Raw genomic sequence first — 54921 nt, 5'->3', positions numbered from 1 at the left:
GTCGAGACCAACAGTCTCTTCTTCGTCGCTAACCCGCAGACCCATGACCATGTCGATCACTTTGAGGATCACGTAGGTGACGATGGCGGTGTAGACCACGGTGAAGGCAACACCCTTGAACTGGGTGAAGAACTGCGCGCCGATGTCTTCCACGGTGCCGAAGCCGCCCAGTGCCGGAGCTGCGAAAATACCGGTCAGCAGTGCACCCACGATACCGCCGATACCGTGTACGCCGAAGGCGTCCAGGGAGTCGTCGTAGCCCAGCTTGCGCTTCAGGCTAGTGGCGCAGAAGAAGCAGATCACGCCAGACGACAGGCCGATGATGATGGCGCCCATCGGGCCGCAAGTACCAGCAGCCGGGGTGATAGCCACCAGACCAGCGATCACACCCGAAGCGATACCCAGTGCGCTTGGCTTACCGTGAGTCAGCCACTCGGCGAACATCCAGCCCAGTGCGGCAGCAGCGGTAGCGATCTGAGTGACCAGCATGGCCATACCGGCAGTGCCGTTGGCAGCGACGGCGGAACCGGCGTTGAAACCGAACCAGCCGACCCACAGCATGGCAGCGCCCATCAGGGTGTAGCCGAGGTTGTGCGGAGCCATCGAAGTGGTTGGGTAGCCTTTACGCTTGCCCAGCACGATGCACGCTACCAGACCGGCGATACCGGCGTTGATGTGCACCACGGTGCCGCCAGCGAAGTCCAGCACACCCCAGTCCCACAGCAGGCCGCCGTTGCCGGACCAAACCATGTGTGCGATCGGTGCGTATACCAGGGTGAACCAGATGCCCATGAACACCAACATCGCAGAGAACTTCATGCGCTCAGCGAAAGCACCCACGATCAGCGCCGGAGTGATGATGGCGAAGGTCAGCTGGAACATGATGAACACGCTTTCCGGTACGGCGTAGCTCAGGCTCGCCGGCGTTACGCCAGCCAGGAAAGCTTTCGACAGACCACCGATAAAGGAGTTGAAGTTAACCACCCCTTGTTCCATGCCGGTCACGTCGAACACCAGGCTGTAACCGTAGATAACCCACAGCAGACTGATCAGACCGGTGATGGCAAAACACTGCATCATCACCGACAGGATGTTCTTCGAACGGACCATACCGCCGTAGAACAGCGCCAGGCCGGGGATGGTCATGAACAACACCAGTACGCTGGAAATCAGCATCCACGAGGTGTCACCGGAATTCAGCACAACCTCGTCAGCCATGGCCAGACCTGGGGTTGCAAGGGACAGCAGGGCGCCAAGCCCTGCGAACTTACGCAGAGTCATAGAGTTACTCCTGGGGCGAAGGGGGTTCGGGGCTACGGCTTAAACTGCGTCAGTGCCGGTTTCGCCGGTACGGATGCGGATAGCTTGTTCCAGGTTGACCACAAAGATCTTGCCGTCACCGATTTTGCCGGTGTTGGCCGCCTTGGTGATGGCTTCAATCACGCGATCCAGCTGATCATCAGCAATGGCCACGTCGATCTTCACCTTAGGCAGAAAGTCGACCACGTATTCAGCGCCACGGTACAACTCGGTGTGGCCCTTTTGCCGACCGAAGCCTTTCACTTCAGTGACGGTGATGCCTTGCACGCCGATCTCCGACAGGGATTCGCGCACGTCGTCCAGCTTGAACGGCTTGATGATGGCAGTGACTAGTTTCATGTAACTTTCTCCTGTGTTTGGTGGACTTGCCCCAGGACCGAACCCGTAGCAAGTCTAAGCGCAGTGTCTGGCTTTGTAACGCGCCCGCCGGCCTTTGCCTGCTTTGTTCTGCGCCAACCAAGGGCTTGCGGCGAAACGCATCCGCCTATCCTGTCGCAGCGCAACTGCATCGGTGCATGCGTCGGAAGGGACTAAGCAGAAACCTTGCCAGTTCTGAAAAAACGCTTTGATTCAGTCGCTTACACAGCAAAGTAGGGGCTAGGCCGAATCACAGCCCGACAGCCATGCACGACAACAGTGCACAGCCCTCGCCCCCAGTGCGCGATAACCGTGCAGTCGTGGCCGCCCAGGATTGGTGCCAAGGCTGCGTGCTACACTGCCGGCCGACCGATATTGGAACCTCATCATGCTGCCACCCAAAGCCCTGCTCGACGTCCTCAGCACCCAGGCCGCGCGCCTGTTCAATGGCGACAGCCCATTGCCCCGTGGCGAGTTCGAAGCACAACTCAAAGTTCTGCTGCAAAGCGCCTTCAGCAAGCTCGACCTGGTCAGCCGCGACGAGTTTGATAGCCAGATGGTGGTCCTCGCCCGCACCCGCTCGCGCCTGGAAGCCCTGGAAGCCAAAGTCGCCGAACTGGAAGCCAAGCTAAGCTCTGCGGACACACGCTCTACCGCCGACTGATCAACCGATCACGGCGGGCGATCTGATCAAGGAGTGATCATGTCACTGGCCATCGTCCATAGCCGCGCCCAAGTCGGCATCGAAGCACCGGCGGTCACTGTCGAAGCCCATCTGGCCAACGGCTTGCCCTCTCTGGCGCTGGTGGGTCTGCCGGAAACGGCAGTCAAAGAGAGCAAGGATCGCGTACGCAGCGCCATCCTCAACTGCGCCTTCGACTTCCCACCACGACGCATCACGCTCAACCTGGCACCGGCCGATTTACCCAAGGATGGTGGCCGCTTCGACTTGGCGATTGCCCTGGGCATCCTCGCTGCCAGCGGGCAAATCCCCGCCACCGCCCTGGATAATCTTGAATGCCTCGGCGAGCTGGCCCTGTCCGGCGCCGTGCGCCCGATCCAGGGCGTACTGCCCGCGGCGCTCGCCGCCCGCGCAGCCGGACGCACTCTGGTGGTGCCCCTGGCCAATGCCGAGGAAGCCTGCCTGGCTTCGGGCCTGACGGTGCTGGCGGTTGAGCATCTGCTGCAACTAGCGGCCCACCTGAATGGCCAGACGCCTCTGGCGCCCTACCAACCAGCCGGCCTGCTGCGCCAAGTGCGCCCCTACCCGGACCTGGCCGAAGTGCAGGGGCAGAGCGCCGCCAAGCGGGCACTGCTGATCGCCGCTGCGGGCGCCCATAACCTGCTGTTTTCCGGCCCTCCCGGCACCGGCAAGACCCTGCTGGCCAGCCGCCTTCCGGGCTTACTGCCGCCACTCAATGAGCAGGAAGCCCTGGAAGTCGCGGCGATCCATTCGGTGGCCAGCTATGCGCCACTGGACGCCTGGCCGCAGCGACCGTTTCGCCATCCGCACCATTCGGCGTCGGGACCGGCACTGGTCGGCGGCGGTAGTCGCCCGCAGCCGGGTGAAATTACCTTGGCCCATCACGGCATTTTATTTTTGGACGAGCTCCCCGAGTTCGACCGCAAGGTGCTTGAGGTTTTACGCGAGCCCTTGGAAAGTGGCGAAATTGTGATCGCCCGCGCCCGTGACAAGGTGCGCTTTCCGGCGCGCTTCCAGCTGGTGGCGGCGATGAACCCATGCCCCTGCGGTTACCTCGGCGATCCCAGCGGCCGCTGTCGTTGCAGCGCCGAACAGATTCAGCGCTATCGCAGCAAACTGTCCGGGCCCTTGCTCGACCGCATCGATCTACACCTGCACGTCGCCCGCGAGGCCACCGCTCTGCACGCCAATCCCGACAGCGGCACCAGCAGTGCCCAGGCCGCCGCCACGGTGGCCGCCGCCCGCCAGCGGCAAGAGCAGCGTCAGGGCGGCGCCAATGCCTTTCTCGACCTCCAGCAACTGCGTCAGCACTGCGGCCTCAGCGGCGACGACCAGCACTGGCTGGAAAGCGCCTGCGAACGCCTCGGCCTGTCCCTGCGCGCCGCCCACCGCCTGCTCAAGGTCGCGCGCACCCTGGCGGACCTGGACGCCGTCGACGCGATCCAACGCAGCCATCTGGCTGAAGCCCTGCAATACCGGCCCAGCAGCCCAACAGCCTGAGGCCTGCTAGAAGCGGCTGACCGCCGGCAGGCGCATGGCCGCCACCTCCGCGAGCAAATAGTCGCGCAAACGCTGGAAGCGTTCCTGACCACGGCGCGCTTTGGGCCATACCAGGTAATAACTGCAACCGCTGAACACCGCCGTCGGCAAAGGCAGCGCCAGTCGCCCTTGTTCGACGTCCTCGGCGACCAGCAGCAGATCGCCAATCGACACGCCATAACCGCGTGCCGCGGCGACGATACCCAACTCCAGCATGTCGAACACCTGACCGCTCTTCAGCGGCACCTGCTCGCTCAGGTCCATGGCCTGCAACCACTGGCGCCAGTCACGGCGATCAGGGGTGGGGTGCAGCTGCTCGGCGGCCTGCAGGCGTGTCACGTCCCAGGCGCCGTCGGCCGCAGCCTCGGGAGCGCAGACCGGAATCAGCCACTCCTCGAACAGCTTGACGTGCTCCCAGCCCTCGGGAAACACGCCGGTGTTGAGCAACACCGCGCAGTCGTAGGGCTCACGTTCGAAGTCGACTCGATCGACGTCCATCCACGCTGCCGTCAGCTGCACCTCGATGTCTGGTTGCTGCAGACGAAAACGCGACAACCGCGCCAGCAGCCAACGCATGGTCAGGGTCGAGGGTGCCTTCAGGCGCAGCGCACCCTCCTCGCTACGCAAACTGGCGCAGGCGCTTTCCAGGGCCGCAAAGCCCTGCTGCAACCCTGGCAGCAGCAGCCGCCCCGGCTCGGTCAGGCGCAGGCCGCGGCCTTCGCGGGCAAACAGGCGGCAGCCGAAATCCACCTCCAGGGTGCGGACATGGCGGCTCACTGCACTCTGGGTGATGGCCAGCTCCTGAGCCGCCTTGGTGTAGGACAGGTGGCGGGCGGCCGCCTCAAAGGCGCGCAGGGCATAGAGCGGAGCGAGGCGGCTCATTGATGAGTAAAACTCATGACTGGCATGGCTTTTATCCTTTTGTGCCGGGGCTGGCAGGCTGCGCAGAATAGCGACTATTGCCTGCCACGGAACAGTTCTGGCGGCGCCTGAATGATGATTACCGCTTATGTCTAACAGTACCCGCCATGAACTCTCAGCCCTCCTGCGCCTGGCCGGCCCTCTGGTGGCCGCGCAACTGGCCCACGTGCTGATGGTGTTCACCGACACGGTGATGATGGGCCTGCTCGGCCCCGCCGCCCTGGCCGCCGGCGCGCTCGGCGCGGCCAGCTACAACCTGGTGTCGATCTTCTGCGTCGGGGTGATGGCGGCCGTCGGCAATCTGGTGGCGATCCGTCATGGCGCCGGCGATGGCGACGGCGTGCGGCACATGACCCAGGCCGGCATCTGGGTGGCTGCCGGCCTGGCGCTGCTGGCGGGCATCCTGCTGTGGTGGATGGCGCCGCTACTACAACTGGCCGGCCAGCAAGCCGAGAACATCAGCGGCGCCATGACGTTCCTGCACAGCCTGGTGTTCGCCCTGCCTGGCTATCTGCTGTTTATGGCCCTGCGCGGCTTCACCAGTGCCCTCGGTCGGCCCGGCCCGGTGCTGGCCATCAGCCTGGGCGGCGCCCTGCTCAACTTTGTACTCAATTACGCGCTGATCAAGGGCCTGTTCGGCCTGCCGCAAATTGGCCTGGCCGGCATCGGCCTGGTCACCGCCATCGTCATGAACGGCATGGCCCTGCTGCTGGCGCTGCATATTCGCTGGCAGCCGTTCTACCGGCCGTGGCCATTGCTGACCGGGCTGCTGCGGCCGACCCGGCGCAACCTGGCGGAAAACCTGCGCCTGGGCCTGCCGATCGGCGGTACCTATGTGGTCGAGTCCGGTTTGTTCTTCGTTGCTGCCTTGTGCATGGGCGCGCTGGGTAGCACCCAGTTGGCCGCCCACCAGATCGCCATCCAGGCGGTCTACGTGGTGTTTATGGTGCCGGTGGGGATTTCCTATGCCGCCAGCCTGCGCATCGGCAAGCACTACGGCGCCCAACGCTGGCACGCGGCACGCCAGACCGGACGCCTGGCCATCGGCCTGGGCGCGGCGTGCATGCTCGGTTTTGCCCTGCTGTTCTGGCTCGCGCCACAGTGGGTGATCGGCCTGTTCCTCGACCGCGCCGACGCCGGCAATCAGGCGATCATTGAGCTGGCCGTCAGCCTGCTGGCGATTGCCGCCTGGTTCGAGCTGTTCGACGGCCTGCAGACCATCGCCATGGGCGCCATTCGCGGCCTCAAGGACGCCCGCACCACGCTACTGGTAGGACTGTTCTGCTACTGGGGGATTGGCGCGCCGGCCGCCTGGCTACTGACCTTCACCCTCGGCTGGGGCGCCGAAGGGGTGTGGTGGGGGCTGGCCATCGGCCTGGCCAGCGCCGCCATCGGCCTGACCCTCAGTTTCGAAGCCAAGACCGCGCGCCTGTTAAGGCCGCAGTCGGCAACGGCCAAGGCCTGTCTGTTGTAGGTTGGGTTGCGGAGCACCAACAAGCGCTCGCCGTCAGGACGACAAGCCGGCCAATAGCGCCTGATGCCGGCCGAACACCAGAAAGCGCGCCAATTCGCTGAGTGGCAGCGGCTTGCTGATCAGGTAGCCCTGCACCTGGTCGCAACCAAACTGACGCAGCAAGGCCAATTGCTCGGGCGTCTCCACGCCCTCGGCGACCACCTGCAGATGGAGGTTGTGGCCCAGGTTGATCATCGCCTGCACCAACCGATAGCTGGCCGGCTCCGCCCCCATGCCGCCGACAAAGCTCTTGTCGACCTTGAGCAGGGTGATCGGCAGATTGTTCAGGTGCACGAACGAGGAGAAACCCGTGCCGAAGTCATCCAGGGAGAAGCGCACCCCCAACTGACCGAGCCCCGCCATGGTCTGCTGCACCTGATCGCTGCGGCGCATCACCGCGGTTTCGGTGAGCTCGAACTCTAGCCAATGAGCCTCGACGCCCCGATCGGCAATCAACCGGGTGAGGGTCGGCAATAACTGGCTGTCCTGAAACTGGCGAAACGACAGATTGACCGCCATGTGCAGGGCCGGCAGACCACGCCCGCGCAGCCACTGCATGTCGCGCAAGGCGCGGGCAATCACCCAGTAGCCAAGCGGCACGATCAGGCCGCTCTCTTCCGCCAGTGGAATAAATTCATCCGGGGTCAGCAGCCCACGCTCGGCATGTCGCCAGCGCACCAAGGCTTCCAAGCCCACCACATCACCGCTTTGCAGACACAGCCGCGGCTGGTAATGCAGCTCCAGCTCATCGCGGCGCAGGGCACGGCGCAGCTCGCCTTCGAGGTCGGCACGGCTGCGCGCGCCGCGGCTGTGCCGCTCGTCATACACACTGAAATTGCAGCCCTGAGTGTGCTTGGCCTGCTGCATGGCGATGTGTGCATGCCACATCAACAGGTCGGCACTGACGCCCTCGCTGGCCTCAGCCAAACCCAGGCTGCAGCCGATCAACAAGCTCTCGCCATCGACCCAATAGGGCTCGGCCAAGGCCTCGGTGATCTGCCCGACGATGCGCAGCGCACGCCCCGGATCGCGGCGAATATCCAACAGCAGGGCGAACTCATCACTGCCCAGGCGCGCCAGTTGATCGCAGGCCTCCAGCTCGCCTTTAAGGCGCGCCACTACTTGCAGGATCAGGTGGTCACCGGCCTGGTAGCCGAGGGTGTCATTGGCGTGGCGAAAGTTGTCCAGGTCCAGGTGTGCCATGGCCAGGCCACGGCCAGCGAACTCGCTCAGGCGGGCACGCAACAGGGTATGAAAACCCTGGCGGTTAGCGATGGCGGTCAGTGGGTCCTGTTCTGTCAGGCGCTGCACGGTGCTCTGTAACAGCCCGTGCTTGCCCACATAGCGCAGGCAGCGGCGCAACACATCGCTGGTCAAGCTGCTGCGCACCAGCCAGTCAATCACGCCGGCGGGAGCCTCGACGGGCTCCTGCTCCAGCAGCAACACAGTCGGCAAACGACAGCGCCCAGGGGCCGGCAAGCTCGCTGGGGTACTCAGCAACAGGCCATGTTCCTGTTCATCGAACAGGCTGCAAGCGGCCTCCCAGGAGGGTGCGGTAATCAATGCGGCGGGATTGCCAAGCGCCTGCAGGCAATCGCGCAACAGCGACGACCATTCAGTTTCGGCCAACAGGACTAACCGCAAGGGTTCAACAAGCGCGGACAAACAACCTCCCCAGGTAAGCGTTGTGACAGCCCCCCTGGCTTATCTGCGCCGTTATCGGCGTCATTCTCGTTGCGCATCCCTACGCTGCGGGCCAGAGCTTGCGGCAAAGCGCCAGGCGGAGCAACCGCCGTCAATCGGCACCAACGTACTTATTGCGCGCAAAGCGCCAACCACTGCGCAATCCGGGCGATTGCCCGGCAATGGCCCAGTGGCTCCTGCTGGCCCCGCGAGCCTGTTAAAATGCCCGCCCTTCTTTTCCCGAGCCAGAACCCACGATGTCCCGACTCAATCCCCGGCAGCAAGAAGCCGTGAACTACGTCGGCGGCCCGCTTCTGGTGCTCGCTGGCGCCGGCTCCGGCAAAACCAGCGTGATCACCCGCAAGATCGCCTACCTGGTGCAGCAGTGCGGCATCCGCGCCCAGCACATCGTCGCCATGACCTTTACCAACAAGGCCGCGCGGGAAATGAAAGAGCGCGTCAGCAGCCTGCTCAAGGGCCCCGAGGCGCGCGGCCTGACGGTGTCGACCTTCCACAACCTGGGGATGAACATCATCCGCAAGGAATACGCGGCGCTGGGCTACAAGCCGGGCTTCTCGATTTTCGATGAAGGCGATATCAAGGCCCTGCTCAGCGACATCATGCAGAAGGAATACGCCGGCGACGACGGCACCGATGAGGTGAAGAACTACATCGGCAGCTGGAAGAACGACCTGATCCTGCCCGAGGAGGCCCTGGCCAACGCGCGCAATCCCAAGGAGCAGACCGCCGCCATCGTTTACCTGCATTACCAGCGCACGCTCAAGGCGTATAACGCGGTGGACTTCGACGACCTGATCCTGATGCCGGTGAAGCTGTTTCAGGACAACCCCGACATCCTGGAAAAATGGCAGAACCGCATCCGCTACCTGCTGGTCGACGAATACCAGGACACCAACGCCAGCCAGTACCTGCTGGTGAAGTTGCTGGTCGGCATGCGCAACCAGTTCACCGTGGTCGGCGACGATGACCAGTCGATCTATGCCTGGCGCGGCGCGCGGCCGGAAAACCTGATGCTGCTGAAAGACGACTACCCGTCGCTGAAGGTGGTGATGCTGGAGCAGAACTACCGCTCCACCAGCCGCATCCTCAAATGCGCCAACACCCTGATCGCCAACAACCCCCACGCCTTCGAAAAGCAGCTGTGGAGCGAGATGGGCGTGGGCGACGAGATCCGCGTGATCCGCTGCCGCAACGAAGACGCCGAGTGCGAGCGGGTGGCCTTGGAAATTCTCACCGAACACCTGCGCACCGAACGTCCGTACAGCGACTACGCGATCCTCTACCGCGGCAACTACCAGGCCAAGCTGATGGAGCTGAAGTTGCAGCACCATCAGATTCCCTATCGCCTCAGCGGCGGCACCAGCTTCTTCGCCCGCCAGGAGGTGAAGGACCTGATGAGTTACTTCCGCCTGCTGGTCAACCCGGACGACGACAACGCCTTCCTGCGGGTGATCAACGTGCCGCGCCGCGAAATCGGCTCCACGACCCTGGAAAAGCTCGGCAACTACGCCACCGGGCGCAAGATCAGCATGTACAACGCCAGCGACGAAGTCGGCCTCGGCGAGCACCTCGACAGCCGCTACAGCGAACGCCTGCAGCGCTTCAAGCGCTGGATGGACGGCGTGCGTCGGCAATGCGCCGAGAACGATCCGATCGCCGCGCTGCGCAGCATGGTGATGGACATCGATTACGAGAACTGGCTACGGCAGAACGCTTCCAACGACAAGGTTGCCGACGCGCGCATGGGCAACGTGTGGTTCCTCATCGAGGCGCTGAAGAACACCCTGGAGAAAGACGAAGACGGTGACATGACCATCGAGGACGCCATCGGCAAGCTGGTGCTGCGCGACATGCTAGAACGCCAACAGGAAGAAGAAGACGGCGCCGAGGGCGTGCAGATGATGACCCTGCACGCCTCCAAGGGCCTGGAATATCCCTCTGTGTACATCCTTGGCATGGAGGAGGAAATCCTCCCGCACCGCTCCAGCATCGAGGCCGATACCGTTGAGGAAGAACGGCGCCTGGCCTACGTCGGCATCACCCGCGCCAAGCGCAACCTGACCATGACCTTTGCCGCCAAGCGCAAGCAATACGGGGAAATCATCGAGTGCAGTCCCAGCCGCTTCCTCGATGAGCTGCCGCCTGAAGACTTAGTCTGGGAGGGACAGGAAGATGCCCCACCCGAGGTCAAAGCCGCCACCGGCAACTCGGCCCTGGCCAATATGCGCGCCTTACTAAAAAAATAACCGGGAGCTATTTTTAACGTCGCTTGCGACGGCCCGCAGGGTGGCCGCCAGGGATGGCAGGCCATAAAAATAGACTGATCGCGTAGCCCGGATGCAATCCGGGGAACCGTCCCGGACTGCATCCGGGCTACCTCCTCCCCCCCCCCGCAGCCGCACCCACAAACTGCAGGCACAAAAAAACCGCCCGAAGGCGGTTTTTTTGTCTGTCGCAGCGCTATTACAGGCCGGACATCTTCTTGATTGCGCCTTTCAGCTCGTCATCCGAGCAGGTGGCGCAGGTGCCTTTCGGCGGCATGGCGTTGATGCCGGCAATCGCCGACTTCAGCAGGCCGTCAACACCGCCCTTGGCGCTGGCGCGGGTTTTCCAGGCTGCCCCGTCACCGATTTTCGGTGCACCGAGCACGCCAGCGGTGTGGCAAGCGCCACAGTACTTGGCAACCACGTCGTCAGCCGACATGGCCGCGCCGCCAGCAGCAACTGCAACGGCGCCAACGCCTTTGCATTCTTGGCCGCTTACGCAGACCTGGCCAACCGGCTGCAGGCGCTCAGCGATTTCGGCGTACTTGGCCGATTTTGGCGAAAGTTCTTCGACGGTCGCGGCCTGAGCGCTAACCGCCCACAGGGCCAATACGGCAACAGGTGCCGCCAGGAGTTTCTTGATCAGGTTCACTCGTACACCCTCATCGTGGCTAGTCAGGCCCGCGGCCACGGGTTTCGCGGGCGGCGGGAGTATAACGGTTCATCCGCGGCACCGAAACAACCCAAGATGTCGCAGGGTTATTTTCCTGGCAACCGCACTAGACGGCTGCCAGGACGCCAGCCGGCTTAGAAGTTCGCCGGCGTGGTCGCACTGATCAGCCGCGCCGGCTGGTCGAAGGGATTGCGGAAACGGTGCGGCTTGGTGCTTTCGAAATAGTAGCTGTCGCCACTTTCGAGAATGAAGATTTCGCTGCCCACGGTCAGCTCCAGACGGCCTTCCACCAGCACGCCGGCCTCTTCGCCTTCGTGATTGAGCATCTCGTCGCCAGTGTCGGCGCCCGGCGGGTAGGTCTCGTCGAGGAACGACAAGGCGCGCACCTGGTGCGGCGTGCCGACCAGCTTCATGCTCACCGAACCACTGGAAAGGTCGATCAGCTCATCGGCCTTGTAGACAATCTGGGGGCTGCTGTCTTGCTCAAATTCAATGGAGAAAAACTCCACCAGGGACATGGGAATACCGGCCAGAACCTTTTTCAATGAACTGATCGAAGGGCTTACGCTGTTCTTCTCAATCATTGAAATGGTGCTGTTGGTGACCCCTGCCCGTTTGGCGAGTTCACGCTGGGAAAGACCCTTGCTTTTGCGAATCGACTGCAGCCGAACACCGACGTCCAATGTTGGAGTACCTCTGGGAATTTGAGCGGAAAGTGGCCGTATCATGGCAACAGTGTTCAGTATTTACAACACTGTTGCTCCAGTTTCTCCCGCCCGCGTCCCTACTGCCCGGAATAGAGGCGTGGCACCCGGCGCAAATTGCAAAATATCTGGTAGGGAATGGTCTGCGCCTGGGCCGCCACGTCGCTGGCCAGCACCTGCGCGCCCCATAATTCGACCCGGCTGCCGAGGCCGGTTTGCGGCAGATCGGTAAGGTCGACGGTGAGCATGTCCATCGACACCCGGCCGATGATTCGTGTCAGTTGGCCATCCACCGCCACCGGCGTGCCGGTCGGTGCGTGACGCGGGTAGCCGTCGGCATAACCCATGGCGACCACGCCGACGCGGGTCGGCCGTTCGGCAACAAAACGCGCGGCATAGCCCACAGGCTCACCGACCGGCAGCTCACGCACGCCGATGATCTTCGATTGCAGGGTCATCACCGGTTTGAGTTGCGCGGCCAGCGCCTGTGTTTGCTCGAAGGGCGTGGCGCCATACAGCATGATGCCAGGGCGCACCCAGTCGCTTGGCACCTGCGGCCAACCGAGGATCGCCGGTGAGTTGCGCAGGCTGACCTCGGCCTGCAAACCCTCACGGGCGGTATTGAACACCGCCAGTTGCTCCTCGGTACGCGCGCAGTCCAGCTCGTCGGCGCGGGCGAAGTGGCTCATCAGCACAATCTTGTCGGCCTTGCCGCTGGCCTGCAGGCGCTGGTAGGCGGCCTGATATTGCTCGGGAAACAGGCCAACCCGGTGCATGCCGGAGTCCAGCTTCAGCCAGACCTGCAGCGGTCGGCTCAGGCGCGCCTGCTCGATAGCGTCCAGCTGCCACAGCGAATGCACCACGCACCAGAGTTGGTGCTGGTCGATCAGCGCCAGCTCGCTGGCCTCGAAAAAGCCTTCCAACAGCAAGATCGGCTGAGTGATGCCCGCCGCGCGCAACTCCAGCGCCTCTTCGATACAGGCCACAGCAAAACCGTCAGCTTCGGCCTGCAGTGCCTGGGCACAGAGCACCGCGCCATGCCCGTAGGCATCCGCCTTGACCACCGCCAGGGCCTTGCCGCCCGAGCACTGGCGGGCCAGCTGGTAGTTGTGACGCAAGGCGGCGAGATCAATCAGGGCTTGGGCGGGACGCATGGAATTCTCGGTTTGAGTAAATGGCCGCGCGCCAGCAGTGCGCAACCAGAGGAACAAATGTCGGCAGGCAGAAAAAAGGCCCGGCGCAAAACGCCGAGCCCCTGACAAACGTCAGCGCTGCGCGGCCACCACCATCATCTCGACCAGCACGCGCGGGTCGTAGAGTTTGGCTTCAACACAGGCACGGCCCGGTGCGGCGCCCTCGGCGACCCAGGCATCCCACACCGCATTCATCGCGGCGTAGTCAGCCATGTCCTTGAGGTAGATGGTCAACGACAGGATGTGTGCCTTGTCGCTACCAGCCTCGGCCAGCAGACGGTCGATGTTGGCCAGGGTCTGCCGGGTTTGCTCGGCGATGTCACCGGCGTAATCGTCCGCCAACTGCCCCGCCAGGTAGACGGTGCCGTTATGGATGACGATTTCGCTGTAACGCTTCTCAGTGTGCAGGCGCTGGATGGGCATGCTTGTGGCTCTCTTTGGCAGTGCTGTAGCGAGAAATATCCAGGCCTTCGGCGCTGATCTGCGGGCGCTTTTTCGCCATCAGATCGGCCAGCAAGCGGCCCGAGCCGCAGGCCATGGTCCAGCCCAGCGTGCCGTGGCCGGTATTCAGAAACAAGTTACGGAAACGGGTGGCACCGACAATCGGCGTGCCGTCCGGGGTGGCCGGACGCAGGCCGGTCCAGAACTCGGCGCGGGTCAGATCGCCGCCCTGGGGGTAGAGATCACTGGTGATCATTTCCAGGGTCTCGCGCCGACGCGGGTTGAGGCTCAGGTCGAAACCGGCGATTTCCGCCATGCCACCCACACGGATGCGGTTGTCGAAACGGGTGATGGCGACCTTGTAGGTTTCGTCGAGAATGGTCGAGGTCGGTGCCATCGCCGCATTGGTGATCGGCACGGTCAGCGAGTAGCCTTTCAGCGGGTACACCGGCGCTTTGATGCCCAACGGCTTGAGCAGCTGCGGCGAGTAGCTGCCCAGCGCCAGCACGTAGTGATCGGCCTGCTCCAGCTTGCCGTCGATCCACACACCGTTGATGCGGTCACCGACGGCATCGAGGCGCTGGATGTTCTGCCCAAAGCGGAACTGCACGCCCAACTGCTTGGCCATTTCAGCCAGCTTCTGGGTGAACATCTGGCAATCGCCCGTCTGGTCGTTGGGCAGGCGCAGCGCGCCGGCCAGCTTGTCGGTGACGGCGGCCAGGGCCGGCTCCACGCGGGCGATGCCGGCGCGGTCGAGCAATTCATAGGGCACGCCAGATTGCTGCAATACGGCGATGTCCTTGGCGGCGCCATCCAGCTGCGCCTGGGTGCGGAACAGCTGGGTGGTGCCCAGGGTACGACCCTCGTAGCTGATGCCGGTTTCGGCGCGCAGCTCGTCCAGGCAATCGCGGCTGTACTCGGACAGGCGCACCATGCGCTCCTTGTTCACCGCGTAACGGCTGGCGGTGCAGTTGCGCAGCATCTGCGCCATCCACAGGTACTGGCCGATATCGCCGGTGGCCTTGATCGCCAGCGGCGCGTGCTTTTGCAGCAGCCACTTGATCGCCTTCAGCGGGATGCCCGGTGCTGCCCACGGCGAGGCGTAGCCTGGCGACACCTGGCCGGCGTTGGCAAAGCTGGTTTCCAGGGCGGGACCGTCCTGGCGATCCACCACCACCACTTCAAAGCCGGCACGGGCCAGGTAATACGCACTGGCGGTACCGATCACACCGCTACCAAGCACCATTACTCGCATGTTCGTTGTCCTCTGGGTGACATCGTCGCAGCCGCCTGACGGCCTGGCCGCAGACGTTTGTTATTCTGAGCGTAGATGGCGCGCAGTATAAAAAGCCAATGCCAGTGAAACTCACTGTTTAAACGGCTATATTTGGCTATAAACACCGGCAAAAACCCAGTTCACAGAGGCAGAATCACCATGCGTACCCAACACCAGAGTCGCCGCGAGCTGGATAAGATAGACCGAAATATTTTACGAATCCTTCAGGAAGACGGGCGCATCAGCTTCACCGAACTGGGTGAACGGGTCGGTCTGTCGACCACCCCCTGCACCGAGCGGGTCCGCCGTCTGGAGCGTGACGGCATCATCATGGGCTACCACGCGCGGCTCAATCCGCAGCAGCTCAAGGCCAGCTTGCTGGTGTTCGTCGAGATCAGCCTGGACTACAAATCCGGCGATACCTTTGAGGAGTTCCGCCGCGCGGTGCTCAAGCTGCCCCACGTGCTGGAGTGCCATCTGGTCAGCGGCGACTTCGACTACCTGGTGAAAGCGCGGATCAACGAGATGGCCTCGTACCGCAAGCTGCTCGGCGACATCCTGCTCAAGCTGCCCCACGTGCGCGAATCGAAGAGCTATATCGTCATGGAAGAGGTGAAGGAGAGCCTGAGCCTGCCAGTACCGGACTAGGCCTCAGGCCTCAGGCCTCGACAGGCAACGCCGCGCGCAGATGCTCTGCGCTGACCCGGAGCAGCCGTGCCGCGCGGCTGTCGAGCAAGGCTTCAGGGTCTTCATCCGCCGGCAGGCGCGCCCATTGGGCCGCCAGGCTAAGCACCAGCGCCTCCCGCGAATAAACCCCGCCACCGAGCTGGTAAGTAGCGGCAATCAGCTCACGCAACTCCAGCGGCAGGCGCCAGCGCGTGCGCAGTGACGAGCCAAACCCGGCAGCGAATTGGCTCAGTGCTGCAGTGATCTGCGCGTCAATCAAGTCGCCCCCGGCAAGCAGCCAGTTCTGCAGGCAGCGCAGCAGGGCCAAGTCGCCCAGGCAATGCAGCAAGCCGGCGCTGTAACAACGCTCGGCATCCGCATCCAGGGCCTTGGCCAGTTTGAACGCCAGGTCGGCCGTGCGCTGCGAGCGCGCCCAGTAGTGCTGCGCCAAGGCCGCCAACTGCTCATTCTCGAGGCACGCACTGCGTTGCAGGGCCATGCCCAGGACCAGATTCAGGCTTTGGGCCACGCCCAGCCGCGGCAACGCCTGCGCCAGGGTCTGACACGGACGACCAAGGTGCAGGGCGGCGCTGTTGGCGGCGGCGATCAAGCGTGCGGTCACTTGCGGGTCGCGGGCAAACTCGCGCTCCAAATCGCCCAGATCGAGAGCATCAACGTCCAGGCTCTGGCTTAACGCAGCCTGCACCTCGCCGAGCAACGGCGCGCCTGCGCAGGCATTACGCCGACTTTCGAGAAAGTCCTGCAGGCACATGCCGGCGGGCAAGCTGGGCGCCTGGCCAACTGTGTCCTGGCCCGGTTTGAGGAGCAAATCACGCAAGCGCTGCTGCAGGTTATTGGGATCAAAAGGGCTAACCACATAGGCCGTCGGCGCCAACGGCAGCACCTCGCGCACACTGGCGGCATCGGTGCGCTGGCTCAGCAGAACAAAAGGCAGCGGCGGCGTAGGCCGCAACCGGCGCACATGGCGCAGCAAACTCAAGCCATCCAGCACCGGCAGTGCCCACTCTGCCAACACCAGATCCGGCAAGCGCGCCCGGCACGCCTCCAGGGCCGACTGACCATCGCTGCAGCACTGCACGTGGGCATCGCCGCGCACACTGAGCAGCAATTGGGCGAGCAAATCGCGGCTCCAGGGGTCCTGAGCCACAATCAAAATGCGTGGCGCAGCGGTGAAGTCCTTGCGGGTCATCATTACTCTCATTTGCCCGACAGCGTGGGCCGTGAAACGTGGCAGCAGTATCGGCCCGCGGAACTCAAAGGGTCATGACATGCCGCAATGAAAGCACAAATGAAAACGGCAAAAATCCTCCGAAAGTACTATCCCAGGGGACTTACCGTAAAAAAAGATAACCGTACGGACAACTTATTGCATGGGCATTGCGGCCAGCGCACACGAGCCGCGCGACCCTCGACAAACCACTAAACCAACACCTGCCGGGTCGTGGCGATGTAGTGATGGATCTGCCGCTCAACCCGCGGCTCAATCATCTGCTCCGGGCGCCGGCCGTTCGGACAGGGCATGCGTGGCGTGGTGCCAAACAGGCGGCAGATCAACGGCCGCTCGTGATACACCTCGCAGCCGTTGGGGCCGAGGTGCACGCAGTTGAGCTCAGCCAAGGCCGCCTCGTGCTCGGCATCGGACTTGAACGGCAGACGCGACATTTCCTCCGACGAGGTGGTGACCGGCCCGCAGCAGTCGTGACAACCCGGCACACATTCGAATGAGGGAACCTGCTCACGCAGGCGCAGTACGGTGTCTCGATTACAGCTCACTCTTGCCCATCTCCCGCGGGTTGCGCCGCCGTTACCGCGACTGGATCGGCGCGCAGTTTACCTCAGCGCCCCACCCGGCCGGGACAATCCCGACGGAGCAGTCTTGCCTGACAGGCAAAAATCTTTTGCCCCAGAGCGTCTTGGTGCAGCGTCGCTGGCCCCCTATGCTGCGACCCAGCGCCAACATGCGCACCACAATAATCAGCAGGATCCCCCCATGTCCGCCCGCCAGCCCGTGCACAGCCCGCAACACGCCGCCTCTTACTACGCCGCCAGCGCCAATCAGCACGCGAGCTACCCGAGCCTGGGCGGTGAACTGCGCGCCGACGTGTGCATCATCGGTGGCGGTTTTTCCGGCCTGAACACCGCCATCGAGCTGGCCGAGCGCGGCCTTTCGGTGATTCTTCTGGAAGCCCATCTGATCGGCTGGGGCGCCAGCGGGCGCAACGGCGGCCAGCTGATTCGCGGCGTCGGCCATGGCCTTGAGCAGTTCGAGGGCGTGGTTGGTCGCGATGGCGTGCGCGAGTTCAAGCTGATGGGCCTGGAGGCCGTGGAGATCGTCCGCCGCCGGGTGGCCAAGTATCAAATCGACTGCGACCTGACCTGGGGCTACTGCGACCTGGCCAACAAACCCAGCGACTACCAAGGCTTCGCCGAAGACGCCGCCGAACTGCGCAGCCTCGGCTACCAACACGAGCTGCGCATGGTGGCACCCGAGGACATGGGCAGCGTGGTCGGCTCCGACCAGTACGTGGGCGGCATGATCGACATGGGCTCGGGCCATCTGCACCCGCTCAACCTGGCCCTCGGCGAGGCGGCAGCAGCGGCCAGCCTGGGCGTGAAACTGTTTGAACACTCGGCAGTAACGCGCATCGACTACGGCAGCGAGGTGTGTGTGCACACCGCCCAGGGCAAAGTGCGAGCGAGCTCGCTGGTACTGGCCTGCAACGCCTACCTGAATGATTTGAACCCACAGATCGGTGGCAAGGTGCTACCAGCCGGTAGCTACGTGATTGCCACCGAACCGCTGTCGGCCGAGCTGGCCGCCAGCCTGATTCCGCAGAACATGGCCCTGTGCGACCAGCGCGTGACGGTCGATTACTACCGCCTTTCGGCTGACCGCCGCCTGCTGTTTGGTGGCGCCTGCCACTACTCCGGCCGTGACCCGGCGGACATCGCCGCCTATATGCGACCGAAGATGCTCAAGGTGTTCCCGCAACTGGCCAACGTGAAAATCGATTACCAGTGGGGCGGCATGATCGGCATCGGCGCCAACCGCCTGCCACAGATCGGTCGCCTGAAAGACCAGCCCAATGTGTTCTACGCCCAGGCCTACGCCGGCCACGGCGTGAACGCCACGCACCTGGCCGGCCAGCTGCTCGGCGCCGCCATCAGCGGCCAGCAAAGCCGCGGCTTCGACCTGTTCGCCCAGGTGCCGCACATGACCTTCCCTGGCGGCAAGCTGCTGCGCTCGCCACTGCTGGCCCTGGGCATGCTCTGGTATCGGGCCAAGGATGCCGTCGGCTTGCACTGAGTTAGTTAAGCCTATGCACCCGTTAACGGTTACAGCGCTGGCGTCACACCGTAGGAGCGGCTTCAGCCGCGATGCTTTCAAGGCAAACGGCATCGCGGATGAATCCGCTCCTACTGAAGCCCACTAGCACCCTAAACGCTTAACGCGGACAGAGGCTTAGTTAAACAATCGCTTGTATCGCTACAAACGGGTTTTAGCCGCGACCGCCAGTGCCCGGCAGTCGCGGTCACGGCTAAAACCCACCTATTCCCCAACCCTGTTTGCTCAAGCCTGTTGGTCTTGGGCAAACGGCGGCCTGCGCCAAACCACCACGACAAAACCGGCAGCGCCGAGCGCCATCAGCAATGGCAGCGCGTGCCCGGTCAGCCACTGCGTGGCAGCCCCGGTCAGCAACGGTCCAACCAGGCATCCCAACCCCCACAGCTGCGCCACATGGGCATTGGCGCGCACCAGCGCATCGTCGCGAAAGTGCTCGCCGATCATGATCAGTGCCAGCGTAAACAGACCGCCCGCACTGGCGCCGAACAACACCAGCACCGGCCAGATCGCCGGTTCATGCAGCAGCGGCGGAATAGCCAGGCTGGACAGTGTCAGCACCAGCCCACAGCCGGCAAACAGCACGCGCCGCGACAGCCGATCCGCCAGCCAGCCCAATGGCAGTTGCAGCAACGCATCACCAATCACCACCACGCTGGCCATGAGCAAGGCTTCCTGCTGGGTAAAGCCCTGTTGCAAGCCGTAGATCGGCAGCAAGGTCAGGACCATACCCTCGAAGGCGGCAAACAGCATCACCGCCCAGGCAATCGCTGGCAGGCGCTGGCAGAACGGCAACAGACCCCGGCCCGAGGCACTGTGCTGGTCGACCTTGGGGGCGCCGCTGCGGCCCAGTAACAGCAGCGAACCACCGATCAACAGCGCCGTACCGAACCAGAAACCCTGATCACCCTCGGCGCCGAGCACGCTCAGCAACAAGGGGCCTGACAACTGACTCAGTGCGTAGCCGGTGCCATACAGCGCCACCAGACGACCGCGCCACTTCTCCAGCGCCAACTGGTTGATCCAGCTTTCGCCGAGGATAAACACCATGGTCAGCCCTACGCCGATCAGCAGGCGCAAAAACAGCCACACCGGGTAGCTCTGCACCAACGCCAGCAGCGTCACTGACAACGCGCCGCTGAGCAGACAAAACTGCATCAGCCGCGTAGTGCCGAGACGCGCCGCCAGCCGACCGACCAACGAAGCGCCGAGCAACACACCAATCGCCGGGGTGGCGGCCATCACGCCAATGGCAAAGCTGCCATGCCCCCAGCTCGCCAGGCGCAACGACACCAGCGGCATGGTCACGCCCAGGGCCAGACCGATGCTGATCACCGCCGCGCAGACGGCGAAATAGGTTCCCCAACGCATAGCCACTCCCTTCCCTTTCGCTGGCTGTGCTGCAAAACAAAACGGCCGGATTTCCTAGGAAACCCGGCCGCAGGTGTGGCTCGCCAGAGCCGGCTCCTCTCAAGAAGAGCGGACCGTTACAACAACGCTATCCGGCCCTACCTCGACAGAGTACCGCACCGAAAGAGATCTTCTGGGCTAAGGCCAGGCAAGGCGCCCCGCAGCTTTTAAGCGCAGCGTACTGCAGTACGTGAGCATTAAAAGCGAGGACGCAACGCCGCATGACCGACGACCAGGAGATCGCCCCGATATCGTTACAGCTTGATCCAGGTGGCTTTCAGCTCGGTGTACTTGTCGAAGGCATGCAGCGACTTGTCGCGACCGTTGCCGGACTGCTTGAAGCCACCGAACGGCGCGGTCATGTCGCCGCCGTCATATTGGTTGACCCACATGCTGCCGACACGCAGCGCCTTGGCCGCCAGGTGCGCCTTGGACAGGTTGCTGGTCCAGATGGCTGCGGCCAGACCGTAGATGCTGTCGTTGGCGATCTGAATGGCTTCCTCGGTGGTGTCGAAGGTGATCACCGAGAGCACCGGGCCAAAGATTTCTTCGGCGGCGATACGCATGCTGTTGGTCACGTTGTCGAAAATGGTCGGCTCGACATACACACCGCCGGTTTCTTCCAGCGTGCGCTTGCCGCCACACAGCAGCTTGGCGTTTTCGGCATGGCCGGCTTCGATATAGGACAGCACGCTGTTGAGGTGACCGCTGTCGACCAGGGCGCCAACGGTGGTGGCCGGATCGAGGGCGTGACCGGCTTTCCAGCCTTTCATGGCTTCCAGCAGCAGGGCCATGAACTCATCTTTCACCGAGCGCTCGATCAGCAGACGCGAGCCCGCGGTGCACATCTCGCCCTGGTTGAAGCAGATCGCCGCAGCCGCCGCTTCGGCAGCCGCTTTCAGGCACGGTGCATCGGCGAAGACGATGTTGGCACTCTTGCCACCCGCTTCCAGCCAGACGCGCTTCATGTTCGATTCGCCGGCGTAGATCATCAGTTGCTTGGCGATCTTGGTCGACCCGGTGAATACCAAAGTGTCGACGTCCATGTGCAGGGCCAGGGCCTTGCCCACGGTGTGACCGAAGCCGGGCAGGACGTTCAGCACGCCAGCCGGGATACCGGCTTCGAGGGCCAGCTGAGCCAGGCGAATGGCGGTCAGCGGCGACTTCTCGGACGGCTTGACGATCACCGAGTTACCGGTCGACAGGGCCGGGCCGAGCTTCCAGCAGGTCATGATCAGTGGGAAGTTCCACGGCACGATGGCCGCAACCACGCCCACCGGCTCACGGGTGATCAGGCCCAGTTCGTCGTGCGGAGTGGCCGCCACTTCGTCGTAGATCTTGTCGATCGCCTCACCGCTCCAGCGGATCGCCCGCGAGGCGCCCGGCACGTCGACGCTCAGGGCATCGCCGATCGGCTTGCCCATGTCGAGGGTTTCCAGCAGGGCCAGCTCTTCGGCGTGAGCGTCCATCAGATCGGCGAAGCGGATCATGATCTTCTTGCGCTCAACCGGCTTCAGTCGCGACCACACGCCCGACTCGAAGGTGGCACGGGCATCGGCCACGGCCAGTTCAGCATCGGCCAGGTCGCAGCTGGCAACCTTGCCCAACAGGCGGCCATCGACCGGGCTGATGCAATCGAAGGTGGCCTTGGACACGGCGTCGGTGGACTCGCCATGGATAAAGGCGCGGCCTTCAATCTGCAGTTGCTGGGCACGTTGCTCCCAGTCGGCGCGGGTCAGGGTAGTCATGGGAGCGTCCTCTTTATTAATGCTCTTTATTAGTAGAGCAGTGCGCTGCACGAGCGGCGCGCACTGTCAAAAATTCTGCAAGGCCAACCAACAGGCGGACATGCCGGCAACCCTAAACCAGGGCAGCGTTCTATTTCAATATTTTTTACACTCGCACCGGCAAAAGCCTTGTCATGTTCGTTTTATTAAACATAGACTGCGCCACTTGTGGCCTGAGCCAAGCGCCACGCTTACCTTGTTCGTCGCCAACGTCTGCGGTAACCCCTAAAAATGCTCAATAAAAACAACAATCTCGATCAGTTCTGGATGCCCTTCACCGCCAACCGCCAGTTCAAGGCCAAGCCGCGCCTGCTGGAAAGCGCTGCCGGCATGTACTTCACCAGCAGCGATGGTCGCCAGGTGCTGGATGGCACCGCGGGCCTGTGGTGCTGCAACGCCGGCCACGGTCGCCGCGAGATCACCGAGGCGGTGAGCAAGCAAATCGCCAAACTGGACTTCGCCCCGACCTTCCAGATGGGTCACCCGCTGCCATTCGAACTGGCCGAGCGCCTAGCCGAAATCGCCCCCAAGGGTCTGAACAAGGTGTTCTTCACCAACTCAGGCTCGGAGTCGGCAGACACCGCTCTGAAAATCGCCCTGGCTTACCAGCGCGCCATCGGCCAGGGCACCCGCACCCGCCTGATCGGCCGCGAGCTGGGCTACCACGGCGTCGGCTTCGGTGGCATCTCGGTCGGCGGCATGGTCAACAACCGCCGCGCCTTCGGCCTGCAACTGCCGGGCGTCGATCACCTGCCGCACACCCTGGACGTGGCGCGCAACGCCTTCAGTAAAGGCCTGCCAGAATTCGGCGTAGAAAAAGCCGACGAACTGGAACGCCTGGTCACCCTGCACGGCGCGGAAAACATCGCCGCGGTAATCGTCGAGCCGATGTCCGGCTCCGCCGGGGTGATTTTGCCGCCGGTTGGCTACCTGCAACGCCTGCGCGAAATCACCCGCAAGCACGGCATTTTGCTGATCTTCGACGAAGTGATCACCGGCTTCGGCCGCGTCGGCGAAGCCTTTGCTGCGCAGCGCTGGGGCGTGACCCCGGACATCCTGACCACCGCCAAGGGTCTGACCAATGGCGCCATCCCGATGGGCGCGGTATTCGCCCACGAGGACATCTACCAGGCCATGATGTGCGGCCCGGACAGCGCCATCGAGTTCTTCCACGGCTATACCTATTCCGGTCACCCGGTGGCCTGCGCCGCCGCCTTGGCCACCCTCGACATCTATCAGCGCGAGCAGCTGTTCCAGCAGGCGATCAACCTGGAAGGCTACTGGAGCGACGCCCTGCACAGCCTGCAAGGCTTGCCCAATGTGCTGGATATTCGCAGCATCGGCCTGGTCGGCGGCGTGCAGCTGGCGCCGAATGCCGAGGGCGTCGGCAAGCGCGGCTTCCAGGTGTTCGAGCAATGCTTCCAGGACGATCTGATGGTGCGCTGCACCGGCGATACCATCGCCATGTCGCCACCGCTGATCGTCGAAAAGGCGCAGATCGACACCCTGGTCGACAAACTCGCCAACGCCATTCGCAAAGCGGTTTAACCCCCCACTTGGAAAGTCCTATGAACATCGACCAGATCGTTGATTTCGCCCAGTCCAACGCCACCCCGGAACACTACCGCCCGGCACCGGAGAAAGTCCTCAAAGGCGACCCGGCGCAAAGCGTCACCAACCACTACGCCAGCCCATGCGGCCAGTTCAACACTGGCATCTGGGAAGGCGCGCCAGGGCAGTGGACGATCAACTACACCGAGCACGAATACTGCGAAATTCTGCAGGGCGTATCGGTCCTGCGTGACGCCCAGGGCAACGGCAAAACCCTGCGCGCCGGCGACCGCTTCGTCATCCCGGCCGGCTTCAGCGGCACCTGGGAAGTGCTGGAAACCTGCCGCAAGGTCTACGTGATCTTCGAGCAAGCCAACGCCTGATTTATCGAATCTCCATGCGTCACCCTTTGCCCGCACACACTGCGGGCTTTTTTATGCCCGCAGTATGTGCGGGCCACGCACGGCAAATCCCAGGCAAGAAAAAGCCCGCCATATAGGCGGGCTCTTTCAGCAAGGCGGGATCAATTACTTGATCTTGCCTTCCTTGTACATCACGTGCTTACGAACAACCGGATCGAATTTTTTGATTTCGATTTTGTCCGGAGTCGTGCGCTTGTTTTTGTCGGTAGTGTAGAAGTGACCAGTACCGGCACTCGAGATCAAACGGATCAATTCACGCATGATTTAGCTCCTTAAACCTTTTCGCCACGAGCACGCAGCTCGGACAGCACTACATCAATACCGCGCTTGTCGATGCAACGCATGCCTTTGGCAGAAACGCGCAGACGCACGAAACGGTTCTCAGACTCGACCCAGAAGCGGTGATGCTGCAGGTTCGGCAGGAAACGACGACGGGTTTTGTTGTTTGCGTGGGAAATGTTATTCCCGGTTACCGGACCCTTACCGGTAACTTGACAGACTCTCGACATACATCAGCCCTCTAAAACCACATGCCCAACCCGGCATGGGTTGGCCGCTTAAACTCAAAGTCATTTGGCGCTCGGCGCCACGTTTTTTCAGGGTCTTACCGGCCACGCCTATAAAGCGGAGGAACCGGGCCCCTAGAAAAGAGCGCGCCTTTATATCAGAAACACCCCCTTGCAGCAAGAACAGTGGCGCTTTCTAGTGCACCGCTGCCGCCGTCAAAGCGCCTATCCCCATGCGGCACGGGGCGTAACCAGGCCCCGACCATTCGTCGCACGCTTACAGCCAGCCGTACTCGGCCATGGACAGCGGCTCGCCATCACCGACGATAAAGTGATCAAGCACGCGCACATCCACCAGCTCCAGAGCCTCTTTCAGGCGCCGGGTCAGCACCCGATCAGCCTGACTCGGTTCGGCCACCCCGGACGGATGGTTGTGGGTCAGGATCAACGCAGCGGCGTTATGCGCCAGGGCACGCTTGACCACCTGCCGTGGGTAAACGCTGGCGCCATCAATGCTGCCGTGAAATAACACCTCGAACGCCAGCACCCGGTGCTTGGCATCAAGAAACAGGCAGGCGAAGACTTCATGGGGTTCGTGGCGCAAACGCGCCTTGAGGTAATCACGCACGGCCTGCGGGCTTTCCAGGGCCGAATCGCGGCGCAGGCGCTCGGCCAGGTGCCGGCGAGCCATCTCCAGCACCGCCTGCAACTGGGCGAATTTGGCCGGCCCCAGCCCCAGGCGCTGACTAAACGAGGTGAGATCAGCCTCCAACAGCGCACGCAAGCTGCCAAAGTCCGCGAGCAGAAAGCGCGCCAGGTCCACCGCACTCTGCCCCGCCACCCCGGTGCGCAGGAAAATCGCCAGCAGTTCGGCATCACTCAAGGCCGTCGCACCCTGCTGCAACAGCTTCTCCCGCGGGCGCTCGGCCGCGGGCCAATCGCGAATACTCATAGCACCTCCCTGTCGAGTCGGCCCGCTGTTCCCGTGCAGGCGCTGTGATATCGTAGCCCAACTTTTGCGCGGCGCTGAGCCTGGCAGCCTGCCGGGAAAACGCGCTGCGGCACCACTCCATCTGGTTACAAGGCAGACCTATGCAGCGGCTGTATCGGAAACGCATCGTCCTCGGCGTTGGTGGCGGCATTGCGGCGTACAAGAGCGCCGAACTGATTCGCCGGCTGCGCGATCAAGGCGCCGAGGTGCAGGTGGTGATGACCGCCGGCGGCCAGGAGTTCATCACCCCGCTGACGCTGCAGGCGCTGTCCGGCAACCCCGTGCACACCGAATTGCTCGACCCCAGCGCCGAGGCCGCCATGGGCCATATCGAGCTGGCGCGCTGGGCCGACCTGGTGCTGATTGCCCCCGCTACCGCCGACCTGATGGCGCGCCTGGCCCAAGGCCTGGCCAATGACCTGCTGAGCACCCTGGTGCTGGCCACCGACGCCCCCGTAGCCCTAGCCCCGGCGATGAACCAGGCCATGTGGCGCGACCCGGCGACCCAGGCCAATGCCGCCACCCTGCAGCAGCGCGGCTTTCACCTGTTCGGCCCTGGCGCCGGCAGCCAGGCCTGCGGCGACATCGGCCTGGGCCGCATGCTGGAGGCCGACGAGCTGGCCCAGCGCGCTGCCGACTGCTTCCAGCGGCGCAGCCTGAGTGGCCGGCACGTGCTGATTACCGCAGGACCGACCCAGGAAAACATCGATCCGGTGCGTTACATCACCAACCACAGCTCCGGCAAAATGGGCTTTGCCCTGGCCGAAGCTGCCGCTGAAGCCGGCGCCCAGGTCACCCTGATCACCGGCCCGGTGCACCTGCCAACGCCGGACCGGGTCAACCGGGTCAACGTCACCAGCGCCCGCGACATGCTCGCCGCCTGCGAAGCGGCGATGCCCTGCGACCTGCTGATCGCCGCGGCCGCCGTCGCCGATTACCGCCCAGAAGTGGTGGCCGAGCAGAAGATGAAAAAAGACCCCACCAGCGGCGACGGCCTGCTCCTGCAACTGGTGCGCAACCCGGACATCCTCGCCACCCTCGCCGGCCGCCCTGACCGGCCGTTCAGCGTCGGCTTTGCCGCCGAAACCGAGAAGCTGCTGGACTACGCCGCGCGCAAGCTCAAAGACAAGAACCTCGACCTGATTGTCGCCAACGATGTGGCCAACCCCAACATTGGCTTCAATAGTGAAGACAACGCCTGCAGCGTGATCGACCGTCAGCTGCTGGAAACCCGCTTTGCCCAGACCAGCAAAGGCAAGATTGCCCGCCAGCTGGTGGCGTTTATCGCCGACCGCCTGCCCGCCCCCACAGACGTGAAGAACTGAGCCACCATGCACTCACTGCAAGCCAAAATCCTCGACCCACGCATCGGCACCCAATTCCCGCTGCCGCAGTACGCCACACCGGGCTCCGCCGGCCTCGACCTGCGCGCCATGCTGCAGCAAGACCTGCTGCTGGAGCCAGGGCAAACCGTGCTGATCCCCACCGGCCTGTCGATCTACATCGCCGACCCAGGGCTGGCGGCGCTGATCCTGCCGCGCTCCGGATTGGGCCATAAGTACGGCATCGTGCTGGGCAACCTGGTTGGGCTGATCGACTCCGACTACCAGGGCGAGCTGATGGTGTCCTGCTGGAACCGTGGCAGCAGCGCGTTCAACATCGCTGTTGGCGAACGCCTGGCACAACTGGTACTGGTGCCCGTGGTGCAAGCGCACTTCGAGCTGGTCAGCGAGTTCGACGAAAGCCAACGCGGCAGCGGTGGTTTCGGCCACTCAGGCAGCCACTGAGCCCTTTCACTTTCAGGATGAATCGCCGGGGAATCGCACTGTGAAACTGTTCAAACGCAGCGCCAAGGACACCATCGACCCCAGCCCGGCCCAACCGCCGGCTGACACCCGCCGTCGCGGCCCCGACTTCCGCAGCCTGATCCCCGGCGCCATCGCCAGTGTCCTGGGGCTGCTGGGCGGCGCGGCAATGCTCTGGTTTGCCTTGTTCTATACCGCCCAGACGCAGCAACAGAGCGAACTGCGCGATGCCTGGGGCGGCAGCCAAGCCGCTGCCCTGCAGCAAGCGATCAAACAATTGAGCGCCGACACCCAGGCGGCGGCACGCAACCCGCAATTGCTGAGCGCCGTGCAAAGCCAGGACCCGGCACTGATCCGCAGCGCCGAAAGCAACATCGCCTATTGGGATGGTGTCGTCGACGCGCAGCTCAATGCCCGCGGCCAAGCGATGCAAGACAGCAACCGCGCGGCGCCGATGAACTTCGCCGCCCTCGACATGCTGCGCCGAGTCGAGAGCGGACAAATCCCTGCACCTGAAGCCTACAAGGTCGGCCAGCGCTGGCTGGTCTACAGCGCCGCACCACTGCGCCTCAGCGAGCAGGAAACCCCCGAGGGCACCCTGCTGCTGGTGGTCGACCTGCAACGCCTGCTGCGCGCGCTGCCAACCATGGCCGCCGATACCGGCCAACTGCAGTTGCTCCAGCAATTTGGCAACGCCCCGGCACAGGTGCTTGAGCAACGCGGCCAGGCTGACAGCGGCAGTGCGCCCCAGAGCCTGAGCAGCGGCAGCCCCAACTGGAAGCTGAGTTTTACTCCTGGCCCCGCCCTCAACCAGCTGATCTTCCCGCCGGAATTGCTGCTGGTTGCCGGCTTGCTGGCCCTGGTTGGCGCCCTGGTTGGCCTGTATCTAACCCAAAGCAGCCTGCAACATCGCCTGCATGCCGACGCCCGCCAGTTGGCCCAACTGGTCAGTGAGTTGACCAGCGGCAAAGCCGTCAAGTCGTTCAGCCTCAGCCTGCCGGCGCTGGACAACCTGGCCCAGTTGCTGGCCCACCTGTCGCGGCGCAAACAAGAAGCCGCGCCCGTCGAGCCCGTGCGCAGTGCCACGCCCACAAGCAGCAACCCACAACCGGCAACATTTGCCGACCCCTTGTTTCAGGACACCGACATCCTCGACATCGATATTCTCGATGAGGATCAGGACCTGCTCGGATTGGAACAGCCTCCCGCCATGACGCAAATTCAGCACACCGCACCGAACCTGCCCGCCAGCATCTTCCGCGCCTACGATATTCGCGGCGTGGTCGGCGATAGCCTCACTCCTACCGCCGCTTATTGGATCGGTCGCGCCATTGGTTCACAGAGCCTGGCCCAGGGCGAGGCCAACGTAGCCGTGGCACGCGACGGTCGCCTGTCCGGCCCGCAACTGGCCGAGCAACTGATCCAAGGCCTGCTCGACTGCGGCTGCCAAGTCACCGACGTCGGCATGGTGCCAACCCCCGTACTGTATTTCGCCGCCAATGTGCTGGCCGGCAAATCGGGCGTGATGCTCACCGGCAGTCACAACCCACCAAACTACAACGGTTTCAAAATCGTTATCGCCGGCGACACCCTGGCCAACGAACAGATCCAGGCATTGCGCCAGCGCATCGAAACCAACGACCTGGCCAGCGGTGTTGGCAGCGTCGAGCAGATCGACATTCTTGATCGCTACTTCAACCAGATCCGTGACGACATCGCCCTGGCCAAGCCCATGCGCGTGGTGGTCGACTGCGGCAACGGCGTGGCCGGGGTGATCGCTCCACGCCTGATCGAAGCCCTGGGCTGCAGCGTGATCCCGTTGTTCTGTGACGTCGACGGCAACTTCCCCAACCACCACCCGGACCCAGGCAAGCCGGAAAACCTGGTGGACCTGATCGCCAAGGTCAAAGCTGAAAACGCTGACCTGGGCCTGGCCTTCGACGGCGATGGCGACCGCGTAGGTGTGGTTACCAACACCGGCACCATCGTCTACCCCGACCGCTTGCTGATGCTCTTCGCCAAGGACGTGGTGTCGCGCAACCCCGGTGCCGACATCATCTTCGACGTCAAATGCACCCGCCGCCTGACCCCACTGATCAGCGGTTACGGTGGCCGCCCAGTGATGTGGAAGACCGGCCATTCGCTGATCAAAAAGAAAATGAAGGAAACTGGCGCCCTGCTGGCCGGCGAAATGAGCGGCCACATCTTCTTCAAGGAGCGCTGGTTCGGCTTTGACGACGGCATTTACGCCGCTGCCCGCCTGCTGGAAATCCTCAGCCAGGACAAGCGCGACGCAGAACACGTGTTCTCGGCCTTCCCGAACGACATCTGCACCCCGGAAATCAACATCGAGGTGACCGACGAGAGCAAGTTCAGCATCATCAACGCCCTGCAACGCGACGGCCACTGGGGCGATGCCAACCTCACCACCCTGGACGGCGTACGCGTCGACTACCCCAAGGGCTGGGGCCTGGTACGCGCTTCCAACACCACGCCGGTGCTGGTACTGCGCTTTGAGGCCGAGACGACCGAAGAGCTCAAGCGCATTCAGGAAGTCTTCCGCGCGCAGCTGTACACCGTCGCCCCGGACCTCAATCTGCCGTTTTGATCAACCCGTTTCAGGATTCGCTTTTCGTATTGGAGTGTTTGCATGACCCTCAGCCGTGACGCTGCCACCCAAGTCGCCCAGGTTCTGTCCGAGGCGCTGCCCTATATTCGTCGCTTCGTCGGCAAGACCCTGGTGATCAAATACGGCGGCAACGCCATGGAGAGCGACGAGCTGAAAACCGGCTTTGCCCGCGACATCGTGCTGATGAAGGCGGTTGGCATCAACCCAGTGGTGGTGCACGGTGGCGGCCCGCAAATCGGCGACCTGCTGAAGCGCCTGAGCATCGAAAGCCACTTTATCGACGGCATGCGCGTGACCGATGCACAGACCATGGACGTGGTGGAAATGGTCCTCGGCGGCCAGGTCAACAAAGACATCGTCAACCTGATCAACCACCACGGCGGCAGCGCCATCGGCCTCACCGGCAAAGACGCACGCCTGATCCGCGCCAAGAAGCTCACCGTCAGCCGCCAGACCCCGGAAATGACTCAGCCAGAGATCATCGATATCGGCCACGTCGGTGAAGTCATCGGCGTCAACGTCGAGCTGATCAACATGCTGGTGTCAGGCAACTTCATCCCGGTAATCGCACCCATCGGCGTCGGCGAGAACGGTGAGTCCTACAACATCAACGCCGACCTGGTGGCCGGCAAGGTGGCGGAAGCGCTGAAAGCCGAGAAGCTGATGCTGCTGACCAACATCGCCGGCCTAATGAACAAGCAGGGCGAAGTACTGACCGGCTTGAGCACCGAGCAAGTGGACGAGTTGATTGCAGACGGCACCATCTACGGCGGCATGCTGCCGAAGATTCGTTGCGCCCTGGAAGCGGTGCAAGGCGGGGTGAACAGCGCGCACATCATCGACGGCCGAGTGCCTAACGCCGTGCTGCTGGAGATTTTCACCGACACCGGCGTGGGCACCAAGATCAGCAACCGCAAAGCCCGCTAGCAAGCCACAGCGGGCAGCACAGCGGCGCAGTTTAGGGCTTGATACCCAACAACTGCGCCAGCCGTGCCCGGTCCGCGACAAACCCGGCAGCGGCTTGCTTGCGGGTTTCTTTGAAGCGCTCGATGTCCTTGAGCAAGCTTTCCTGCTCACCCTTGATGTTGCTGATCTGCACCAGCAAGCTTTCCGGCACCACACGGCCGGCGCGCTCCTGCTCGGCCGCCTGGCCTTGCAGGTTGGCCTGCTGGGTGCGCAGCGACTGCAAGTTGCCGCGCGCCGCGCCCACCGCACCGTCCAGCTCGGTCAGTTTGCGCTCGCGGGCACGATCCACATCATCCAGGCTGGAATACAGGCGCAACAACTGGGCATCCGAGGTGGCCTGGGCCTTTTCTTCCTGCAGGCGCTGACGCTCTGCGGCGGTTGGCGCCGGCGGCACCACACGCACCACGCGACCCTGGTCGGACAGCACGTCGTAGCCCTTGCCAATGTACTCCGGCGGTACGCCTTGGCGGTCGAGCACAATCACGCCTTTGTCGTTGACGTAGCGGTACAGCTCGCCGGCGCCCGCCAGGGCGGGTAGCAAGACCGACAACAACAAAGGGAGTCGCAAGGCGCCCGGTTTCAGCATAAGAACATTACCCTGTGGTGGATCAGGCCTGAATGCCGTACTGGTCGCGGTAGGCTTGTACCGCCGGCAGATGCTGCTTGAGTTCAGCGTTATCGGCCAGATATTCCAGTACTTGGGTCAACGACACAATACTCACCACCGGCATGGCGAAATCGCGCTCGACTTCCTGGATGGCAGACAGCTCGCCCTGGCCGCGCTCCTCACGGTTCAAAGCGATCAACACACCGGCTGCCTGCGCGCCCTGGGCCTGGATGATCTGCATCACTTCGCGGATCGCCGTGCCAGCAGTGATCACATCGTCAACGATCAGCACGCGGCCTTCGAGCGGGGCACCCACCAGGCTACCGCCTTCGCCATGGGTCTTGGCTTCCTTGCGGTTGAAGCACCAGGGCAGGTCCAGCTCATGCTGCTCGGCCAGCGCCACGGCCGTCGCGGCCGCCAACGGGATGCCTTTGTAGGCCGGGCCAAACAGCACATCGAAAGGAATGCCGCTCTCAACCACCGCGGCGGCATAAAAACGCCCCAACTGGGCCAGCGCCAAACCACTGTTGAACAACCCGGCATTGAAGAAGTACGGGCTGGTACGCCCGGACTTGAGGGTGAATGAACCAAAGCGCAAGACTCCACGCTCGATGGCAAAACGAATGAACTCGCGCTGGTAAGCCTGCATGAAGAAAATCCCGGATAGCACTGATTTTACGATGGGTTTAGCTAATAAATAGGAGCTCGGGTATCATACACGCACGTGTTTTTAGGGGCCATTTATGCGGATCATCAGTGTGAACGTGAATGGCATTCAGGCCGCAGCCGAGCGTGGTTTGCTCAATTGGTTGCAGGCACAGAATGCCGACGTCATCTGCCTGCAGGACACCCGCGCCTCTGCCTTTGAACTGGACGACCCAGCCTTCCAAATGGACGGCTACTTCCTCTATGCCTGTGATGCCGAAGTGCCTAACCAAGGCGGTGTGGCGCTGTATTCACGGCTGCAACCCAAGGCGGTAATCAGTGGTCTGGGCTTTGAAATGGCCGACCGCTACGGGCGCTACCTGCAGGCCGATTTCGACAAAGTCAGTATTGCCTGCGTGCTGCTGCCATCTGGGCAGCATGGCGACGAGAGCCTGAACCAGAAGTTCAAGTTTATGGACGACTTCGCCCATTACCTCGACAAACAACGGCGCAAGCGTCGCGAGTACATCTACTGCAGCTCGCTGTTTGTCGCGCACCAGAAACTCGACGTGAAGAACTGGCGCGACTGCCAACAATCGCCTGGCTTTCTCGCCCCCGAGCGCGCCTGGATGGATCAGGTCGTCGGCAGCATGGGGTACGTTGATGCGCTGCGCGAAGTCAGCCGCGAAGGCGACCAGTTCAGCTGGTGGCCCGACACTGAACAGGCGGAAATGCTCAACCTCGGCTATCGCTTCGACTATCACCTGCTGACCCCAGGCCTACGTCGCTGCGTGCGCAGCGCCCGCCTGCCGCGCCAGCCACGCTTCTCTGAGCACGCGCCACTGGTGGTCGATTACGACTGGACCCTCAGCGTTTAATCGACAGGGATAATCATGGGCATACCCCGTTGGCGCCGCGCCAAACACAACCTGCCCATGCGCCACACCCAATTGCCGCGGATCTTGCAACGCATCTACGCGGCAATTGCCCTGCTGTTGTTCATGGCCGTGTTCGGCACCCTCGGTTTCTACAGCGTGGCCGACGAGCAGGCGACCTGGTCCGACGCACTGCACATGACCCTGATCACCATCACCACCGTCGGTTATGGTGAGATCATCCCCCTCAACAACCTCGGCGAACGCCTGTTTGCCGGACTGATCGCCCTCACCGGCTTCGGCACCGTGACCTTTCTGTTCACCAGCCTGGCAACGTTCTTCCTCGAGAGCGACTTCGACTACAGCCTGCGGAGACGACGCATGGAAAAGGCCATCAAGAAACTCAAGGGCCATTACATTCTCTGCGGCTTCGGCCGAGTCGGGCGCAACGTGGCCCATGAGCTGGTGGCCACCGGCCGCGAGTTCGTCGCCATCGACAGCGACGAAGAACAGTTCGAGGCCCAGCGCGAACACTTCCCCCAGCTTCTGCACCTGCACGGTGACGCCACCGATGACGACCTCTTGCTGGCCGCCGACATTGCCGATGCCGCCGGGGTGTTCGCCGTCACCGGCGACGACAGCCGCAACCTGATGATTATCCTCACCGCCCGCCAGCTCAACCCCAAGGTGCGGGTCGTAGCGCGCTGCCACGAGCTGCGCAACGCGCAGAAAATGCGCAAAGCCGGGGCCGACACGGTGATCTCGCCGGACTTCACCGGCGGCATGCGCATCGCCTCATCAATGATCCGCCCCCACGTGGTGACCTTCCTCGATGAGATGCTGCGCTCCGAGCACAAAGTGCGTCTGGAGGAGGTGCCTATTGCCGAGCACCACAGCCTGCGCACCATCGGCGAGATCAAGCAGCGCTGCCCCAGTTGCGTGATCCTGTCGATTCGCACCGGCCCAGACTTTATCTTCAACCCAGCCGACGCCATGATCCTGCATCCCGGCCACACACTGATCGCCATGGTCCCGCCCCAGGGCCGCGACGAACTGCTGGAGGCCCTGAGCTGAATAAGCGCAGGCAATAAAAAACCGGCTCAGCGCCGGTTTTTATTGCCTGCAAAAGCCGTCGTTACTTGATCAGGCGCCAGCACAGTGGGTAGCGATAGGCTTCCCCGGCATTGGCCTTGATCCCGGCGATGATGGTCAGCACCAGCGCCGCCACTCCCACCAGCAGCATCAACGGAAAGCCGATCAGCACCCAGGCCAGCAAGCCACACACCATCATGGCCACGCTGTAGGTGATCTGAAAGTTCAGCGCTTCCTTACCCTGCTCATCGACAAACGGATGCAGATCTTTCTTCAGCTGCCAGACGACCAACGGGCCGATGACGTTGCCGATCAAGGGCGCCAACACCCAGAAGAACGCCGCGTAATGACACAGCATGGCCCATTGCCGGGCTTGCGCATCGGGCGTGGGGAGCAGGTTATCGTTCATCCGCGGGTCCTCGGTGGGTTAATCGGCCAGGGCCGCTTGCTGCAGCTCAAACAGTTCCTGCATGCCCTTTTGCGCCAACGCCAGCATGGCATTCAGTTCGGAGGGCTGGAACGGCGCGCCTTCGGCGGTGCCCTGCACCTCGATGAAACCACCGGCGGCAGTCATCACCACGTTGAGATCGGTTTCCGCTGCCGAATCTTCCGGGTAGTCGAGGTCCAGCACCGGCTCGCCCTGGTACATGCCCACCGACACCGCAGCAACCATCTGCTTGAGCGGGTCGCCAGCCTTCAGGCCGCCACGCTTCTTCATCAACTTCAGCGCATCCACCAGGGCCACCATGGCGCCGGTGATGGAAGCGGTACGGGTGCCACCATCGGCCTGAATAACATCGCAGTCGATGTACAGGGTGTTCTCGCCAAGCTTGGACATGTCCAATGCAGCACGCAGCGAACGACCGATCAGGCGCTGGATTTCCAGGGTACGACCACCCTGCTTACCGCGACTGGCTTCACGCTGGTTACGATCGCCCGTGGCGCGCGGCAACATGCCGTACTCGGCGGTCAACCAGCCCTGGCCCTGGCCTTTAAGGAAGCGCGGGACGCCGGATTCAACACTGACCGTACAGATCACTTTGGTGTCGCCAAACTCCACCAGCACCGAACCTTCGGCATGTTTGGTGTAGTTACGGGTGATACGGATCGAGCGCAGCTGATCGGCAGCACGGCCACTGGGACGCTTCATCGGGGAATACCTGTTCGGGACTGAATTTTCCCCGCCATTATAGGGCCCAGGCGCCTGCCGGGACATCGCCGAATTCTCCGGCGGCCGGCACTACGCCGAACATCACCGATTGGGCGGCCCCGGCGACTGCGCTACAATCCACCGCCTCGACAACCGACATCACCGCCCAGAGGTACGCCCATGGTGCACAGCATGACCGCCTTCGCCCGTACGGAACGGGCTGGCACCCACGGCACCCTGAGCTGGGAACTGCGCTCGGTAAACCACCGTTACTTGGAGCCCCAGCTGCGCCTGCCGGAAGCCTTTCGCGACCTCGAAGGCAGCGTGCGCGACGCCCTACGCCAAGGTTTGTCGCGCGGCAAAGTGGAATGCACCCTGCGCTTCACTGAAGAATCCACCGGCAAGGCCCTGCAGCTGGACCGCGAACGCGCCGCCCAACTGATCAGCGCCGCCGAGAGCATCGCCAGCCTGATCAAGCAGCCCGCGCCCCTCAATCCCCTCGAAGTGTTGGCCTGGCCCGGCGTACTGGTGGCCGATGGCACCGACCCGCAGGCGCAAAACGCCGAAGCCATGCAACTGTTCAACCAGGCTCTGGATGAGCTGAAAAACGGCCGTGGCCGTGAAGGCGCCGAGCTGGCCAAACTGCTCAACGAGCGCCTCGACGCCATGACGACGGAAGTCGCCACCTTGCGCGAGCTGGTGCCGCAGATGCTCGCCACCCAGCGACAGAAGATCCTCGACCGCTTCACCGAGATGAAAGCCGAACTCGACCCCCAACGCCTGGAGCAGGAGCTGGTGTTGCTGGCGCAGAAGAGCGACGTGGCCGAAGAGCTGGACCGCCTCAGCACCCACGTCAGTGAAGTGCGCCGCGTGCTCAAGGCCGGCGGTGCCGCCGGGCGTCGCCTGGACTTCCTCATGCAGGAGCTCAACCGCGAAGCCAACACCCTCGGTTCCAAAGCCTTCGACCCGCGCAGCACCCAAGCCGCCGTCAGCCTTAAGGTGTTGATCGAGCAGATGCGCGAACAAGTCCAGAACATCGAGTAAAAACTACTGCACTAGGCTATGCCGCGTTGAAATCAGGCTCACAGTCCTTAGACTGAACGCACTTCAGTGCGGCCCCGAAGGGGCGAGTGAAGCGAGTCAAATGCTCATTTACAGTCGTAAACTCCGCTTTCTCGCCTGATTTCGCCTTGCCTAGCCGTCGCTCGCTACGTTTTTAAAGACCTAATTGAAAAACCGCCAGCCCCGGGAAATTCTTATGGCCACCACCGGCACCCTGTATATCGTTTCTGCCCCCTCCGGCGCCGGCAAGACCAGCCTGGTCAAAGCCCTGATCGAGGCCCAGGAACAAATCCGCGTATCGGTCTCGCACACCACCCGCGCCATGCGTCCGGGCGAGGTCGACGGGGTCAACTACCACTTCGTCGCCCGCGAAGCCTTTATCGAAATGCTTGAGCGCGACGAGTTTCTCGAACACGCCGAAGTGTTCGGCAACCTCTACGGCACCTCGCAGCGCTGGCTGGAGCAGACCCTCAAGGAAGGTTACGACCTGATCCTGGAAATCGACTGGCAGGGCGCCCAGCAGGTGCGCCGCCTGATGCCGCAGGCCAAGTCGATCTTCATTTTGCCGCCGACCCAGGAAGCTCTGCGCCAGCGTCTGGACAACCGCGGCCAGGACAGCGACGAGATCATCGACGGGCGCATGCGTGAAGCGGTCAGCGAAATGAGCCACTACGTCGAATACGATTACCTAGTGATCAACGACGACTTCAAGGTCGCCCTCGACGACCTGAAAGCCATTTTTCGTGCCAATCAGCTGCTGCAAAACCCGCAACAGCAACGCCACGCGGATTTACTCAGCCAGCTGCTGGCCTGACTCCGCGCCAGCCAGGCCGCTGCCTGCAGCCGCTTTCGGGCGGCTGGCGGCGCGTTCGCGGCCAGCCCCGACACAAACAACGCTTCCCTTAAGGCGGGTGATTTTTTAGACTATCCAGTCCGCTCGCCCATTTGGGCACAGCTTTATCTCGCTATTTGCTACGAGGAACACCATGGCCCGCGTTACCGTTGAAGATTGCCTGGAGAACGTCGCTAACCGCTTCGAGCTGGTCATGCTGGCCACCAAGCGTTCCCGTCAACTGGCCACCGGCGGCAAAGAGCCCAAGGTAGCCTGGGAAAACGACAAACCCACCGTAGTAGCCCTGCGCGAAATCGCTGCCGGCCTGGTGGACTACGACGTCATCGCTCAAGACGACATCGTTGAAGACGAACCGCTGTTTGCCACATTCGAGGACGAGGCCAACGAGGCCTTGTAAGTCCATGGTGGGTCGACGTCGTACGGTACAGAGTCCCAGAGCACGGCAGGAGCATTGCACTTGCCGAGCATAGACAACCTCGCCGAACGACTTTCGACCTACCTCGGCAGTGACCAGGTCAACCTGGTCCGCCGCGCTTACTTCTACGCTGAACAAGCCCACGACGGCCAACGCCGACGCAGCGGCGAAGCCTACGTAACACACCCCCTGGCGGTCGCCAGCATCCTCGCCGACATGCACATGGATCATCAAAGCCTGATGGCCGCGATGCTGCATGACGTCATCGAAGACACCGGGATTGCCAAGGAAGCGCTCACCGCGCAATTTGGCGAAACCATCGCCGAACTGGTCGATGGGGTCAGCAAACTGACCCAGATGAACTTCGAAACCAAAGCCGAAGCGCAAGCGGAAAACTTCCAGAAAATGGCCATGGCCATGGCCCGTGATATCCGCGTGATCCTGGTCAAGCTGGCCGACCGCCTGCACAACATGCGCACCCTCGACTCCATGCCCCACGAGAAGAGCCGGCGGATCGCCAAGGAAACCCTGGAGATCTACGCGCCGATCGCCAACCGGCTGGGCATGCACAGCATGCGCATCGAGTTCGAAGACCTTGGCTTCAAAGCCATGTACCCGATGCGCTCCGAACGCATCCGCGGCGCCGTGCGTCGCGCCCGTGGCAACCGCAAGGAAATCGTCAACAAGATCGAAGAGTCGATCAGCCACTGCCTGACCCGCGAGGACATGCAGGGCGAAGTGCATGGCCGTGAGAAGCACCTGTACAGCATCTACCAGAAGATGCGCGGCAAGCGCCGCGCCTTCAACGAGATCATGGACGTCTACGCCTTCCGCATCGTGGTCGACAAAGTTGACACCTGCTACCGCGTGCTCGGCGCCGTGCACAACCTGTACAAACCTTTGCCGGGGCGCTTCAAGGATTACATCGCGATCCCCAAGGCCAACGGCTACCAGTCGCTGCACACCACCTTGTTCGGCATGCATGGCGTACCGATTGAAATCCAGATCCGCACCCGCGAGATGGAAGAGCTGGCCAACCACGGCATTGCTGCCCACTGGCTGTACAAATCCGCCGAAGACGACCAGCCCAAGGGCAGCCACGCGCGCGCCCGCCAGTGGGTCAAGGGCATCCTTGAACTGCAGCAGCGCGCCGGCAATTCGCTGGAATTCATCGAGAGCGTGAAGATCGACCTGTTCCCCGACGAGGTCTATGTCTTCACCCCCAAGGGCCGGATCATGGAGCTGCCCAAGGGCTCCACGGCGGTGGATTTCGCTTATGCGGTGCACACCGACGTCGGCAACAGCTGCATCGCCTGCCGCATCAATCGCCGCCTGGCGCCGCTGTCGGAGCCGCTGCAAAGCGGCTCGACGGTGGAAATCGTCACCGCCCCCGGCGCCCGGCCGAACCCGGCCTGGCTGAATTTCGTGGTCACCGGCAAAGCCCGCACCCATATTCGCCACGCGCTCAAGCTGCAGCGCCGCTCCGAGTCGGTCAGCCTCGGCGAGCGTCTGCTGAACAAGGTACTGGCCAGCTTCGGCACCCACCTCGACTCGCTGCCGGTGGAGCGCATTCAGGCCGTCCTCGACGAATACCACATGGCGTTGAGCGAAGACCTGCTGGAAGAAATCGGCCTGGGCAACCGCATGGCCTTCGTGGTGGCGCGCCGCCTGCTCACCGAAAATGGCGAGCAACTGCCCAGCCATGAAGGACCGCTGGCGATCCGCGGCACCGAGGGCCTGGTGCTCAGCTACGCCAAGTGCTGCACGCCAATCCCCGGCGACCCGATCGTCGGCCACCTGTCGGCCGGCAAAGGCATGGTCGTGCACCTCGACACCTGCAAGAACATCAGCGACATCCGCCACAACCCGGAGAAATGCATCCAGCTGTCCTGGGCCAAGGATGTCAGCGGCGAATTCAACGTCGAACTGCGCGTCGAACTGGAACACCAGCGCGGCCTGATTGCCCTGCTGGCCAGCAGCGTCAACGCCGCCGACGGCAACATCGAGAAGATCAGCATGGACGAGCGCGACGGTCGCGTCAGCGTCGTGCAGCTGGTGGTCAGCGTCCACGACCGCGTCCACCTGGCCCGCGTGATCAAGAAACTGCGCGCGCTCAAAGGGGTGATGCGCATCACCCGCATGCGTGCCTGACGCCCGCCCATCGGCGTCCAATCTGCGCAAATCAGTCAACACCGCGTCCGGGTGCAGCCCGGCCTGAATCTCACTAGGAGTTTTTTATGAGCAAGACCGTTATCAGCAGCGACAAGGCCCCCGCCGCCATCGGCACCTACTCGCAAGCCATCAAGGCCGGCAACACCGTATACATGTCCGGGCAGATCCCCCTCGACCCCAAGACCATGGAACTGGTCGAAGGCTTCGAAGCGCAAACCGTGCAGGTGTTCGAGAACCTCAAAGCCGTGGCCGAAGCCGCCGGTGGTTCGTTCAAGGACATCGTCAAGCTGAACATCTTCCTCACCGACCTCAGCCACTTCGCCAAGGTCAATGAAGTGATGGGCCGCTACTTCGAACAGCCGTACCCGGCCCGCGCCGCCATCGGCGTTGCCGCCCTGCCACGCGGTGCAGCCGTTGAGATGGATGCCATTCTGGTCATCGAATAACACCTGCACGCGACGCTCAGGGGGCTCTCGGCAGCGAGGCCCCCTGTTTATTTTGAGGTATCCCCCATGCGTTCCTTTCTCTGCCTGCTGGCGTGCCTGACCCTGCTCGGCGGCTGCGCCAGCAAACCCAAAGACCCCAGCGGCATCTGGATCAACCAGGCAGCCATCGACGCCGCCGTGGACAGCCAGCACCTGCGCGAAGCGCTGCTGGCCTACGGCCCGAACCTGGAGTGGAATCTCAACAGCGCCCGCCAACAGGCGACCTTCAGCAACGGCTTCGAGCTCGCCGATGGGCAGCTGAACGCGCAAGCAGATGGCCTCTGGCAGGTCAGCTTCTATGGCGAGCATCACGAAGTGCTCAAGCCCGAGGGCGAATTGCTGATCCAGCAAGCCAGCGCCACCTGGCCCGAGCAGCGCTTTGCCCGACCCAAGGTCAAGGTCGATGCCGCGGCGCCGGCCGGCAGCAGTTTTGAATACAGCCTTTACGAGGCCTTTCTCGCCGGCAGCTGGAAGATTCGCAGCGGCCCCGGTGAAGGCGGCCTGGTGATCTTTCATGCCGACGGCAAGCTCGACGGCCTGCCCGGCGCCGAACGCTTCGCCCTGTGCCTGGCTGGTGACTGCGCGGCCATGAGCGGCGAGTACGACAGCCTGTGGTTGCAACTGGGCCAGGAAGGCAATGAGTGGATCTTCGTTCGCGACGGCGATCAGCTGCAGATCTTCGAAGCCCTCAACCGCGCGCAACCGGACGAAATGCCCGACCTATATCCCGGTCCGCAACGCTGGCTGCTGGAACGCGACTAATAGGCCGCTGAAAAACTACCTGCGTTGCCATCGCGGCGTTAAAAGCAGGCTAAAAATGCTCATTTACACCTCGTAAACTCCGCTTTTTAGCCTGCTTTTGCCTTGCGCTGACTGCCTCGCCAACGTTTTTCAACGACCTGTTACCCTGCCTCAGCGCTGAACACCTCCATATTTCTTCAGGATCCATGACCATGCGCGCCGAACGCGACGAAGACGACCTCCGCCCGCTCCGCACCCAGCGCGGCCCACAGCACAAAACCGAACGCCGCCTGGCCTATGAAATCGCCCTAGGCATCATCCTCGGTGGCGTGGGTTTGTGGCTGCTGAATGCCGGCGCTGTGTGGCTGATGGCCAAGTTCATGCTGCAGAACCTGCAGTTGCAGCTGCCCGGCTAACAGGTCGTTGAAAATGTTGGCGAGGCCGCCAAGACAAGGCAAAAACAGGCGAAGAAGCGGAGTTTACGTGTTGTAAATGAGCATTCTGAGACGCCGCGTCCCGGCCTGTTTTTAACGCCGTATTGGCAACGTAGGTAGTTTTCAACGGCCTGTTAAGGCGTCTCAGCCGCCAACAGCGCGCCATAGCCTTCGCGATACGTGGGGTATTGCGGCGCCCAGCCCAAGGCGCGGGCGCGGGCATTGCGGCAACGCTTACTGCCGGCGCGGCGCACCGTTGACTCGGCGGACCAGCCGCTAACCGCCAGCGTCTCGCGCAACCAACCCACCACCTCATGCAACGGCGCCGGCGCGTCGTCGACGCCGATATAGCACGTATCCAACGCCACCCCACGACCATCCGCCAGCAGCAGAAAAGCCAGCAATCCGGCGGCATCGTCGACATGAATGCGGTTGCCATACAGCGGCGGCTCGCTGACCACGCGGTAGCCTTGGCGTACCTGATTGAGCAGCCACTGCCGGCCCGGCCCGTAGATACCCGTGAGACGCACCACGCTGGCCGGCAGACCGCTGCCCAGCAGCAATTGCTCGGCCTCCAGCATGATCCGCCCGGAATAACCTGCGGGTTCGGTCGCCGAGGTTTCGTCCACCCACTCGCCGCCGCCCTGGCCATACACGCTGGTGCTGGAGACAAACAGCACCCGCCGCGGCCGCTGCCCGTGCTGCGCCAGCCAGCCCAATACATGGCGCAGACCATCGACGTAAGCCGCGCGATAGCCGGCTTCGCTGCCTTCGCTGGCGGCCAGGCAATAGACCAGATAATCCAACTCGCCCGTTGGCCAGGCCGGCGGGCATTGATCACCGTGGAGGTCCGCCGCCACCGCCAGTACTCCGGCCGGCAAGCGACTGGTGTCACGGCGCATGCCGTGCACCGTCCAGCTCTGCGCCAGCATCTGCAGCGCCAAACGGCTACCAACATCGCCGCAACCGGCAATCAGCAACGAAGGTGAAGAGGTCATGGGCAGGCTCCGAAAATAAAGGGGGCCAGCCTACTCCGCAGCCTCAGCAGCGCCAAGCAGGCATGCTCAACTACGCCACAATGACCTCTGCAGCCTGCGCGAAAAGACACGCCAGCCGTGGCCTGCAGCACCGGCACTGCGACAAATCGCCCAGCCCCGAAGCATTTTGGCCGTGCTAAAGTTTCTGCATGAATCTGCGCCGCCATCACCGCTCGCTCCTGGCCTGGACGCTCTATGCCTGCGTCTTGTTCAACGCGTTCGCCTGCAGCCTGGGCCATGCACAGAGCGCCGGCCTGCAACTCAGCGGCCTCGACAGCCTGTTCTGCAGCATCGACGGCAGCGCAGCCACAGACAGCGCCGATGACAGCCAGAGTGGCCTGCCCGGCAGCCCCAGTTGTGCGCTGGGCAGCACCATCACCCTCAGCATTGGCCTGTTGCTAGGCCTCAGTTGGCTGCTACGTCGCGGCCACGAGCACTTGCGCCCCCACTCGCCCGAGCGACAGCTCGCGCCACGCGTCACCTGGCCCAGCGCCAACCCTCGCGCCTCCCCAGCCCTGTCGTGCTGATCAGCCCCCTGCGCGCTTAGCCGCATAGCGGCCACACTGCGCTTACGACCGTTATCCACTCTGCCTCGCCCGTCGCGGCTGATAAACGCGCTGACTGAACGAGCATGACCAAAGCGCTATCCACCTGACTCCCGGCCCGAGTGCTCGGCCGTCTGGCGGCGCGGCAGCAGCGACATATTCGCCAAATGAGCATGGGAGGCTTTATCAAGTGATAATGATTTGCAATAATGAGCTAACTTCTACCGCCTCGCCTCCTACGGCGGCAGCGCCCAACTCTTCTTTTACCGGACCGGCCACCATGAACCTGACGTCCCTTCGCATGCCCGCCTTGTCCTTTGTCCGCGCCCTGTTGGCCGCTGCCGCCCTAGCCTGCGCAGCCGTCTCCGCACCTAGCATGGCCGACGAACCGCTGCCGCCAGCAACCGCTGTCGTCGCCACCAACACTGCGCCAGCCGCCGGGAATGAAACCGCCACGGCAAACACCGAAGCGCCACTCGACGAGGCCCTACTCAGCCACGACATGTCGCCCTGGGGTATGTTCCAGAACGCTGACGTGATTGTCCGGGGCGTGATGATCGGCCTGGCCCTGGCCTCGGTGCTCACCTGGACCATCTGGCTGAGCAAAGGCATTGAATTGCTTGCCGCTAAACGCCGCCTGCAGGCCGAGCTGCGCAGCCTGAAACAGGCCCGCTCGCTGAACGAGGCTCAGCGCACCCACCAGGGCGGCCTGAGCCAGCTGCTGATCGAAGATGCCCAGCATGAGTTGGCGCTGTCGGCCCAGGCCCGCGGCAACGACGGCATCAAAGAGCGCGTCAGCTTCCGTCTGGAACGCCTGGTGGCCGCCAGCGGCCGGCAGATGAGCAAGGGCACCGGCGTATTGGCCACCATCGGCTCGACCGCACCCTTCGTCGGCCTGTTCGGCACCGTCTGGGGGATCATGAACAGCTTTATCGGCATCGCCAAATCGCAGACCACCAACCTCGCGGTGGTCGCCCCTGGCATCGCCGAAGCGCTGCTGGCCACGGCCCTGGGCCTGGTGGCGGCGATCCCAGCGGTGGTCATCTACAACGTCTTCGCCCGTTCAATCACCGGCTACAAGGCCCAGGTGGCGGACGCCTCGGCCCAGGTGCTGCTGCTGGTCAGCCGCGACCTCGACCTGCCGGGCAACGAACGTGTGGCGCCGGCCAAGAACCCGCCGCATATGGTCAAGGTGGGTTGAGAAAACGCCATGGGCCTGCATCTACGCGAAGGTGACGACGACCTTCAGGAAAACCACGAAATCAACGTCACGCCCTTTATCGACGTGATGCTGGTACTGCTCATCATTTTTATGGTGGCCGCGCCGTTGGCCACCGTTGACGTCAAAGTCGACCTGCCAGCGGCCAGCGCCACCCCGCAACCGCGCCCGGACAAGCCGCTGTACCTGACGGTGAAGGAAGACCACAGCCTGTTTCTCGGCGACCAGCCGATCGAACGCACGCAACTGGCCCAGGCTCTGGACCAGCAAACCCAGGCGAAGAAGGACACCACAATCTTCTTCCGCGCCGATAAGCACGTCGAATACGCCGACTTGATGGCCGTGATGAACGAATTGCGCGGCGCCGGCTACCTGAAGATTGGCCTGGTCGGTCTTGAAACGGTGGCCCCACGATGAACGCGCCCCGCTACCATCTGCCGCGCTGGACCCTGAGCCTGGCCCTGGTGCTCGGCCTGCACATCGGCATCGGCGTACTGGCGCTGAACTGGCGCAACCCGGCCCTGGCCGTGGAGCTACCGCCACCCGCCGCGCTGCTGGTGGAGCTGGCACCACTGCCCGTCGTCACCCCGCCGCCACCCGCACCGGCGGCGCAACCATTGCCTGAGCCGTTGCCACCGCCCGTGGTGGCGCCAAAACCCAAGCTGGTTCTGGAGAAGCCCAAGCCTAAGGCCCGACCGACGCCACCCAAGCCCGTGATCAGCCCGGTCAAACCGCAACAGCCTACGCCAGCCAAGCCCACCCCGACGCCCCAGGTAGCGCCCGCCAGTACTCCAGCAGCACCCGCTGCGGCGACCGTCAGCAGTGCCGCCAGCCAGGCCGCCAAGCAATCCTGGCAGAGTCGCCTGCTCGGTCACCTGGCGCGCTACAAGCGCTACCCCAACGACGCCCGCCGACGCGGGATCGAAGGCACCAGCCAGGTGCGCTTTAACCTGGACCACAGGGGCAAGGTGCTGAGCATTGAACTGGCCAAAAGCTCCGGCAACGCGTCGCTGGACCGCGCCACCCTGGCCATGATCCGCCGCGCCTCGCCCGTGCCCAAGCCGCCGGCCGAGTTGCTCACCGCCGGCCAACTGGAAATCGTCGCGCCCTTTATCTACAACCTCAAGCGCGGCTGAGCCGCGACGCTCAAGGTGGTTGGTTCCATTGAAGACAGCGGCTATGCTTGGCCGCATCTCAATGGACTATGACTATGACCCTGACCGAACTGCGCTACATCGTCACCCTGGCCCAGGAACAGCATTTCGGTCGCGCCGCCGAGCGCTGCCACGTCAGCCAGCCAACCCTGTCGGTGGGGGTCAAAAAGCTCGAAGACGAGCTGGGCGTGATGATCTTCGAGCGCAGCAAAAGCGCCGTGCGCACCACCCCGGTGGGCGAGGGCATTGTCGCCCAGGCGCAGAAGGTGCTGGAATCCGCCCAAGGCATTCGCGAGCTGGCCCAGGTTGGCAAAAACCAGCTGGCCGCACCGCTGCGGGTGGGTGCCATCTACACCGTCGGCCCCTACCTGTTCCCCCATCTGATTCCACAGTTGCACCGGGTCGCCCCGCAGATGCCGCTGTATATCGAAGAAAACTTCACCCATGTACTGCGCGACAAACTGCGCAACGGCGAGCTGGACGCAATCATCATCGCCCTGCCGTTCCAGGAAGCCGACGTGCTGACCAAGGCGCTCTACGACGAGCCCTTCACCGTCCTGATGCCCGCCAACCACCCATGGACAGCGAAAACCAGCATTGACAGCGCCCTGCTCAACGACAAGAGCCTGCTGCTGCTGGGCGAAGGCCACTGCTTCCGCGATCAGGTGCTGGAAGCCTGCCCGACTCTGGGCAAGGGCGGCGAGATCAACAAACACACCACCGTGGAATCCAGCTCGCTGGAAACCATCCGCCATATGGTCGCCTCCGGCCTGGGCATCTCGGTGCTGCCGCTGTCGGCGGTGGACAGCCACCACTACGCGCCAGGCGTGATCGCGGTGCGCCCACTGACCCCGCCGGTGCCGTTCCGCACCGTAGCGATTGCCTGGCGCGCCAGCTTCCCGCGGCCCAAGGCGATTGACGTGCTGGCCGATTCGATTCGCCTGTGTTCGGTGGCCCGCGCGCCCCAGCAAGACGCCTAAGGCCGCGCCGTGAGCGAACTGGCCACGGTTTCCGTTACCGCGCTCAAGGGCGTGGGCGCCGCCCTGGCCGAGAAACTCACCAAGGTCGGCCTGGAAACCCTGCAGGACGTCCTGTTCCACCTGCCCCTGCGTTATCAAGACCGCACCCGTATCGTGCCCATCGGCGCCCTGCGCCCTGGCCAGGATGCCGTGGTGGAAGGCACCGTGGCGGGCGCCGACGTGGTCATGGGCCGCCGCCGCAGCCTGCTGGTGCGCCTACAGGATGGCAGCGGCACCCTGTCGCTGCGCTTCTACCACTTCAGCCAGGCGCAGAAAGAGGGGCTGAAACGCGGCACCCTGGTGCGCTGCTACGGCGAAGTACGCCCTGGCTCCTCCGGCCTGGAGATCTATCACCCGGAATACCGCGCCCTGAGCGGCGGCGAACCGATCGCCGTGGAACAGACCCTAACGCCGATCTACCCGACCACCGAGGGCCTGACCCAGCAACGCCTGCGCCAGCTCAGCGAGCAAACGCTGGCGCGCCTCGGCCCCCACAGCCTGCCCGACTGGCTGCCGGCAGAACTGGCCCGCGAGCATGAGCTGGCGCCCCTCGATCAGGCCCTGCGCTACCTGCACCGGCCGCCGCCGGATGCCGACCTCGACGAGCTGGCCGAAGGCCGCCATTGGGCCCAGCACCGCCTGGCCTTCGAGGAACTGCTGACCCATCAGCTGTCGATGCAGCGCCTGCGTGACAGCCTGCGCAACCAGCACGCCCCGGCATTGCCCAAGGCCCAGCGGCTGCCGGCGCAGTATCTGGCTAACCTCGGCTTCGCCCCCACCGGCGCCCAACAGCGGGTCGGCGCCGAGATCGCCTACGACCTCAGCCAGCACGAACCCATGCTGCGCCTGGTACAGGGCGATGTAGGCGCCGGCAAGACCGTGGTCGCCGCCCTCGCGGCGCTACAAGCGCTGGAAGCTGGCTATCAAGTGGCACTGATGGCGCCCACTGAGATTCTCGCCGAGCAGCACTTCATCACCTTCCAGCGCTGGCTGGCGCCGCTCGGCCTGGAGGTCGCCTGGCTGGCCGGCAAGCTTAAGGGCAAGGCACGCGCCAGCGCCCTGGAGCAGATCGCCGGCGGCGCACCGATGGTGGTTGGCACCCACGCGCTGTTTCAGGACGAGGTGCAGTTCAAGCGCCTGGCCCTGGTGATCATCGACGAACAACACCGCTTCGGCGTGCAGCAGCGCCTGGCTCTGCGCAAGAAGGGTGTCGACGGCCGCCTGTGTCCGCACCAACTAATCATGACCGCCACACCGATCCCGCGCACCCTGGCGATGAGCGCCTACGCCGACCTCGACACCTCGATCCTCGACGAACTGCCGCCGGGCCGCACCCCAGTCAACACCTTGCTGGTGGCCGACAGCCGCCGCTTCGAGGTGATCGAGCGGGTGCGCTCGGCCTGCCATGAAGGCCGCCAGGCGTATTGGGTCTGCACCCTGATCGAAGAGTCCGAGGAGCTGACCTGTCAGGCGGCGGAAACCACCTTCGAGGACTTGTCCGCGGCCCTCGGCGGCCTGCACGTCGGCCTGATCCACGGGCGCATGAAGCCGGCCGAGAAAGCCGCGGTGATGGACCAGTTCAAGCAAGGCCAACTGCAATTGCTGGTGGCCACCACGGTGATCGAAGTCGGCGTCGACGTGCCCAACGCCAGCCTGATGATCATCGAAAATCCCGAGCGCTTGGGCCTGGCCCAGCTGCATCAGCTGCGCGGCCGGGTGGGTCGCGGCAGCGCCGCCAGCCATTGCGTGCTGCTCTATCACCCGCCGCTGTCGCAGCTGGGGCGCCAGCGCCTGGGCATCATGCGCGAGACCACTGACGGCTTTGTCATCGCCGAAAAAGACCTGGAACTGCGCGGCCCCGGCGAGATGCTCGGCACCCGCCAAACCGGCCTGCTGCAGTTCAAAGTGGCCGACCTGATGCGTGATGCCGACCTGCTGCCGGCGGTGCGCGACGCAGCCCTGCGCCTGTTAGCCGAGTGGCCGCAACACGTCAGCCCGCTGCTGGAGCGCTGGTTACGCCATGGCCAGCAATACGGCCAAGTGTGACCTGCCCCGCAGCCAACCTGTCGATGATTCATCCAAGCCCCAACTCGCTGGTTATACTCAGCGCAGACGCCCCCTAGCCGGACCTGAATATGACCGAAGTCGCCCTCGCCCCTGACACCACTCCCCAGCCGCCCGCCATGATCGTGCAATTGCTGCAAAAACTGGCCGTGCCCTTTCAGGTGCGCCAGGAGCATACGGGCCTGAACCCCGCGCAACGGGTGCAAGCGGTGCTGCTGGAGGATGAGCTGGGCGCACTGCTGGCGCTGTTCCCGCAGAGCCAACTGCTGGACCTTAGCCGCCTGGCGGAGCTGACCGGGCGCAAACTGGTAGCGGTCAAACCGGAGCGCCTACAACGTATGCTCGGCAAGCACCAACTGGCCCTGCTGCCGGGCTTGCCAGCACTGACCAGCTCTCCCTGCCTGTATGACGAATGCCTGCTGCAAGAGCCGCTGCTGCTGATCGAGTCCGGCCAGGCGGGCGTGTTGCTGGAAATGTCCAGTGACGCCTTCAAGGGCTTGTTGAGCAAGGCCAGCACAGCGCGCTTTGGCGAGCCGCTGAGCCAGATCCAACCCAACCTTAATCGCCCCCACGACGACCGCGCAGAAATCACCCAGGCGGTGCAGGCCTTCACCGCCCGACGCATCCAGCAGCGTCTGGAAGAAACCATCGAAATCCCGCCCCTGCCAGAAACGGCCCAGCGCATCATCAAGCTGCGGGTCGATCCGGACGCCACTGTCGATGACATCACCGGCGTGGTGGAGACCGATCCAGCCCTGGCCGCTCAGGTCGTCAGTTGGGCCGCGTCGCCCTACTACGCCGCGCCGGGCAAGATTCGCTCAGTTGAGGACGCCATTGTCCGTGTGCTCGGCTTCGACCTGGTGATCAACCTGGCCCTGGGCCTGGCGCTGGGCAAAACCCTGAGCCTGCCCAAAGATCATCCGCAACAGGCCACGCCTTACTGGCAGCAGGCGATCTATACCGCCGCGGTAATCGAGGGCCTGACCCGTGCCATGCCGCGTGCCCAGCGCCCGGAGGCCGGTCTGACCTACCTGGCGGGTTTGCTGCACAACTTCGGTTATCTGGTCCTGGCCCACGTATTCCCGCCGCACTTCTCCCTGATCTGCCGGCACCTGGAGGTCAACCCGCACCTCAGCCACAGCCATATCGAACAGCACCTGCTGGGCATCAGCCGTGAGCAGATCGGCGCCTGGTTGATGCGTTTCTGGGATATGCCCGAGGAGTTGGCCACCGCCTTGCGCTTCCAGCACGACCCGGATTACGACGGCGACCATGCGCCTTATCCCAATCTGGTCTGCCTGGCGGTCAGCCTGCTGCGCAGCCGGGGCATTGGCGCCGGTCCGCAGGTGGAGATTTCGCCAGCGCTATTGGAGCGTCTGGGCCTGACCCGCGCCAAAGCCGATGAAGCCCTGGACAAGGTGCTGGAAGCAGAAGCGGCCTTGCGTGAACTGGCCGCACAGTTCCATCCCCATCACTGACGCCGGGGTCGACGGCAGGCAGTCCTGCCGTCAGCCACAAGCGACTTACTTGAGCGCCGCGCGGCGCTCGGCAAACACCGCTGGCAAAGCCTGCACACTGGCCTTGAGCAACTGATTCAGCGGCGCCTGCTCGTACAGCGCGGCGTACTCACCAAGCTGATCACTGGGCGTCTGCCGATAGGCAAACAACATAAAGGCTTCAACCCCCTGGGCACTGGACTGGCGCAGCGCGTCGGCCTGGGCTGTGGTTTTGCTGGCCAAGGTGGCCTCATCAATGCTTTCACCGCGCGCTTTGAGCGCCAGCAGAGCCTGGGTCTTGCCCACTTCGTAACGCAACAGCGCAGCCATGGCGGTGGTCTGCGCGGCACTGTCCAGACGCCGTACCAGCGCCAGCCGCTCAGCCCGTGGCGGACGGGTGGTGAGTTGTTCGCGATAAGTGCTGAGGGCCTTTTCGTCATCCCCCACCGCACGTTCTGCGGCAGTGAACTGCTTGGCCAGCGGGCTTTCCAGCAAGGTTTCAATCTGCCTTAACTGGGCGGCGGTGAAGGTCGGCGCCAACTGCTTGGCCAATGCCCCGCACAACTGCTCGGCAGCAAACACCTGGCCCAGTTGTGCCTGCTGTGCCGTCGGCACGCCGCGCTGCAGCAAGGGTGCAGTCTGCTCGCAGAGCAGACGAATGCCGGCCAGCTCGAAAACCTTGGCAAAGGCAGCAGGCGCCGGAACGTCGGCGTGAGCGACGCTGGTAAGCAACAGCAAAGGTAAAAGTAAAGCGATACGCATGGCGGCAATGTCCTGAAGAACTCTGCCCAGCCTAGCGAATGATGGGGGAGCCGACCAGCACCGCGGCTGGCCGTCCTACTGACGCAGTGACGCACCGCTCAGCCAAGGCCGGCGGCGCGGCAACATCAGGCCGCTTTCTTGGCGGCGGATTTCTTCTTCGGCATCAGGTACTTCATCAGGCCCTGGAACCACATCACCAGCGCCGGGTTGCCCTGGATCTGGATCTCTTTGTTCTGGATGCCCTGCATAAAGGCCAACTGCTTGTTCTTCGCGGTCATGGTGGCAAAACCGTAGGTCGCATCCTTGAAGCCCAGAGCGAAGGCCGGCGCGCTGGCAACGCCACGCTTGCTGACGATGCGCTGGTCTTTGACGATGAAATGGCGGGCCATCTTGCCGTCCAGGGTGTGCAACTGGAACACCAGGTCTTTGCCGGCCAGTTGTTGCTGGAACTCAGGATTGGTGCGGCTGGCTTTGGCCATCAGGCGGCCCAGCATCCACAGGAGAAAGCGAAACTTCATGCGCGCGGCCTCGAAGGGGGGAATGAAACGGCGGCGCATTGTAGCGGTTTGCGAGGTGAACTACAGCCAGCCTTTGGCTGTGCTGTCCGGGGCCGCAAGGCCCCGGACAGCGAAACTCAGTTGACTGAGTCTTTCAGCGACTTGCCCGGCTTGAAGGCCACGGTGTTGCTGGCCTTGATGGTGACCGGGGCGCCGGTTTGCGGGTTCTTCCCGGTGCGGGCGCCGCGATGGCGCTGCACAAAGGTACCGAAGCCAACGAGGGTGACACTGTCCTTGCGGTTCAGGGCACCGGTAATCTCTTCAAGTACGGCGTTGAGTACCCGATTGGCTTGATCCTTGGTCAGGTCAGCCTTCTCGGCGATGGCGGCGGCGAGTTCCGGTTTGCGCATAAATGCCTCTTTGTCGACGGTTTATTGTTGTTGTGTCCGTGCTGCTCTTCCAGAACAGCGCTCGGGTGCCGCGGAGGCTCTAGGCGGCACTGCGGCAGACCCGGTGAGAATGGCATGCTGGCCGCGGCCGCGCCAGTCTTGTCGGACAATAGGCCAAGGCAAAAACATGACTTATACGACAAAGTAGAAGGTATCTACGCCAAAAGGGCAGGTAACAGCCGATTCAGGGCCAGTTTTTCCTGTACGGCCGTACCGGTCAGGGCATAGCCCAACAAGCTGCCCTGAGCGTCATAACAGAGCGCTTTGATGTCCGCACCACTGCCTTCCACCGTCCACTCACCCACCACGCCACGAGGCGGTGGCGACACTACCAGCGGGCACACCGGCGTCTTCACCGTAACCGGCATCGGTCCGTAGCTGACGGCCGTCGGCGTGCCATTCAGGGTCTGCGCCAGCGCACGAGCGCAGGCCATCAACGGCATCACATAGAGCAGGTTGAGGCCATCGACTTCAGCGCAGTCGCCGAGGGCGTAGATGTTGGCGTGGGAGGTCTGCAACTGCCGATCGACCACCACCCCGCGGTTGACGGCCAGGCCGGCCGCTGCGGCCAGGTCGGTGCGCGGACGCAGGCCGACGGCGGACAACACCAGGTCGCAGGCCACTTGTGTGCCGTCAGACAGATGCGCCAGCAAGCCGCTGTCACTGCGCTGCAGGCTGGTCAGCACCGGCCCCAGGTGGAAGCGTGCGCCGAGGCTTTCCAGCCCAGCCTGCACCGCCGCGGCGGCCGCCATAGGTAACAGACCCGGCATCACCTGCTCGCAAGGCGCCACCAGCTCGACGCTGTAGCCGCCGAGGCTGAGGTCGTTGGCAAACTCGCAGCCAATCAGGCCAGCGCCCAGCACCAGCACCCGCTGCTTGCCCGCAGCCGCGGCACGGAAACGGGCGTAATCCTCCAGGTCATTGACCGGGAAAATCGCCTCAGGCGCATCGCCTGCCACCGGCACGCGAATCACCTCGGCACCCAGGGCCAGAATCAGGTCGCGGTAAGGCACAGCCTCTTCGCCAATCCACAACTGACGATGGCCAGCATCAATGCCGCTGATGCGTGTGTGGGTGCGGATCTCGGCATTCAGCTGCTCAGCCATGGCGCCGACTTCAGCCATGCACAAGCCGTCGGCATCCTTATTCTTGCCGAAGCCGGTGGACAGCATCGGTTTGGAGTAAGAGCGCCCATCATCGGCGGTAATCAGCAGCAGCGGGGTCTGCGCGTCCAGCTTGCGAAACTCCTTGGCCAGGTTGTAGCCGGCCAGGCCGGTACCGACGATCACCACAGGTAGGCTCATCTCAAACTCCTCGGGGGTAGTGCAGGGTATAGATACAAGACGACGGCCCGCAGGCCGTCGCTGACGACGTCAATCAGGGTGGTGGAGCGCTGGCTCCACCGCCTCTCATCAACCGATTTCGATCATCTCGAAGTCCATCTTGCCGACGCCGCAATCCGGGCACAGCCAATCGGCGGGTACGTCTTCCCAGCGCGTGCCGGGGGCGATGCCGTCGTCTGGCCAGCCCATGGATTCGTCATACACCAGACCACAGACCACGCATTGCCACTTCTTCATTTACTGCAACCTCATCACACGAAAGATTGTCGGACAATATTCCGACTCGACTAGGCCGCTTTGTACTGAGTGCGGCGCCGCGACGCAAGTACCAGTGAGCGCCCCCACCTTTGGCTAGGGTCCGTGGCCGCTGCACTGAGAGGTACATGCAACAGCGCCAGCCCCTGGGGCGGCGGCCTGGGGCAAACATGTTAAGCTCGCCCGCCCAGCCGCCACCAATGCCCGCTACCGTGCCGCACGCCGCCCTCGCCCAGCCTCCGCGCTGGCTCAGCTCCGCCCAACTGCATCCCGGCCCCGCCGCCGCGCTCAGCGAGTGGCTGTTCGATCAGGGTTCGTTAACCCGACGGCTGACGGCCCTGGCTGAGCAGCAGTTCAGCGTGGTGCCCCTGGAAGAAGGCTGGCAGCCCCTGCGCCACGACGAGTGCCTGGCCCTGGGCGTGCCCACCGGCAGCCAGGGCTGGGTGCGTGAGGTGTACTTGCGCGGCCATCAGCAACCGTGGGTGTTTGCCCGCAGCGTGGCCGCCCGCAGCGCGCTGCAAGGCTCCGGCCTGAACCTGGGTGAGCTGGGCAGCCGCTCGCTCGGCGAATTACTGTTCAGTGACCGCGCGTTTACCCGTGGCACCATCCAGGTGTGCCGCTACCCCGCGCCCTGGCTGCCGAACGCAGTGCGCAGCGAGCAGTTGTGGGCCCGCCGCTCGTGCTTCCAGCGCGGCGCCCTGGCCGTGCTGGTGGCCGAGGTATTTCTACCCGAACTCTGGGCTGCAGCCACAATCGCTCCCTAGGATGGGCTAAGCGCAGCCAACCCATCGACCGTATAGCCATGATGGATTAAGCCGCTTCGCCGCTAAGCCATCCTACGCGCCCCATCGCTCACGCCGACTCCGTATACTGCGCCCAACCTGCCCGGAGACGCGCTGATGTACACCCGCCTGCTGCATTCACTCAATCGCCTGCACCCACGCGCCTGGGACTTCGTCCAGCTGATGCGCCTGGACAAACCCATCGGCATCTACCTGCTGCTGTGGCCGACCCTGTGGGCGTTGTGGGTGGCAGCCGAAGGCGCGCCCAGCGCCAGTAACCTGCTGATTTTTGTCGGCGGCGTGATCCTGATGCGCGCTGCCGGCTGTGTGATTAACGACTACGCCGACCGCCACTTCGACGGCCATGTCAGCCGCACCCAGGCCCGGCCACTGGCCAGCGGCAAGGTCAAGCCGCGGGAAGCCTTGGTGCTGTTTGCCGGGCTGGTGGCACTGAGTTTCGCCCTGGTCCTGTGCACCAACGCGACCACCGTCTGGCTGTCGTTCGGCGGCGTGGCGCTGGCGGCCTGCTACCCGTTTATGAAGCGCTACACCTTCTACCCGCAGGTGGTGCTGGGCGCAGCGTTTTCCTGGGGCATGCCCATGGCCTTTAGTGCCGAGACCGGCAGCGTGCCGCCGGAGGCCTGGCTGCTGTATATCGCCAACTTGCTGTGGACGGTGGCCTACGACACCTATTACGCCATGGCCGATCGCGAGGACGACCTGAAGATCGGGGTCAAATCCACCGCCATCCTGTTCGGTGACGCCGACCGCCTGATCATCGCCTGCCTGCAAGGCCTGGCCCTGTTGTGCCTGCTGCTGGCCGGCAGCAAATTCCAGCTTGGACTGTGCTTCCAGCTCGGCCTGCTGGTCGCCGCCGCCTGCTTCGTCTGGGAGTACCGGCAAACCCGCAATCGCAAGCCCATGGCCTGCTTCAATGCCTTCCTGCACAACCACTGGGCCGGGTTGGCGATCTTTCTCGGCATCGCTGCGGATTACGCAATACGCTAGGGCCTGCAACACCCTGTCACATGACTGCAATAATTCCGTTATCTAATGCGGCACA

At 63.4% G+C, this 54921-nt stretch carries 56 protein-coding genes (1 of these 56 running past the window's edge); 30 read left to right on the top strand and 26 right to left on the bottom strand.

The window, feature by feature from the left end; all coding sequences use genetic code 11:
- Both AC56DI_RS15590 and glnK read right to left on the bottom strand, forming a co-directional pair.
- A protein-coding gene (locus tag AC56DI_RS15590) for an ammonium transporter (RefSeq protein WP_496346968.1) crosses the window boundary here: on the bottom strand, positions 1-1281 show its 5' portion. It extends 36 nt beyond the left edge of the window; the window shows 1281 of its 1317 coding nt (coding positions 1-1281); the start codon lies at positions 1279-1281; its stop codon lies off the left edge, out of view.
- A 39-nt stretch (positions 1282-1320) separates the two neighbouring features.
- Positions 1321-1659 carry a P-II family nitrogen regulator gene (gene glnK / locus AC56DI_RS15585; RefSeq protein WP_021700071.1) on the bottom strand — a complete coding sequence of 113 codons (339 nt, stop codon included), beginning with the start codon at positions 1657-1659 and terminating at the stop codon, positions 1321-1323.
- A 406-nt stretch (positions 1660-2065) separates the two neighbouring features.
- Here glnK and AC56DI_RS15580 point away from each other — a divergent pair, with 406 nt between their 5' ends.
- Both AC56DI_RS15580 and AC56DI_RS15575 read left to right on the top strand, forming a co-directional pair.
- Positions 2066-2341 carry an accessory factor UbiK family protein gene (locus AC56DI_RS15580; RefSeq protein WP_324518961.1) on the top strand — a complete coding sequence of 92 codons (276 nt, stop codon included), beginning with the start codon at positions 2066-2068 and terminating at the stop codon, positions 2339-2341.
- A gap of 39 nt (positions 2342-2380) precedes the next feature.
- Positions 2381-3880 (top strand): YifB family Mg chelatase-like AAA ATPase, encoded by a 1500-nt coding sequence (locus AC56DI_RS15575; protein WP_496346967.1) that lies wholly within the window; start codon positions 2381-2383, stop codon positions 3878-3880.
- Positions 3881-3886: 6 nt separating this feature from the next.
- Here AC56DI_RS15575 and AC56DI_RS15570 read toward each other — a convergent pair whose 3' ends face one another.
- Positions 3887-4801 carry a LysR substrate-binding domain-containing protein gene (locus tag AC56DI_RS15570; RefSeq protein WP_496346966.1) on the bottom strand — a complete coding sequence of 305 codons (915 nt, stop codon included), beginning with the start codon at positions 4799-4801 and terminating at the stop codon, positions 3887-3889.
- A gap of 127 nt (positions 4802-4928) precedes the next feature.
- On the opposite strand from AC56DI_RS15570, the gene AC56DI_RS15565 reads away from it, so the two are divergent.
- Positions 4929-6314 carry a NorM family multidrug efflux MATE transporter gene (locus AC56DI_RS15565; RefSeq protein ID WP_496346965.1) on the top strand — a complete coding sequence of 462 codons (1386 nt, stop codon included), beginning with the start codon at positions 4929-4931 and terminating at the stop codon, positions 6312-6314.
- Positions 6315-6347: 33 nt separating this feature from the next.
- On the opposite strand, the gene AC56DI_RS15560 is transcribed toward AC56DI_RS15565, so the two are convergent.
- Positions 6348-8018, bottom strand: coding sequence for a putative bifunctional diguanylate cyclase/phosphodiesterase (locus AC56DI_RS15560; RefSeq protein ID WP_496346964.1), 1671 nt, complete (start codon positions 8016-8018; stop codon positions 6348-6350).
- A gap of 275 nt (positions 8019-8293) precedes the next feature.
- Between AC56DI_RS15560 and rep the strand changes: the two genes are divergently transcribed.
- Positions 8294-10303 carry a DNA helicase Rep gene (gene rep / locus AC56DI_RS15555; protein WP_496346963.1) on the top strand — a complete coding sequence of 670 codons (2010 nt, stop codon included), beginning with the start codon at positions 8294-8296 and terminating at the stop codon, positions 10301-10303.
- 217 nt (positions 10304-10520) lie between these two features.
- Here the strand turns inward: rep and AC56DI_RS15550 are convergent, their stop codons facing one another.
- The 5 genes from AC56DI_RS15550 to dadA form a co-directional block, all read right to left on the bottom strand.
- Positions 10521-10973: a c-type cytochrome gene (locus tag AC56DI_RS15550; protein ID WP_496346962.1), complete on the bottom strand. Its 453-nt coding sequence runs from the start codon at positions 10971-10973 to the stop codon at positions 10521-10523.
- A 155-nt stretch (positions 10974-11128) separates the two neighbouring features.
- Entirely contained in the window at positions 11129-11677 is a 549-nt protein-coding gene (locus tag AC56DI_RS15545; RefSeq protein ID WP_324518968.1) for a cupin domain-containing protein, read from the bottom strand.
- Positions 11678-11778: 101 nt separating this feature from the next.
- Positions 11779-12852: an alanine racemase gene (alr, locus tag AC56DI_RS15540; protein ID WP_496346961.1), complete on the bottom strand. Its 1074-nt coding sequence runs from the start codon at positions 12850-12852 to the stop codon at positions 11779-11781.
- 111 nt (positions 12853-12963) lie between these two features.
- A complete protein-coding gene (locus AC56DI_RS15535; RefSeq protein ID WP_496346960.1) occupies positions 12964-13314 on the bottom strand; it encodes a RidA family protein in 351 nt (116 codons plus the stop codon).
- A complete protein-coding gene (gene dadA / locus AC56DI_RS15530; RefSeq protein ID WP_496346959.1) occupies positions 13289-14587 on the bottom strand; it encodes a D-amino acid dehydrogenase in 1299 nt (432 codons plus the stop codon). Before dadA ends, AC56DI_RS15535 begins: the two co-directional genes overlap by 26 nt.
- A gap of 180 nt (positions 14588-14767) precedes the next feature.
- Here dadA and dadR point away from each other — a divergent pair, with 180 nt between their 5' ends.
- On the top strand, positions 14768-15256 hold the full coding sequence (gene dadR / locus AC56DI_RS15525; protein ID WP_324518972.1) for a transcriptional regulator DadR: 489 nt from the start codon (positions 14768-14770) through the stop codon (positions 15254-15256).
- Between the two features lie 10 nt (positions 15257-15266).
- Here dadR and AC56DI_RS15520 read toward each other — a convergent pair whose 3' ends face one another.
- Both AC56DI_RS15520 and AC56DI_RS15515 read right to left on the bottom strand, forming a co-directional pair.
- Complete coding sequence (locus AC56DI_RS15520) at positions 15267-16484, bottom strand: HDOD domain-containing protein (protein ID WP_496346958.1); 1218 nt, start codon at positions 16482-16484, stop codon at positions 15267-15269.
- A gap of 230 nt (positions 16485-16714) precedes the next feature.
- Positions 16715-17068: a YkgJ family cysteine cluster protein gene (locus tag AC56DI_RS15515; RefSeq protein WP_496346957.1), complete on the bottom strand. Its 354-nt coding sequence runs from the start codon at positions 17066-17068 to the stop codon at positions 16715-16717.
- Positions 17069-17285: 217 nt separating this feature from the next.
- Between AC56DI_RS15515 and AC56DI_RS15510 the strand changes: the two genes are divergently transcribed.
- The gene (locus AC56DI_RS15510) at positions 17286-18602 is read left to right on the top strand and encodes an NAD(P)/FAD-dependent oxidoreductase (RefSeq protein WP_496346956.1); all 1317 of its coding nucleotides are present in this window, start codon (positions 17286-17288) and stop codon (positions 18600-18602) included.
- A gap of 264 nt (positions 18603-18866) precedes the next feature.
- Here the strand turns inward: AC56DI_RS15510 and AC56DI_RS15505 are convergent, their stop codons facing one another.
- Positions 18867-20009 (bottom strand): MFS transporter, encoded by a 1143-nt coding sequence (locus tag AC56DI_RS15505; protein WP_496346955.1) that lies wholly within the window; start codon positions 20007-20009, stop codon positions 18867-18869.
- A gap of 293 nt (positions 20010-20302) precedes the next feature.
- Positions 20303-21796, bottom strand: a complete 1494-nt coding sequence (locus tag AC56DI_RS15500) for an aldehyde dehydrogenase (protein WP_496346954.1) — start codon at positions 21794-21796, stop codon at positions 20303-20305.
- 270 nt (positions 21797-22066) lie between these two features.
- Here AC56DI_RS15500 and aptA point away from each other — a divergent pair, with 270 nt between their 5' ends.
- Both aptA and AC56DI_RS15490 read left to right on the top strand, forming a co-directional pair.
- On the top strand, positions 22067-23383 hold the full coding sequence (gene aptA, locus AC56DI_RS15495) for an omega-aminotransferase AptA (protein WP_496346953.1): 1317 nt from the start codon (positions 22067-22069) through the stop codon (positions 23381-23383).
- Positions 23384-23403: 20 nt separating this feature from the next.
- Positions 23404-23769, top strand: coding sequence for a cupin domain-containing protein (locus tag AC56DI_RS15490; RefSeq protein WP_496346952.1), 366 nt, complete (start codon positions 23404-23406; stop codon positions 23767-23769).
- A gap of 144 nt (positions 23770-23913) precedes the next feature.
- Here AC56DI_RS15490 and rpmG read toward each other — a convergent pair whose 3' ends face one another.
- The 3 genes from rpmG to radC all read right to left on the bottom strand — a co-directional run bounded on the left by rpmG (position 23914) and on the right by radC (position 25266).
- On the bottom strand, positions 23914-24069 hold the full coding sequence (rpmG, locus tag AC56DI_RS15485; RefSeq protein ID WP_022960960.1) for a 50S ribosomal protein L33: 156 nt from the start codon (positions 24067-24069) through the stop codon (positions 23914-23916).
- Between the two features lie 11 nt (positions 24070-24080).
- Positions 24081-24317 (bottom strand): 50S ribosomal protein L28, encoded by a 237-nt coding sequence (gene rpmB, locus AC56DI_RS15480; protein WP_090240685.1) that lies wholly within the window; start codon positions 24315-24317, stop codon positions 24081-24083.
- A gap of 274 nt (positions 24318-24591) precedes the next feature.
- The gene (gene radC, locus AC56DI_RS15475) at positions 24592-25266 is read right to left on the bottom strand and encodes a RadC family protein (RefSeq protein WP_496346951.1); all 675 of its coding nucleotides are present in this window, start codon (positions 25264-25266) and stop codon (positions 24592-24594) included.
- A gap of 140 nt (positions 25267-25406) precedes the next feature.
- On the opposite strand from radC, the gene coaBC reads away from it, so the two are divergent.
- From coaBC to argB, 4 genes are all read left to right on the top strand, one after another.
- Complete coding sequence (gene coaBC, locus AC56DI_RS15470; RefSeq protein ID WP_496346950.1) at positions 25407-26630, top strand: bifunctional phosphopantothenoylcysteine decarboxylase/phosphopantothenate--cysteine ligase CoaBC; 1224 nt, start codon at positions 25407-25409, stop codon at positions 26628-26630.
- A 6-nt stretch (positions 26631-26636) separates the two neighbouring features.
- Positions 26637-27092 carry a dUTP diphosphatase gene (dut, locus tag AC56DI_RS15465; protein ID WP_496346949.1) on the top strand — a complete coding sequence of 152 codons (456 nt, stop codon included), beginning with the start codon at positions 26637-26639 and terminating at the stop codon, positions 27090-27092.
- 1228 nt (positions 27093-28320) lie between these two features.
- Positions 28321-29718, top strand: a complete 1398-nt coding sequence (gene algC, locus AC56DI_RS15460) for a phosphomannomutase/phosphoglucomutase (protein ID WP_496347528.1) — start codon at positions 28321-28323, stop codon at positions 29716-29718.
- 42 nt (positions 29719-29760) lie between these two features.
- Entirely contained in the window at positions 29761-30666 is a 906-nt protein-coding gene (gene argB, locus AC56DI_RS15455; protein ID WP_496346948.1) for an acetylglutamate kinase, read from the top strand.
- Between the two features lie 31 nt (positions 30667-30697).
- On the opposite strand, the gene AC56DI_RS15450 is transcribed toward argB, so the two are convergent.
- Both AC56DI_RS15450 and pyrE read right to left on the bottom strand, forming a co-directional pair.
- The gene (locus AC56DI_RS15450; RefSeq protein WP_496346947.1) at positions 30698-31291 is read right to left on the bottom strand and encodes a DUF4124 domain-containing protein; all 594 of its coding nucleotides are present in this window, start codon (positions 31289-31291) and stop codon (positions 30698-30700) included.
- Between the two features lie 22 nt (positions 31292-31313).
- Positions 31314-31961: an orotate phosphoribosyltransferase gene (gene pyrE / locus AC56DI_RS15445; protein ID WP_496346946.1), complete on the bottom strand. Its 648-nt coding sequence runs from the start codon at positions 31959-31961 to the stop codon at positions 31314-31316.
- A gap of 94 nt (positions 31962-32055) precedes the next feature.
- On the opposite strand from pyrE, the gene crc reads away from it, so the two are divergent.
- Positions 32056-32835 carry a catabolite repression control protein Crc gene (crc, locus tag AC56DI_RS15440; RefSeq protein WP_496346945.1) on the top strand — a complete coding sequence of 260 codons (780 nt, stop codon included), beginning with the start codon at positions 32056-32058 and terminating at the stop codon, positions 32833-32835.
- 15 nt (positions 32836-32850) lie between these two features.
- Positions 32851-33906 (top strand): potassium channel family protein, encoded by a 1056-nt coding sequence (locus AC56DI_RS15435; RefSeq protein ID WP_496346944.1) that lies wholly within the window; start codon positions 32851-32853, stop codon positions 33904-33906.
- A 61-nt stretch (positions 33907-33967) separates the two neighbouring features.
- Here the strand turns inward: AC56DI_RS15435 and AC56DI_RS15430 are convergent, their stop codons facing one another.
- Both AC56DI_RS15430 and rph read right to left on the bottom strand, forming a co-directional pair.
- Positions 33968-34333 carry a DUF4870 domain-containing protein gene (locus AC56DI_RS15430; RefSeq protein ID WP_324520477.1) on the bottom strand — a complete coding sequence of 122 codons (366 nt, stop codon included), beginning with the start codon at positions 34331-34333 and terminating at the stop codon, positions 33968-33970.
- 18 nt (positions 34334-34351) lie between these two features.
- A complete protein-coding gene (gene rph / locus AC56DI_RS15425) occupies positions 34352-35074 on the bottom strand; it encodes a ribonuclease PH (protein WP_496346943.1) in 723 nt (240 codons plus the stop codon).
- Positions 35075-35254: 180 nt separating this feature from the next.
- Between rph and AC56DI_RS15420 the strand changes: the two genes are divergently transcribed.
- From AC56DI_RS15420 to AC56DI_RS15390, 7 genes are all read left to right on the top strand, one after another.
- Positions 35255-36118 (top strand): YicC/YloC family endoribonuclease, encoded by an 864-nt coding sequence (locus AC56DI_RS15420; RefSeq protein WP_496346942.1) that lies wholly within the window; start codon positions 35255-35257, stop codon positions 36116-36118.
- 214 nt (positions 36119-36332) lie between these two features.
- On the top strand, positions 36333-36950 hold the full coding sequence (gene gmk / locus AC56DI_RS15415) for a guanylate kinase (protein WP_422586976.1): 618 nt from the start codon (positions 36333-36335) through the stop codon (positions 36948-36950).
- A 172-nt stretch (positions 36951-37122) separates the two neighbouring features.
- Complete coding sequence (gene rpoZ / locus AC56DI_RS15410; protein ID WP_324520481.1) at positions 37123-37386, top strand: DNA-directed RNA polymerase subunit omega; 264 nt, start codon at positions 37123-37125, stop codon at positions 37384-37386.
- Positions 37387-37446: 60 nt separating this feature from the next.
- On the top strand, positions 37447-39555 hold the full coding sequence (gene spoT / locus AC56DI_RS15405; protein ID WP_496346941.1) for a bifunctional GTP diphosphokinase/guanosine-3',5'-bis pyrophosphate 3'-pyrophosphohydrolase: 2109 nt from the start codon (positions 37447-37449) through the stop codon (positions 39553-39555).
- Positions 39556-39641: 86 nt separating this feature from the next.
- On the top strand, positions 39642-40022 hold the full coding sequence (locus tag AC56DI_RS15400) for a RidA family protein (RefSeq protein ID WP_324520483.1): 381 nt from the start codon (positions 39642-39644) through the stop codon (positions 40020-40022).
- Between the two features lie 66 nt (positions 40023-40088).
- Positions 40089-40823: a hypothetical protein gene (locus AC56DI_RS15395; RefSeq protein WP_496346940.1), complete on the top strand. Its 735-nt coding sequence runs from the start codon at positions 40089-40091 to the stop codon at positions 40821-40823.
- A 191-nt stretch (positions 40824-41014) separates the two neighbouring features.
- On the top strand, positions 41015-41218 hold the full coding sequence (locus tag AC56DI_RS15390) for a hypothetical protein (protein ID WP_496346939.1): 204 nt from the start codon (positions 41015-41017) through the stop codon (positions 41216-41218).
- A gap of 152 nt (positions 41219-41370) precedes the next feature.
- On the opposite strand, the gene AC56DI_RS15385 is transcribed toward AC56DI_RS15390, so the two are convergent.
- A complete protein-coding gene (locus tag AC56DI_RS15385; RefSeq protein WP_496346938.1) occupies positions 41371-42234 on the bottom strand; it encodes an NAD-dependent epimerase/dehydratase family protein in 864 nt (287 codons plus the stop codon).
- A 188-nt stretch (positions 42235-42422) separates the two neighbouring features.
- Here AC56DI_RS15385 and AC56DI_RS15380 point away from each other — a divergent pair, with 188 nt between their 5' ends.
- From AC56DI_RS15380 to AC56DI_RS15350, 7 genes are all read left to right on the top strand, one after another.
- Positions 42423-42800: a DUF2946 family protein gene (locus AC56DI_RS15380; protein WP_496346937.1), complete on the top strand. Its 378-nt coding sequence runs from the start codon at positions 42423-42425 to the stop codon at positions 42798-42800.
- A gap of 298 nt (positions 42801-43098) precedes the next feature.
- Positions 43099-44019: a tonB-system energizer ExbB gene (exbB, locus tag AC56DI_RS15375; RefSeq protein WP_496346936.1), complete on the top strand. Its 921-nt coding sequence runs from the start codon at positions 43099-43101 to the stop codon at positions 44017-44019.
- A 9-nt stretch (positions 44020-44028) separates the two neighbouring features.
- Entirely contained in the window at positions 44029-44454 is a 426-nt protein-coding gene (exbD, locus tag AC56DI_RS15370) for a TonB system transport protein ExbD (RefSeq protein WP_496346935.1), read from the top strand.
- Positions 44451-45173 carry an energy transducer TonB family protein gene (locus AC56DI_RS15365; protein WP_496346934.1) on the top strand — a complete coding sequence of 241 codons (723 nt, stop codon included), beginning with the start codon at positions 44451-44453 and terminating at the stop codon, positions 45171-45173. The genes exbD and AC56DI_RS15365 overlap by 4 nt, the downstream gene beginning before the upstream one ends.
- A gap of 74 nt (positions 45174-45247) precedes the next feature.
- Positions 45248-46171, top strand: a complete 924-nt coding sequence (locus tag AC56DI_RS15360) for a hydrogen peroxide-inducible genes activator (protein WP_496346933.1) — start codon at positions 45248-45250, stop codon at positions 46169-46171.
- Positions 46172-46180: 9 nt separating this feature from the next.
- Positions 46181-48256 (top strand): ATP-dependent DNA helicase RecG, encoded by a 2076-nt coding sequence (gene recG, locus AC56DI_RS15355; protein WP_496346932.1) that lies wholly within the window; start codon positions 46181-46183, stop codon positions 48254-48256.
- 89 nt (positions 48257-48345) lie between these two features.
- On the top strand, positions 48346-49752 hold the full coding sequence (locus tag AC56DI_RS15350) for an aminoacyl-tRNA deacylase and HDOD domain-containing protein (protein WP_496346931.1): 1407 nt from the start codon (positions 48346-48348) through the stop codon (positions 49750-49752).
- A 45-nt stretch (positions 49753-49797) separates the two neighbouring features.
- On the opposite strand, the gene AC56DI_RS15345 is transcribed toward AC56DI_RS15350, so the two are convergent.
- The 5 genes from AC56DI_RS15345 to AC56DI_RS15325 form a co-directional block, all read right to left on the bottom strand.
- On the bottom strand, positions 49798-50532 hold the full coding sequence (locus AC56DI_RS15345; RefSeq protein ID WP_496346930.1) for a hypothetical protein: 735 nt from the start codon (positions 50530-50532) through the stop codon (positions 49798-49800).
- Between the two features lie 125 nt (positions 50533-50657).
- Entirely contained in the window at positions 50658-51050 is a 393-nt protein-coding gene (locus AC56DI_RS15340; RefSeq protein WP_324520539.1) for an SCP2 sterol-binding domain-containing protein, read from the bottom strand.
- A gap of 116 nt (positions 51051-51166) precedes the next feature.
- Positions 51167-51439: an HU family DNA-binding protein gene (locus AC56DI_RS15335; RefSeq protein WP_324520497.1), complete on the bottom strand. Its 273-nt coding sequence runs from the start codon at positions 51437-51439 to the stop codon at positions 51167-51169.
- 194 nt (positions 51440-51633) lie between these two features.
- Complete coding sequence (locus AC56DI_RS15330) at positions 51634-52782, bottom strand: FAD-dependent oxidoreductase (RefSeq protein WP_496346929.1); 1149 nt, start codon at positions 52780-52782, stop codon at positions 51634-51636.
- A 108-nt stretch (positions 52783-52890) separates the two neighbouring features.
- Positions 52891-53058: a rubredoxin gene (locus AC56DI_RS15325; RefSeq protein ID WP_324520500.1), complete on the bottom strand. Its 168-nt coding sequence runs from the start codon at positions 53056-53058 to the stop codon at positions 52891-52893.
- A gap of 230 nt (positions 53059-53288) precedes the next feature.
- On the opposite strand from AC56DI_RS15325, the gene AC56DI_RS15320 reads away from it, so the two are divergent.
- Together AC56DI_RS15320 and ubiA are read left to right on the top strand one after the other, a co-directional pair.
- The gene (locus AC56DI_RS15320) at positions 53289-53840 is read left to right on the top strand and encodes a chorismate--pyruvate lyase family protein (RefSeq protein ID WP_496347527.1); all 552 of its coding nucleotides are present in this window, start codon (positions 53289-53291) and stop codon (positions 53838-53840) included.
- Positions 53841-53975: 135 nt separating this feature from the next.
- Positions 53976-54866 carry a 4-hydroxybenzoate octaprenyltransferase gene (gene ubiA, locus AC56DI_RS15315; protein ID WP_496346928.1) on the top strand — a complete coding sequence of 297 codons (891 nt, stop codon included), beginning with the start codon at positions 53976-53978 and terminating at the stop codon, positions 54864-54866.
- Positions 54867-54921 lie beyond the last annotated feature (55 nt).

This window comes from Pseudomonas sp. BGA-UO-ETr-WB11, assembly GCF_059567785.1.
Note: the sequence above shows the minus strand (reverse complement) of the source record. Positions and strands in the feature narration are given on the sequence as shown.

What these genes read in the sequence shown, in the direction of transcription:
- rep (WP_496346963.1), top strand. Translation starts at nt 8,294, where the DNA reads ATGTCCCGACTCAATCCCCGGCAGCAAGAAGCCGTGAACTACGTCGGC.
- exbD (WP_496346935.1), top strand. Translation starts at nt 44,029, where the DNA reads ATGGGCCTGCATCTACGCGAAGGTGACGACGACCTTCAGGAAAACCAC.
- pyrE (WP_496346946.1), bottom strand. Translation starts at nt 31,961, where the DNA reads ATGCAGGCTTACCAGCGCGAGTTCATTCGTTTTGCCATCGAGCGTGGA.
- algC (WP_496347528.1), top strand. Translation starts at nt 28,321, where the DNA reads ATGACGCAAATTCAGCACACCGCACCGAACCTGCCCGCCAGCATCTTC.
- AC56DI_RS15435 (WP_496346944.1), top strand. Translation starts at nt 32,851, where the DNA reads ATGGGCATACCCCGTTGGCGCCGCGCCAAACACAACCTGCCCATGCGC.
- AC56DI_RS15385 (WP_496346938.1), bottom strand. Translation starts at nt 42,234, where the DNA reads ATGACCTCTTCACCTTCGTTGCTGATTGCCGGTTGCGGCGATGTTGGT.
- coaBC (WP_496346950.1), top strand. Translation starts at nt 25,407, where the DNA reads ATGCAGCGGCTGTATCGGAAACGCATCGTCCTCGGCGTTGGTGGCGGC.
- glnK (WP_021700071.1), bottom strand. Translation starts at nt 1,659, where the DNA reads ATGAAACTAGTCACTGCCATCATCAAGCCGTTCAAGCTGGACGACGTG.
- AC56DI_RS15570 (WP_496346966.1), bottom strand. Translation starts at nt 4,801, where the DNA reads ATGAGCCGCCTCGCTCCGCTCTATGCCCTGCGCGCCTTTGAGGCGGCC.
- AC56DI_RS15395 (WP_496346940.1), top strand. Translation starts at nt 40,089, where the DNA reads ATGCGTTCCTTTCTCTGCCTGCTGGCGTGCCTGACCCTGCTCGGCGGC.
- AC56DI_RS15390 (WP_496346939.1), top strand. Translation starts at nt 41,015, where the DNA reads ATGCGCGCCGAACGCGACGAAGACGACCTCCGCCCGCTCCGCACCCAG.
- AC56DI_RS15325 (WP_324520500.1), bottom strand. Translation starts at nt 53,058, where the DNA reads ATGAAGAAGTGGCAATGCGTGGTCTGTGGTCTGGTGTATGACGAATCC.
- AC56DI_RS15340 (WP_324520539.1), bottom strand. Translation starts at nt 51,050, where the DNA reads ATGAAGTTTCGCTTTCTCCTGTGGATGCTGGGCCGCCTGATGGCCAAA.
- AC56DI_RS15400 (WP_324520483.1), top strand. Translation starts at nt 39,642, where the DNA reads ATGAGCAAGACCGTTATCAGCAGCGACAAGGCCCCCGCCGCCATCGGC.
- AC56DI_RS15490 (WP_496346952.1), top strand. Translation starts at nt 23,404, where the DNA reads ATGAACATCGACCAGATCGTTGATTTCGCCCAGTCCAACGCCACCCCG.
- AC56DI_RS15335 (WP_324520497.1), bottom strand. Translation starts at nt 51,439, where the DNA reads ATGCGCAAACCGGAACTCGCCGCCGCCATCGCCGAGAAGGCTGACCTG.
- AC56DI_RS15510 (WP_496346956.1), top strand. Translation starts at nt 17,286, where the DNA reads ATGTCCGCCCGCCAGCCCGTGCACAGCCCGCAACACGCCGCCTCTTAC.
- argB (WP_496346948.1), top strand. Translation starts at nt 29,761, where the DNA reads ATGACCCTCAGCCGTGACGCTGCCACCCAAGTCGCCCAGGTTCTGTCC.
- radC (WP_496346951.1), bottom strand. Translation starts at nt 25,266, where the DNA reads ATGAGTATTCGCGATTGGCCCGCGGCCGAGCGCCCGCGGGAGAAGCTG.
- rpmG (WP_022960960.1), bottom strand. Translation starts at nt 24,069, where the DNA reads ATGCGTGAATTGATCCGTTTGATCTCGAGTGCCGGTACTGGTCACTTC.
- dut (WP_496346949.1), top strand. Translation starts at nt 26,637, where the DNA reads ATGCACTCACTGCAAGCCAAAATCCTCGACCCACGCATCGGCACCCAA.
- AC56DI_RS15580 (WP_324518961.1), top strand. Translation starts at nt 2,066, where the DNA reads ATGCTGCCACCCAAAGCCCTGCTCGACGTCCTCAGCACCCAGGCCGCG.
- gmk (WP_422586976.1), top strand. Translation starts at nt 36,333, where the DNA reads ATGGCCACCACCGGCACCCTGTATATCGTTTCTGCCCCCTCCGGCGCC.
- AC56DI_RS15430 (WP_324520477.1), bottom strand. Translation starts at nt 34,333, where the DNA reads ATGAACGATAACCTGCTCCCCACGCCCGATGCGCAAGCCCGGCAATGG.
- dadR (WP_324518972.1), top strand. Translation starts at nt 14,768, where the DNA reads ATGCGTACCCAACACCAGAGTCGCCGCGAGCTGGATAAGATAGACCGA.
- AC56DI_RS15450 (WP_496346947.1), bottom strand. Translation starts at nt 31,291, where the DNA reads ATGCTGAAACCGGGCGCCTTGCGACTCCCTTTGTTGTTGTCGGTCTTG.
- alr (WP_496346961.1), bottom strand. Translation starts at nt 12,852, where the DNA reads ATGCGTCCCGCCCAAGCCCTGATTGATCTCGCCGCCTTGCGTCACAAC.
- AC56DI_RS15350 (WP_496346931.1), top strand. Translation starts at nt 48,346, where the DNA reads ATGACCGAAGTCGCCCTCGCCCCTGACACCACTCCCCAGCCGCCCGCC.
- AC56DI_RS15360 (WP_496346933.1), top strand. Translation starts at nt 45,248, where the DNA reads ATGACCCTGACCGAACTGCGCTACATCGTCACCCTGGCCCAGGAACAG.
- crc (WP_496346945.1), top strand. Translation starts at nt 32,056, where the DNA reads ATGCGGATCATCAGTGTGAACGTGAATGGCATTCAGGCCGCAGCCGAG.
- rpmB (WP_090240685.1), bottom strand. Translation starts at nt 24,317, where the DNA reads ATGTCGAGAGTCTGTCAAGTTACCGGTAAGGGTCCGGTAACCGGGAAT.
- AC56DI_RS15365 (WP_496346934.1), top strand. Translation starts at nt 44,451, where the DNA reads ATGAACGCGCCCCGCTACCATCTGCCGCGCTGGACCCTGAGCCTGGCC.
- AC56DI_RS15380 (WP_496346937.1), top strand. Translation starts at nt 42,423, where the DNA reads ATGAATCTGCGCCGCCATCACCGCTCGCTCCTGGCCTGGACGCTCTAT.
- AC56DI_RS15420 (WP_496346942.1), top strand. Translation starts at nt 35,255, where the DNA reads ATGGTGCACAGCATGACCGCCTTCGCCCGTACGGAACGGGCTGGCACC.
- AC56DI_RS15520 (WP_496346958.1), bottom strand. Translation starts at nt 16,484, where the DNA reads ATGACCCGCAAGGACTTCACCGCTGCGCCACGCATTTTGATTGTGGCT.
- AC56DI_RS15500 (WP_496346954.1), bottom strand. Translation starts at nt 21,796, where the DNA reads ATGACTACCCTGACCCGCGCCGACTGGGAGCAACGTGCCCAGCAACTG.
- rph (WP_496346943.1), bottom strand. Translation starts at nt 35,074, where the DNA reads ATGAAGCGTCCCAGTGGCCGTGCTGCCGATCAGCTGCGCTCGATCCGT.
- exbB (WP_496346936.1), top strand. Translation starts at nt 43,099, where the DNA reads ATGAACCTGACGTCCCTTCGCATGCCCGCCTTGTCCTTTGTCCGCGCC.
- dadA (WP_496346959.1), bottom strand. Translation starts at nt 14,587, where the DNA reads ATGCGAGTAATGGTGCTTGGTAGCGGTGTGATCGGTACCGCCAGTGCG.
- AC56DI_RS15535 (WP_496346960.1), bottom strand. Translation starts at nt 13,314, where the DNA reads ATGCCCATCCAGCGCCTGCACACTGAGAAGCGTTACAGCGAAATCGTC.
- AC56DI_RS15345 (WP_496346930.1), bottom strand. Translation starts at nt 50,532, where the DNA reads ATGCGTATCGCTTTACTTTTACCTTTGCTGTTGCTTACCAGCGTCGCT.
- AC56DI_RS15505 (WP_496346955.1), bottom strand. Translation starts at nt 20,009, where the DNA reads ATGCGTTGGGGAACCTATTTCGCCGTCTGCGCGGCGGTGATCAGCATC.
- AC56DI_RS15565 (WP_496346965.1), top strand. Translation starts at nt 4,929, where the DNA reads ATGTCTAACAGTACCCGCCATGAACTCTCAGCCCTCCTGCGCCTGGCC.
- ubiA (WP_496346928.1), top strand. Translation starts at nt 53,976, where the DNA reads ATGTACACCCGCCTGCTGCATTCACTCAATCGCCTGCACCCACGCGCC.
- rpoZ (WP_324520481.1), top strand. Translation starts at nt 37,123, where the DNA reads ATGGCCCGCGTTACCGTTGAAGATTGCCTGGAGAACGTCGCTAACCGC.
- AC56DI_RS15575 (WP_496346967.1), top strand. Translation starts at nt 2,381, where the DNA reads ATGTCACTGGCCATCGTCCATAGCCGCGCCCAAGTCGGCATCGAAGCA.
- AC56DI_RS15330 (WP_496346929.1), bottom strand. Translation starts at nt 52,782, where the DNA reads ATGAGCCTACCTGTGGTGATCGTCGGTACCGGCCTGGCCGGCTACAAC.
- aptA (WP_496346953.1), top strand. Translation starts at nt 22,067, where the DNA reads ATGCTCAATAAAAACAACAATCTCGATCAGTTCTGGATGCCCTTCACC.